The sequence below is a fragment of the Pseudomonas sp. BF-R-26 genome (assembly GCF_019947395.1).
Lineage (GTDB): Bacteria > Pseudomonadota > Gammaproteobacteria > Pseudomonadales > Pseudomonadaceae > Aquipseudomonas > Aquipseudomonas farris.
Genome location: NZ_JAGYGK010000011.1, coordinates 227,295 through 267,863, shown reverse-complemented (window position 1 = coordinate 267,863; position 40,569 = coordinate 227,295). Strand labels below are relative to the sequence as shown.

Annotated in this window: 31 protein-coding genes (1 of these 31 cut by a window edge); 11 read left to right on the top strand and 20 right to left on the bottom strand. The window is 59.4% G+C overall.

Annotated elements, in window-relative coordinates; all coding sequences use genetic code 11:
• Position 1: 1 nt before the first annotated feature.
• The 4 genes from KGB18_RS18670 (at position 2) to cmoB (ending at position 2,896) form a co-directional block, all read left to right on the top strand.
• Positions 2-391: a protease inhibitor I42 family protein gene (locus KGB18_RS18670; protein ID WP_223570336.1), complete on the top strand. Its 390-nt coding sequence runs from the start codon at positions 2-4 to the stop codon at positions 389-391.
• 2 nt (positions 392-393) lie between these two features.
• Positions 394-1,038, top strand: a complete 645-nt coding sequence (locus KGB18_RS18665) for a lysoplasmalogenase (protein ID WP_223570335.1) — start codon at positions 394-396, stop codon at positions 1,036-1,038.
• 125 nt (positions 1,039-1,163) lie between these two features.
• On the top strand, positions 1,164-1,943 hold the full coding sequence (gene cmoA / locus KGB18_RS18660) for a carboxy-S-adenosyl-L-methionine synthase CmoA (RefSeq protein WP_177409423.1): 780 nt from the start codon (positions 1,164-1,166) through the stop codon (positions 1,941-1,943).
• Positions 1,940-2,896 carry a tRNA 5-methoxyuridine(34)/uridine 5-oxyacetic acid(34) synthase CmoB gene (cmoB, locus tag KGB18_RS18655; protein WP_123719404.1) on the top strand — a complete coding sequence of 319 codons (957 nt, stop codon included), beginning with the start codon at positions 1,940-1,942 and terminating at the stop codon, positions 2,894-2,896. The genes cmoA and cmoB overlap by 4 nt, the downstream gene beginning before the upstream one ends.
• 125 nt (positions 2,897-3,021) lie before the next feature.
• Here cmoB and tadA read toward each other — a convergent pair whose 3' ends face one another.
• The gene (tadA, locus tag KGB18_RS18650) at positions 3,022-3,519 is read right to left on the bottom strand and encodes a tRNA adenosine(34) deaminase TadA (protein ID WP_123719405.1); all 498 of its coding nucleotides are present in this window, start codon (positions 3,517-3,519) and stop codon (positions 3,022-3,024) included.
• Positions 3,519-4,895, bottom strand: coding sequence for a multicopper oxidase family protein (locus KGB18_RS18645; RefSeq protein WP_123719545.1), 1,377 nt, complete (start codon positions 4,893-4,895; stop codon positions 3,519-3,521). Before KGB18_RS18645 ends, tadA begins: the two co-directional genes overlap by 1 nt.
• Positions 4,896-5,431: 536 nt before the next feature.
• Between KGB18_RS18645 and KGB18_RS18640 the strand changes: the two genes are divergently transcribed.
• Positions 5,432-7,504 (top strand): TerD family protein, encoded by a 2,073-nt coding sequence (locus tag KGB18_RS18640; protein WP_223570334.1) that lies wholly within the window; start codon positions 5,432-5,434, stop codon positions 7,502-7,504.
• A 468-nt stretch (positions 7,505-7,972) separates the two neighbouring features.
• Here the strand turns inward: KGB18_RS18640 and KGB18_RS18635 are convergent, their stop codons facing one another.
• The 5 genes from KGB18_RS18635 to treP form a co-directional block, all read right to left on the bottom strand.
• Positions 7,973-8,263 (bottom strand): PTS transporter subunit EIIB, encoded by a 291-nt coding sequence (locus KGB18_RS18635; RefSeq protein ID WP_123719407.1) that lies wholly within the window; start codon positions 8,261-8,263, stop codon positions 7,973-7,975.
• A 2-nt stretch (positions 8,264-8,265) separates the two neighbouring features.
• Complete coding sequence (gene ptsP / locus KGB18_RS18630; protein WP_223570333.1) at positions 8,266-10,800, bottom strand: phosphoenolpyruvate--protein phosphotransferase; 2,535 nt, start codon at positions 10,798-10,800, stop codon at positions 8,266-8,268.
• A gap of 62 nt (positions 10,801-10,862) precedes the next feature.
• On the bottom strand, positions 10,863-12,086 hold the full coding sequence (locus tag KGB18_RS18625; RefSeq protein ID WP_123719409.1) for a maltoporin: 1,224 nt from the start codon (positions 12,084-12,086) through the stop codon (positions 10,863-10,865).
• 108 nt (positions 12,087-12,194) lie between these two features.
• Positions 12,195-13,844 (bottom strand): alpha,alpha-phosphotrehalase, encoded by a 1,650-nt coding sequence (treC, locus tag KGB18_RS18620; RefSeq protein ID WP_123719410.1) that lies wholly within the window; start codon positions 13,842-13,844, stop codon positions 12,195-12,197.
• A gap of 140 nt (positions 13,845-13,984) precedes the next feature.
• Positions 13,985-15,427, bottom strand: coding sequence for a PTS system trehalose-specific EIIBC component (gene treP, locus KGB18_RS18615; protein WP_223570332.1), 1,443 nt, complete (start codon positions 15,425-15,427; stop codon positions 13,985-13,987).
• Positions 15,428-15,664: 237 nt separating this feature from the next.
• Between treP and treR the strand changes: the two genes are divergently transcribed.
• A complete protein-coding gene (gene treR, locus KGB18_RS18610; RefSeq protein WP_123719412.1) occupies positions 15,665-16,369 on the top strand; it encodes a trehalose operon repressor in 705 nt (234 codons plus the stop codon).
• Positions 16,370-16,468: 99 nt separating this feature from the next.
• Complete coding sequence (locus tag KGB18_RS18605) at positions 16,469-21,187, top strand: membrane-targeted effector domain-containing toxin (RefSeq protein ID WP_223570331.1); 4,719 nt, start codon at positions 16,469-16,471, stop codon at positions 21,185-21,187.
• A 119-nt stretch (positions 21,188-21,306) separates the two neighbouring features.
• On the opposite strand, the gene guaA is transcribed toward KGB18_RS18605, so the two are convergent.
• From guaA to KGB18_RS18585, 4 genes are all read right to left on the bottom strand, one after another.
• Entirely contained in the window at positions 21,307-22,884 is a 1,578-nt protein-coding gene (gene guaA, locus KGB18_RS18600; RefSeq protein WP_007903619.1) for a glutamine-hydrolyzing GMP synthase, read from the bottom strand.
• Positions 22,885-22,977: 93 nt separating this feature from the next.
• Positions 22,978-24,447, bottom strand: a complete 1,470-nt coding sequence (gene guaB, locus KGB18_RS18595; RefSeq protein ID WP_123358100.1) for an IMP dehydrogenase — start codon at positions 24,445-24,447, stop codon at positions 22,978-22,980.
• Positions 24,448-24,663: 216 nt separating this feature from the next.
• Positions 24,664-25,212 carry a sugar ABC transporter ATPase gene (locus KGB18_RS18590; protein ID WP_223570330.1) on the bottom strand — a complete coding sequence of 183 codons (549 nt, stop codon included), beginning with the start codon at positions 25,210-25,212 and terminating at the stop codon, positions 24,664-24,666.
• A 183-nt stretch (positions 25,213-25,395) separates the two neighbouring features.
• On the bottom strand, positions 25,396-26,163 hold the full coding sequence (locus KGB18_RS18585; RefSeq protein WP_123719414.1) for a sulfite exporter TauE/SafE family protein: 768 nt from the start codon (positions 26,161-26,163) through the stop codon (positions 25,396-25,398).
• A 100-nt stretch (positions 26,164-26,263) separates the two neighbouring features.
• Here KGB18_RS18585 and KGB18_RS18580 point away from each other — a divergent pair, with 100 nt between their 5' ends.
• The 3 genes from KGB18_RS18580 (at position 26,264) to KGB18_RS18570 (ending at position 29,502) form a co-directional block, all read left to right on the top strand.
• Complete coding sequence (locus KGB18_RS18580; RefSeq protein WP_123719415.1) at positions 26,264-27,160, top strand: LysR family transcriptional regulator; 897 nt, start codon at positions 26,264-26,266, stop codon at positions 27,158-27,160.
• Between the two features lie 137 nt (positions 27,161-27,297).
• Positions 27,298-28,677 carry an exodeoxyribonuclease VII large subunit gene (gene xseA, locus KGB18_RS18575; protein WP_223570338.1) on the top strand — a complete coding sequence of 460 codons (1,380 nt, stop codon included), beginning with the start codon at positions 27,298-27,300 and terminating at the stop codon, positions 28,675-28,677.
• A 3-nt stretch (positions 28,678-28,680) separates the two neighbouring features.
• Positions 28,681-29,502: a peptidoglycan DD-metalloendopeptidase family protein gene (locus KGB18_RS18570; protein WP_201060489.1), complete on the top strand. Its 822-nt coding sequence runs from the start codon at positions 28,681-28,683 to the stop codon at positions 29,500-29,502.
• 136 nt (positions 29,503-29,638) lie between these two features.
• Here the strand turns inward: KGB18_RS18570 and KGB18_RS18565 are convergent, their stop codons facing one another.
• Positions 29,639-29,995 carry a hypothetical protein gene (locus KGB18_RS18565; RefSeq protein WP_223570329.1) on the bottom strand — a complete coding sequence of 119 codons (357 nt, stop codon included), beginning with the start codon at positions 29,993-29,995 and terminating at the stop codon, positions 29,639-29,641.
• Positions 29,996-30,391: 396 nt separating this feature from the next.
• On the opposite strand from KGB18_RS18565, the gene leuA reads away from it, so the two are divergent.
• Entirely contained in the window at positions 30,392-32,071 is a 1,680-nt protein-coding gene (gene leuA, locus KGB18_RS18560) for a 2-isopropylmalate synthase (RefSeq protein WP_050681792.1), read from the top strand.
• Between the two features lie 80 nt (positions 32,072-32,151).
• Here leuA and KGB18_RS18555 read toward each other — a convergent pair whose 3' ends face one another.
• The 8 genes from KGB18_RS18555 to KGB18_RS18520 form a co-directional block, all read right to left on the bottom strand.
• Positions 32,152-32,943 carry an amidohydrolase gene (locus tag KGB18_RS18555; RefSeq protein ID WP_223570328.1) on the bottom strand — a complete coding sequence of 264 codons (792 nt, stop codon included), beginning with the start codon at positions 32,941-32,943 and terminating at the stop codon, positions 32,152-32,154.
• Positions 32,931-34,079: a pyridoxal phosphate-dependent aminotransferase gene (locus KGB18_RS18550; RefSeq protein WP_123719419.1), complete on the bottom strand. Its 1,149-nt coding sequence runs from the start codon at positions 34,077-34,079 to the stop codon at positions 32,931-32,933. Before KGB18_RS18550 ends, KGB18_RS18555 begins: the two co-directional genes overlap by 13 nt.
• Positions 34,080-34,372: 293 nt before the next feature.
• Entirely contained in the window at positions 34,373-35,842 is a 1,470-nt protein-coding gene (der, locus tag KGB18_RS18545; protein WP_038981746.1) for a ribosome biogenesis GTPase Der, read from the bottom strand.
• A gap of 135 nt (positions 35,843-35,977) precedes the next feature.
• On the bottom strand, positions 35,978-37,129 hold the full coding sequence (gene bamB, locus KGB18_RS18540; protein WP_032830306.1) for an outer membrane protein assembly factor BamB: 1,152 nt from the start codon (positions 37,127-37,129) through the stop codon (positions 35,978-35,980).
• Positions 37,122-37,763: a tetratricopeptide repeat protein gene (locus KGB18_RS18535; protein ID WP_007903605.1), complete on the bottom strand. Its 642-nt coding sequence runs from the start codon at positions 37,761-37,763 to the stop codon at positions 37,122-37,124. Before KGB18_RS18535 ends, bamB begins: the two co-directional genes overlap by 8 nt.
• 40 nt (positions 37,764-37,803) lie before the next feature.
• Positions 37,804-39,093 (bottom strand): histidine--tRNA ligase, encoded by a 1,290-nt coding sequence (gene hisS, locus KGB18_RS18530; protein ID WP_052967496.1) that lies wholly within the window; start codon positions 39,091-39,093, stop codon positions 37,804-37,806.
• 37 nt (positions 39,094-39,130) lie between these two features.
• Entirely contained in the window at positions 39,131-40,240 is a 1,110-nt protein-coding gene (gene ispG, locus KGB18_RS18525; protein WP_007903603.1) for a flavodoxin-dependent (E)-4-hydroxy-3-methylbut-2-enyl-diphosphate synthase, read from the bottom strand.
• Between the two features lie 3 nt (positions 40,241-40,243).
• Positions 40,244-40,569, bottom strand: partial view of a helix-turn-helix domain-containing protein gene (locus KGB18_RS18520; protein ID WP_223570327.1) — the 3' end only. The gene runs 694 nt beyond the window's last position; the window shows 326 of its 1,020 coding nt (coding positions 695-1,020); its start codon lies off the right edge, out of view; it ends in the stop codon at positions 40,244-40,246.

Genomic DNA, 40,569 nt, shown 5'->3' with positions numbered 1-40,569 from the left:
CCTGTTGATCCCCCTCGCCCTCGCCCTCGCCCTCGCCCTGCTGAGCGCTTGCGCCACGCAATCGAAACAGAACGTGACCGTGGAAAAACAAAGCGAATGCCCGGTGCAACTGAACAACGGGCAAAACCTGATCCTGACCCTGCCAAGCAACCCGACCACGGGTTACCGCTGGGCGATTCAGGACTCGGCTGGTGGCGTGTTGCGTGCGCTCAGCCCCGAGGTCTATAGCAACCCGGAAGATGCCGGGATTGTTGGCAGCGCCGGCATCTCAACCTGGCGCTTCCAGGCCTTTGCCAGCGGCACTGGCCGCTTGCGGCTGACTTATTCACAGCCGTGGGCACCCGAAGTACCGGCGGTAAAAACCTTCGACTGCGCTATCGCGGTTAACTGATTGTGGGCTGGCTGATTCTGGCGCTGATGGGCGCGGTGACCTTTCTGTATGGCCTGAGCGTGCATGCCGCGTTGCTGTGCTTGCTGGTCAAACCGTTGCCAGTGTTGGCCCTGCTCGGCTGGTTGCACGATGCACCGCCCAGTGACTATCGACGCTGGATCAGCCTGGGTTTGATTTTCTCCCTGGTCGGCGACGTGTTGTTGGCATGGCCGGGGGATTTGTTCGTGTTTGGCCTTGGGGCGTTTTTGGTCGCGCATTTGGCGTATCTGAAGGCTTATTTGAGCGATTGTCGGCGTCTGGCGCTGCTGCCGTTGATCCTCGCGTTGAGCGTGGGTGCGGTGCTGCTGGGGATTCTGATTTCCAATGGTTTGGGACCGCTGCTGATCCCGGTGATCGTCTACGGGCTGGCCATCAGCGCCATGCTCTGGCGCGCCCTGGCCCGACTCGGCACTGACGTGCCCAAACGCTCGGCGCTGCTGGCGGCGGCGGGCGCGCTGGCGTTTGTGTTTTCTGACAGTGTGATTGGCATTAACCGGTTTGTGATGCCATTCCATGCCGCGCCTTACGTAATCATCCTCAGCTACTGGCTGGGGCAATGGGGGATTGCGGCGTCGGCGTTCACCCAGAAACCGCGTTCAACCGTTTAAAAGATCGCAGCCTTCGGCAGCTCCTACAGGGGATCGCATTCCAAAGTAGGAGCTGCCGAAGGCTGCGATCTTTTGATTTGCGCTTTATCAGACAACCCGCGCATCCCCCCGTCAATTTGGCTAAAATGCCGGCCTTTTCCACCTATGCCGCTGGAACCGCCGTGAGCAAAGAATCCGATCGCCTTTTCGCCCAGCCTTTGACCCAGGTGCCTGACTTTGCCTTTAACGAGGACGTGGTTCGGGTGTTCCCGGACATGATCAAGCGCTCGGTGCCGGGTTATCCGACCATCGTGGAAAACCTCGGCGTGCTCGCCGCGCAGTTCGCCCAGCCCAACAGCGTGCTCTACGACCTGGGCTCGTCCCTGGGCGCCGTGACTCAAGCGTTGCGCCGTCACGTGCGCACCGACGGTTGCCGCGTCATCGCTGTGGATAACTCCGCAGCCATGGTCGAGCGTTGCCGCGAATACCTCAACGGCCAGGACTCGATGTTCCAGGAGTTACTGCCGGTGGAAGTGATTGAAGGCGACATCCTTGCCCTGGAATTCCAGCCGGCCTCGGTGGTGGCGCTGAACTTCACTCTGCAATTCATCGCCCCGGACCAGCGCACCGCGCTGCTCTCGCGCATCCGCCAATCGTTGTTGCCCGGTGGCGCGCTGATCCTCTCGGAGAAGCTGCGCTTCAACGACCCCGAAGAACACGCGCTGCTCACCGACCTGCACGTGGCCTTCAAACGCGCCAACGGCTACAGCGAACTGGAAATCGCCCAGAAGCGCAGCGCCATCGAAAATGTCATGAAGCCCGACAGCCTCGAAGAACACCGCGAACGCCTGCTGGCCGCCGGGTTCTCGAAAGTCGTGCCGTGGTTCCAGTGTCTTAACTTTGCCTCGTTGATTGCCTTGCCATGATTGATCTGTCCCCCCTCGCCCGCCGTCTGGCCGGTACTCCGCTGGCCGAATGGGCCAACACCCTGCAAGCGCAACTCGACAAGAAAATGGAAAAAGGTCACGGCGATCTCGAGCGCTGGCAGAGTGCGCTGGACGCGCTGCCGAAGATTCAGCCAAGCGAAGTCGACTTGTTGAATGGCTTGAAACTGGACACCGATTGCGACTTTGAGACCCGCGCGCAAATGCGCACCGCGCTGATGGGTTTATCGCCATGGCGCAAAGGCCCGTTCGACCTGTTCGGCGTGCATGTCGACACTGAATGGCGTTCGGACTGGAAGTGGTCCCGGGTAGCTCCGCACCTGGACCTGAAAGGCAAACGCATCCTCGATGTCGGCTGCGGCAACGGTTATTACATGTGGCGCATGCTCGGCGCCGGTGCCGACAGTGTGATCGGCGTCGACCCGAACTGGCTGTTCTTCTGCCAGTTCCAGGCGGTGCAACGTTACCTGTCCGAGCCCAATGCCTGGCACTTGCCGTTTCCCTTTGAGGATCTTCCTCCCAATCTGGAAGGCTTCGACACGGTGTTTTCCATGGGCGTGTTCTATCACCGCCGCTCACCGATCGAGCATTTGCTGGCGCTGAAAGATTGCCTGGTCAAGGGCGGTGAACTGGTGCTCGAGACGCTGGTGATCGAAGGCGATCAGCAGCAGGTGTTGGTGCCCGAAGACCGTTACGCGCAGATGCGTAACGTGTGGTTCCTGCCATCAGTGCCCGCGCTGGAACTGTGGCTGCGCCGCGCCGGGTTCAGCAATGTGCGTTGCGTGGATGTGAGCGTGACCACGGTCGAGGAGCAGCGCGGGACGGAGTGGATGAAGTATCAGTCGTTAAGCGACTTCCTTGACCCGGAAGATCACAGCAAAACGATCGAAGGGCTGCCGGCGCCGATGCGTGCCGTCATCGTCGCCCGCAAGTAGCCTCTCCCAGACACCAGATAAATCTGTGGGAGCGGGCTTGCCCGCGATGGCGTCGGCAAATCAAACATTGATGTCGACTGAACCACCGCTATCGCGGGCAAGCCCGCTCCCACAGGTATCGGTGTTTACTCTGAAGGTTTTGCTCGGCGCGCCTTGAAGAACTCAGTCAACACCGCGCTGCATTCCTCCGCCAACACCCCGCCCTCGTACAACACCCGATGATTCAAAAAGCCCTGGGTAAAGAACTGCCCCTGGCTCTGCACAATCCCGGCCTTGGGCTCCAGCGCGCCATACACCACCCGCGCAATCCGCGAATGCACGATCAGCCCGGCACACATGCTGCACGGCTCCAGGGTCACGTAGAGCGTGCTGCCCGGCAGGCGATAGTTGCTGGCGGCCTGGGCGGCGGCGCGAATCGCGACCATCTCGGCGTGGGCGCTGGGGTCGTTGCCGCTGATCGGGCAATTGAAACCGCGCCCGATGATTTCACCGTCCTGCACCAGCACCGCGCCCACCGGCACTTCACCCAGCGCCGCGCCTTGAGCGGCCAGGGCCAGGGCTTCGCGCATGAAATCGCGATCACGGCTGCGGTCGATAATCGCTGCGGGGCGAATCTGACGCATCACGCTACCTCGATGGCGGCCATCAGGCCGGTTTCCATGTGGTCGATCACATGGCAGTGGAACATCCAGACCCCAGGGTTATCCGCCACCAGCGCCACTTGCGCACGCTCGTTCTTGCCCAACAGGTACGTGTCGGTGAAGTACGGGATGACCTTGTGCCGGTTCGAGGCAATGACCTTGAAGCTCATGCCATGCAGGTGGATCGGGTGTTGATACTGAGTCATGTTCTTCAATTCGAAAATATAGCTTTTGCCCTTTTCGAGCTTGGCAATCGGTCGATCGGCGCAGGTCTTGTCGGTGATGTCCCAGGCCTTGCCGTTGATCTGCCACAGGCTTGGCGGCTTGCCGTTTTCGACATTGACCGACACCGAGCCTACCCATTCAAAATTGAAGTTGAGTTTCTGGGCATTGGCCAGGTCCGGCTCGGCCACCGGGTTGGCGGGCAGCGCTAGCGGCCACTCGGTTGGCGCATCGGTGTTCGCCACTGAACGGAAGGTGCCCAGACGTACCGGGCCATTGCGCAGGGATAACTCTTCGCCAGCCGGCGGTGCCTTGATCGCCAGGCAAATGCGCATGCCAGGACCCAGCCAGTATTCCTTGCCCAGTGGGCGCGGTTCAATCGGATTACCGTCCAGCGCGTAGATCTGCGCTTCGACGCCGGGGATATTGAGGCGGTACGTCAGCGTGTTGTCGAGGTTGAGCAACCGTACGCGAGTGATCTGCCCGGCGGGCAAGTCGATCACTGCTTGTGAGACGCCGTTGATGGTCGACAAGCCCCCCGCCGTGCCGCCACGGGCCGCTTCACGAGGAATGCTGAACGCTACGAAAGCGCCCTCTTCATCGACGTGCCAGCTCTTGAGGCTCAAGGTCTTTTCGTATTTGAAACCGGTGGGCTCGCGCTCTTCGATAATCAACGGGCCGACAAGCCCGCGACCGAGCTCTTCGCTGCTGTTCACGTGTGGGTGATACCAGTAGCTGCCGGCGTCAGGCACGCGGAATTTATAGTCGAAGTACTCGCCCGGCAGCACCGGCAATTGCGAGACGTACGGCACGCCGTCCATTTCCAGCGGCAGGCGGATGCCGTGCCAGTGAATGGTGGTCGCCACTGGCAGGTGATTGATGAAGCGCACCCGCAGCCATTCCCCCTGACGCACGCGCAACTCAGTGCCCGGCGCCGACGGGCCGAACGCCCAGGCAGGCGTCTTGTGCCCGGCCACCAGTTCAACGTCCAACGGTGCGGCGATCAACTCATAGTCGTGGCCGGCATCAGCGTCGGCCATTTTGCCCAACCAGTAACGCGACGCGCCACCGGCTCCGACACCAACGACAACAAGACCGGCCAGGCCACCGAGGATTTGGCGACGGGTAAAGGACATGAACTCAACTACCTCACGTATCAGCCACAGGCGCGAGGCCTGCAAAAGGCGAATACGATACACCTGCGGATGAGAAACAGTAAGAAATCCTGAATGAAAAAACGTGTGGGGATTGTCCACCGTGTGTTCGAAAAAGAGGACTGGTCGAGCAGTCAGTGCGCGCTTTCACCGCACGGCGTAAAAAACGCCAATACCGCCGCGACAATAAACAACGCCGGCACTTCGCCGACCGCAGGGCACACTTGCCCAATCATGCCGCCACTCGTCTGGTCGGTGGACCAGCGACTTGTCGCTCATCAGCCCCCTATTCTTCCGGTGAAGCAGCTTGTTACCGTTGGGATGCGCAGCAACCGGACAAACAGGGAAAACCTACCGTAGAATGCCTTCGTGGCTATGGAACACCTTCCTTCTAAACCTCTGATGACCTAGGGGTTCCGCTCTCCACACCGCGCCTGCTTCTTGCAGGCGTTTTTACATCGGCTGTAGACACGATGCTGCAGCTCGTCCACGACGGCGGCCAAGGGAGAAAATCAAGCATGAATCAGGAGCTGTTCCTGCGTCGTCGTACCAAAGTTCACGTCCCGATGGGCACTGGCGGTGCCACGCGCGCTCAGGTCGCGTCGGCTGTCCGGGAAGTCGCGGCGTTCCGATGCGTACTATCAGAGCCTCTGATCGAGCGAATCGGCATGTTGTCAGCGACAGAACTCAAGCACTGGCTGCGCGACATTGTCGGAGTGCTTCGGCGGGAGACTGGCGCTCATGTGCACCACCGGCCGTTTTATCCTGACTTTCCGGAGCAAGTACTGACGGCATCAGAGGCGGAATTGTACCTTAACGCCGTCATGCACTACCTCACGCTTTGGCGTTTACCACCGACTGAACACTCTCGACCTGCGATGCTTGAAGGCAACTTCATATCCCGCGTTATCGAACCGGGAAGCGTCTCTGAGTTCGAGTCACTGCTCGAGCCGCTGGTTTCATCGCGCACCTCGCTCTCCGAAGAGGAAACTGCCGATGTCGTCTGGTTTGTCCGAGAGTACAAAAGCGATGTGTTCCGTCTGCTGCCTGAGGCCGTCCCGTTCCGGGAGATCCGTGCACAGCTTGGCGGCGCACTTATCCTGCATGTCGCCAGCGATGCAGGGGTGGACGCATTCCTTGAGCGAAACGTCGAAACGGCGACTGACGTGCTACGACTCGCGGTCGCGCTGAATGGAGGAGACGTGTCACTGACGACAGCTTCGACACGTTTCACAGCGATGAAGCGCTCGATGCGCCGTCTGCTGTTGCGCCTACTCGACCACATACCCAACGCTGCAGAAGACGTGATGCGACATGCTGAGCGCTGGAAACGCCTGGCTGAAGTACTGCATCCGGGCGACTACGCCGATAAGTACCCACGAGCGCTAGCCGCCATCACGGCAGCGCGTCGCAACGAACCGCCAGCCTCATTTGGTTCACGTGTCGAAACATTGCTTGCCCAGCGTGACATCGCCAAGCTTACGCCCGTACTACAGAGCCGTCCTGGTGAGTTCGCACGACGGCTGGACGCGACCCTGCGGCGCGCGACGGAACCAGAGTCGGTTCTCGATGCGTTCGAGGCTGTTGCAACACAAGTGTCCTCGCCTGTCCTGCTGCAGTTGCTGGCCCAGGTACGTGCACCGCGCCCCCTGCCCCTGCGGGCATTCACACCGAAAGGTGCATTTGCCAAAGTCTATGGCATCAAGGATCGACGCGAACCTCTCACACCCGACGTGTTGGCTCGTGCAGCCCGAATCTGCGAGGACGCCCTCGTAATGCGTTTTGCGTCGCTGCCGCCACTAGGCCGCTGTTTCATCGATCCAGCATTACGCGAATACAGGGTACCGCTGGCGCAGCGCGCCTCATCGAAGTCGCTACGTACGCTGGTGCGGGGCAGTCGGTTGCCTATGCCGGACACACGTTTCATTCGCCTGTTCCTGTGGTGGAAGAACGGTCGTGAACGCACGGACATCGACTTGTCCGCCGCATTTTTCGACGCCAACTTCGTGTTCACACAAACGGTCGCGTACTACAATCTGAAGGGTTTCGGTGGCTGCCACAGCGGCGACATCATCGACGCGCCCCACGGGGCTTCGGAGTTCATCGACCTCGACCTTGATGTCCTCGTCGAGAAAGGTATCCGCTATGTCGTCACGTCTATCAACTCATTCACCGAGCAGCCGTACTGCGATCTCCCAGAATGCTTCGCTGGCTGGATGGCCCGCACCGACGCGGCGTCGGGTGAGGTATTCGAGCCGCGATCCGTGTTCGACCGTATCGATATCGCATCCGACACAGGGATCTGTCTGCCATTCGTTATGGACTTGCAGGAACGACGCATGATTTGGGCCGATCTGGGGCTCACTTCATCTCCGCGGTGGAACAACGTCCAGAACAACCTCAGTGGGATATCGTTGATGCTGCGGGCTTTGGTGCATACACCACGGCCAGATTTGGAAACTCTGTTCGATTTACATGTACGAGCACGGGGGGAACGAGTGGCTTCGCCCCAGCAAGCACAGGCGGTGTTTGCGCCTGATCAAGGGACAACGCCGTTCGATACGGATTTGATTCGATCGCAGTTTCTCTAATACCTACGCCAGCCTTTGCCGCTCATTGAAAACGACAGCTCGTGCTTCGGAGCTTTCCACCCAAAAAAATGCCAGTCAGCATAACTGACTGGCATTGGCTAAACCCCTTCCTGCGCTCCTCCGAATCTAGCGCTGCACTCTAGTCAGTGCCGGGCAGTGCCGGGCATCCCATCATTCCCACTCCATTCCGTTACGGGATGGGTGCGATGTGCTGGATGTGATGGGGCGGCGGTTGCGGGCTCGACCTTCGGACTAACGTTGCTGAATGATCGTTCCCACGCTCTGCGTGGGAATGCAGCCCGTGACGCTCTGCGTCACATCGGTGTCTGGCTCGACAGCGGCGGTGTGGCTGGAACGCGGAGCGTCCCTTGAGGCATTCCCACGCGGAGCGTGGGAACGATCCGCTCAGCAGCCCAGCGGGAGCAAGCTCCCTCGCCACAGGCAAGCCCCCTCACCACAAAGGTCCGGTTATGGCTGAAGGCCGGTGATCAGATGAACCACTCCATCCTCCAGCATCATCACTCCCGGCACCCCTGCCACCGTCAACGCCTGCCGATCCATTCGCGTCATATCCCGCAACTCCACCCGCACCCGGGTCAGTGCCACCGGCTGTTGCGACTTGAGGTTATCCACACCGCCAAGCGCGGCCACGACATTCGCGGCCAAACCGATAACAGGTTGAGCCACCACTTTCGGCTCATCCACTACCAGGTCCGGCGTCAACGCTTTCCAGAACGCCCGCTGCATTTTCTCGAACATGCTCAGTTCTCCAGAATCAATGAAGTATCGACCGTCGCCTCATGGTGCCGCCGCAATGCCTCGCGTACTTGCTCGGCACTTTCCAGCCCCAGCACCTGCAGGGCGATGGCCTGGCAGTCCAGCAGATCCACTTCGCGAACTGCCGCTTTGATCGCCGGAATCAACGGCACGCTCACCGACAGTTCATCTACCCCAAGCCCCAGCAACAGCGGCACCGCCAGTTTTTCCGAAGCCATGGCGCCGCACACGCCAACCCATTTGCCATGGGCATGAGCGGCTTTCACAGTGTTGGCGATCAGGCGCAGCACCGAGGGATGAAAACTGTCGGCTTGACTGGCCAGCCGTGGGTGATCGCGGTCCATGGCCAAGGTGTACTGGGTCAGGTCGTTGGTGCCTATGGAGAAGAAATCCACCTCGGGCGCAAACAGATCAGCCATCAGTGCCGCCGCCGGCACTTCGATCATGATCCCCAGTTTCGGCAGTTCGGTGAGCCCTAATGCCAGCGCCTCTTCTTCAAGCAGCTGACGAGCCAGCCGCAACTCCGACAACTGCGTGACCATCGGCAGCATGATGTGCAGGCGCGCCAGCCCGGCGCTGCTCAAAATTGCCTTGAACTGATCGCGCAACAGCTGCGGACGTTCCAGGCACAAACGAATTCCGCGCATGCCCAGGAATGGGTTGGTTTCACGCTCCATCGGCACATAGGCCAACGGTTTGTCACCGCCGACGTCCAGGGTTCGCACCACCAGATTGCGCGCCGGGCCCAAGGCTCGGGCGATGGCGCTGTAGGTGGACGCCTGCTCGTCATGGCTTGGCGCGTGATTGCGATCCAGATAAAGAAACTCCGAACGCAACAAACCAACGCCCTCGCCGCCCAGCGCCATGGCCTGTTCGGCTTCGGCCAGCGAAGCGATATTGGCGGTGATTTCAAAGTGATGCCCATCGCGGGTAGAGGCGGCCTGTCCTGCATTTTCCAGCTCGTAATGCTGGCGCTTCTTTTGTCGCTGACGATTGGCTTGCAACTGCTCAATGGCGGCCAGCTCGGGATCCAGCTGCAGTTCGCCCTTGTCGGCATCGAGCAAAACCCGAGTGCCGTTGGCCAGTGCCAGCACCTGAACCGGTAACCCGCAGATCGCCGGCAAACCGAAGGCCCGCGCGAGAATTGCCACGTGGCTGGTGGCGCCACCGCCGACCGTCGCGAACCCCAGCACCTTATGCGTGTCCAGGCCAGCCGTTTGGGAGGGCGTCAGTTGCTCGGCAATCAGAATCGCCCCGTCCGGCAGCTCCATTGCACGATCCTCGACGCCGAGAATCAGCTTGAGCACCCGTTGACCGACGTCGGCCAGGTCTGCGGCGCGTTCAGCCAGCAAGGCATTGCCCAGGCTTTTGAACAAGGCTGCCGTCGACTCGGTGGCCGCACGCCAGGCGAAACCGGCACTTTTGCCGGCATCGATCAGTGCCAGGGCCTGATCCAGCAGGCCTGGGTCTTCGAGCAGTTCCTGATGAGCCTTGAAGATGTCTGCCTGGGCGTCACCCGTGGCCTTGTCTCGCAACTGCTGCAAGGCCAGAACCGCCGCTGCCAACGCCCGGGACAGGTGCTCACGCTCAACCTGAGGACTGGCGCCTGACTCGCTCACCTCGAGGGTCTGCTCGGCAATCTGCACCACTTGGCCAAACGCCGACCCCGGCGATGCACAGACGCCGCGCAGCACCTTCAGCGATGAGGTCTCGGCCACAACCGTCTCAACTTCTGCCATCACCGTCACGGCTTCCCCGCAACCGACGGCCAGCAACTCGGCCAGCGTCTTGATCGCCACTTCGGCATCCGCGCCCGCCGCGCTGACCTGCAGGACATCACCATGGGCGGTCTGCAACGCCATGATCGCCACCAGGGATTTGGCGTTCGCGCTGTCCTGCTGTTTATGCAGGCAAATGCTCGCAGAAAAGCCTTTCGCCGCTTGGGCAAACACTGCCGCAGGGCGCGCGTGCAAGCCGTTGGCATTGGGCAACGTCACTGGTCTGGAGAATAGCGCCTCGTCCTCTTCCGGCATCGGCTCATCGACCGCCACTTCGGACGGATTCAAACTCAGCAGCGGCTGACCGCCTTCCACCACACCCGTTTCGGGCGTCAGCCAGGTGAACGGCTCGCCACTGACCACCAGCATCAAGGTCAACAAACTGCGGGCGTTCAAGGCAATGTAATCGGCATCGAACTCGATCAGCGCCTGCCCCACTACTACCCGCTGACCTTCCTCCACCAACCGGGTGAAACCCTTGCCGGCCAGGTTCACGGTATCGAGGCCGATGTGCATCAGCACCTGCACGCCATTGTCGTCGGTGATGCTGACGGCATGCCCACTGACCTGCACATTACTGATCACCCCGGCCAGCGGTGCGCACAAGGTTTGCGAAGTTGGATCGATGCACAGACCGTCGCCGATCACGCGACTGGAAAACACCTGATCGGGCACCTGGTCCAGCGGCATCAGCACGCCGGACAAAGGTGCCAGCAGTTGCAATTGTTGGGGTGTGGCCATGACGTCACCTGCTGTTTTGTTCTTTGAAGTGCTGATGGAGCGCGAGGCTCCGACAGCATCGCTTATTTCCACCAATACTCGACCTGCAATCCGACGTTCGAACCGTGTCGCGCCGTGCCGAAGGCGCCGGTGTCGGACAACGCCGAACCCGCCGCCAGTTCATTGGCCGCCCGTTTGGCCGCCTCGTTCCAGCTGGCATAGGTGTAATACAGACGCACCTCGGGGCGCGCCCAGAATTCCGGCCCCTTGGGCGACCAGGTCGGGGCGAAGGTGAACTTGCTCAGCTTGCGCGTCCCGCCCGTGGCTTCAACCTGATCGTGGCCCAGTTCGGTCACCAGCTTGAACTGCTCGGTGATCGCATACGCCGGACGAATCCCGAGGGAAATCCAGTTCTGGTCGGCGCCGTCCGGGCGAATGTCTTTCTGGTAGACCGCTTCGACTTGCCCGCCGAAACGCGGCGTCACTTGCCAGTCGAAGAACTCCACCACCCGGTAGCTTTTGCTGCTGTCATCCAGCGTCACGTTACCGGTATAGCCCAACCCGGTGCCCGGACCTTCGCCGTACTGAAAGGCCAGTTTATTCTTGCCGCCCAGAAAGCCTTTCTGCACATGCTGGGTGGTAATTGCCCAACCGCGATGAGCGTCGCGGCTGTCGGGTTTGTCGATGTAGCTCAGGCCGAATTCCAGTTCGCCGCCGGGGTTGGTATTGAAACCGGCGACGTTGAAATCGTGACGGTTGATGTAGTCCTTCTGGTACAGATTGTCTTTGCGCGAGAAGGCGTAGCTGTACTTCAGATCGCCGATCAGCACATCTTCGATACCGCCGCCGGTGGCGCTCTGGTTCCAGTAGTAGAAGTCGGAAATGTGGATATCGTTCCGTTTGTAGTAACGCCGACCGGCCCACAGCGAGCCGCCGTTGAGGCTGGGCATGTTCGACCATTGCGCATACAGCTGCGGCAGGCGCACCGAGCCGTTGTCACCGTTGAACGTCAGGTCCTTGTCGTACTGGTTATACAGCGATGCCATGCCGTCGACGCTGAGCACCGAACCATCGTCCAGGGTGTACAGATCCTGGCGCAATTCAAGTTCGGCGTATTGCTCGCATTCGTTACCCAAGCGGTATTTGGTCTGCGCTCCCGGCAGTTGGAAACACTGCTGTTTACCGCTGTTAACCGAGGTTCCGACGCCGCTGCGCAAGTAACCGGCGAATTCCAGCGCCTGGGCCGACAGTGGTAATGCCAGGCACACGCCCGCCGCTACAAGGCTGCGATTTATTGTTGTTTTCAAGAACCACCTCATTATTTTTATTGTGTGATGCAGCAAAAAACGGCGCGCAAAACTCCCCCGCGCAGCGTTCTGCGTGTTTTTTAAAACGGTGCTTTTATTGGTTAAGGGCTAGTGGTTAGTCAGGTGCAGCACGAACGACTCAAACGGCCGTAAAAACACCTGCTGATTGCGCAGCGCACAGTCCGGGTAGTTGCTGATGACCAGACGTTGAGCCATCGCTTCGCTGATCACGTCATCTGGCAGTTCGACTTCGCACGGCGCGCCATAGAAGTTGTTCAGCACCAGCAAACGCTCGCCATGGCCTTCACGCACATACGCCCAGATTTTCGTGTGCTCAGGCAATAACTGCCGATACACGCCGTCGGACATCAGCGTTTCACGGCGGCGCAGGGCAATCAGCTGACGGTAGTGATGCAGCACGGAATCCGGATCGTCGAGTTGGTGAGCGACGTTGATCTGCGCCGCGTTGGCCGGCACACCGATCCATGGTTCGGCAGCGCTGAAACCGGCGTTAGGCTCGGCGTTCCAGTGCATGGGCGTACGACCGTTGTCCCGGGACTTCTGCATGATCGCCGCCATGTTGTCGGCGTCGCTGCTACCGGCTTCGCGCTTGAGCCGGAAGATGTTCAGGGTTTCGACATCGCGGTATTGATCGATGTGATCGAACCCCGGATTGGTCATGCCCAGTTCTTCACCCTGGTACACGAACGGCGTGCCCTGCAGGAAATGCAGCGCCGTGCCGAGCATCTTCGCCGACACCACCCGATGCTCACCATCGTGACCAAAACGCGAGACCACACGCGGCTGATCGTGGTTACACCAGAACAACGCGTTCCAGCCGCCACCAGCCTGCATCCCGGTCTGCCAATCGGAGAGGATGCGCTTGAGTGCGAGGAAATCGAAATCGGCGCGAACCCACTTTTGCAGGTTCGGGTAATCCACCTTCAAGTGATGAAAGTTGAAGGTCATCGACAGCTCTTTCGACTCCAGCCGCGAGTAGCGAATGCAGTGTTCCAGGCTGGTGGACGACATCTCGCCGACGTTGATCAGATCATGGCCTTCGAACACTTCACGGTGCATCTGCTGCAGGTATTCGTGGACGTTCGGGCCATCGGTGTAGAAGCGACGACCGTCGCTGTTGTCTTCGGGGAAGTCCGCCGGTTTGGAGATCAGGTTGATCACGTCCAGTCGGAAACCGCCCACACCCTTGTCGCGCCAGAAACGCATCATCTTGAAGACTTCGGCACGCACCTGGGGGTTGTCCCAGTTCAGGTCGGCCTGCGTGTGGTCGAACAAGTGCAGGTAGTACTGACCAGTCTGGGCCTCGTACTCCCAGGCCGAACCGCCGAACTTGGATTCCCAGTTGTTCGGCTGGTCGCGCCAGATGTAGAAATCGCGGTAAGGGTTATCGAGGCTACTACGGGCCTGCTGAAACCAGGTGTGTTCGATCGAGGTGTGATTGACCACGATGTCGAGCATCAATTTGATCCCGCGCTTGTCGGCTTCGGCGATCAGCAACTCGCAGTCGGCCATGGTCCCGTAGCTTGGATCAATGGCGTAGTAATCGCTGATGTCGTAACCGTTGTCGCGCTGGGGCGAACGCAGGAACGGCGTGATCCACAGGCAATCGACACCCAGCCAGTGCAGGTAGTCGAGCTTGGCCACGACGCCGAGCAAATCCCCCGTGGGGTTGCCGGCGTGGCTGTGAAAACTCTTCGGGTAGATCTGGTAGATCACCGAACGTTGCCAGTCTTGCATGGCGGGATTCCCTCTTAAATATGTACTGGCCCCGTAGGAGCTGCCGAAGGCTGCGATCTTTTGATCCTGGTCTTTCAGCAACACCGCCGAAGATCAAAAGATCGCAGCCTTCGGCAGCTCCTACGGGCGAATGCGATCTATCAAGCGACCCGATACCCGGGCCGAACAATCCTCATGCTCAACCCGCAGGTCAGAACAAACGGCACGACCATGGCAATCACCATCCCGACCACGAACATCGGAATGAACTGCGGAATGATCGAGATGAAACCGGGCAAGCCGCCGACGCCGATTGCCGAGGCCTGGACCTTGTTCAGCGACAGGAAGATGCAGCCCAGCGCGGAGCCGATCAGAGCCGCATAGAACGGAAACTTGTAGCGCAGATTGACCCCGAACATGGCCGGTTCGGTGATGCCGAAGTAGGCAGAAATCGCCGAGGTCGAGGCCATGCTTTTGTCCCGCACACTGCGGGTCGTGTAGAACACCGCCAGGGCCGCGCTGCCTTGGGCGAGGTTGGACATGACAATCATCGGCCAGATGAAAGTGCCGCCCTGGGTGGAGATCAGTTGCAGGTCGACCGCGAGAAACATGTGGTGCATGCCGGTGATCACCAGCGGTGCGTAGAGCAGGCCGAAAATCGCGCCACCGACCATGGGCGCCAGGTCGAACAGGGTGACCACGCCTTCGGTGATGAGGATCCCCAGATGGCGGGTCACCGGGCCAATCACTGCCAGCGCCAGCACACCGGTGACGACGATTGTAGTGATCGGCACCACCAGCAATTGCACCGCGTTAGGCACCCGCGCCCGCAGCCACTTTTCGATGACGCTCATCACGTAGGCTGCCAGCAGGATCGGCAGGATTTGCCCCTGGTACCCGACCTTCTCGATCTGAAAAATACCAAGGATGTCGAAGTACGGCAGGCTCTGCCCCTCCAGCCCCGCCACCGCTTTGCCGTAGTTCCAGGCATTAAGCAGATCCGGGTGAACCAGCATCAGGCCAAGCACAATGCCGAGGATTTCACTGCCGCCAAAGCGCTTGGCCGCCGACCAGCCCACTAGTGCCGGGAGAAACACGAACGAGGTGTTGGCCATCAGGTTGATCAGGCTCCAGAGCCCGTCAAGCTTGGGGTAGGCGTCCAGCAGGGTCTTGCCCTCGATGAACATGCCCTTGGCGCCGATCAGGTTGTTGATGCCCATCAACAGGCCGGCAATGATCAGTGCCGGGAGGATCGGCATGAACACGTCGGAAAACACCCGCACCAATCGCTGCATCGGGTGGATCTTGTCGGCGCTTTTCTGTTTGACGTCGGCGATGGTCGAGGCGGCGAGACCGGTTTGCCGGCGCAGTTCGGCGTAGACCTTTTCCACCTCGCCGGGGCCGATCACCACCTGGAACAAGCCACCGGTAAAGAACGAACCTTTGACCAGATCGATCTGGTTCAGCGTGGCGCTGTTGACCAGTTTCGGGTCCTTGAGGGCCAGGCGCAGCCGTGTGACGCAATGCGCGGCCTGCTCGAGGTTGTCGCTGCCACCGAGGCTGTGTAGCAGCTCAGAGGCGATATTCGGGTAGTCGTGGCTCATGCTTGTTCTTCCACTGTAGTTTTTTGTTATTGGCAGCACGCCGAAGCGAAAAGTACTCGTCTGTACGAGTTATTGCAACAACTCGTACAGACGAGTTTGGTTTTGTTTCTCCCGAACCCGACAGGCGGCGATATTTCCTACCTCCGAAGTCAAAGAAACCCAAAGCCGCATGGACAAACCCCTACCCTGCCCTTAAGGTTCAAAACCTTGAGCACAGCGCGGCACAGAGCCATCCCCATGAGTAAATACAACCAGATCTACAGCGATCTGCTTGCCAGCATCACGACCGAACGTCTGGAACGCGGCGCACGACTGCCTTCCGAAACCGAACTGATGGACAGCTATCAGGCCAGCCGCGGCACCGTGCGCAAGGCCATCGAGCAATTGCAGGAGCGCGGTTTCGCCCAGAAAGTCCACGGCAAAGGCACCTTCGTGCTGTCGACCAACCCGATCGAGTTTCAGCTCGGCGGCATCGTCAGCTTCCAGGAAACCTACCCACGACTGGGCAATGACGTCAGCACCGAAGTGGTCGAGTTCGCACAAATACCTCTCGAAGGCCCGTTGCTTGAACACATCAAGGCCAAAGAAGGCAGCCTGATCACACGAATCAAGCGAGTGCGGCGGATCGACGGCAAACGGGTGATCCTCGACATCAACCATTTCGTCAGCGACGTGATTCCCGGCCTGTCCCGCGATATCGCCGAACAATCGATCTACGCCTTCATCGAGCAGACCCTGCAACTGCAAATCGCCTACGCCCAGCGCACCATCGAAGCAGTGCCCCGCAGCAAGGACGACCAACTGCTCCTGGACCTCGACGGCCAGAGTCATGTGATCGTGGTCAGCAACCAGACCTTCCTGCAGGACGGTCGACAGTTCGAGTACACCGAGTCGCGGCACACCCTCGATAAATTCTATTTTTCGGATGTGGCCCGGCGCTGACACTACACGGTACTGAATCGACAATGGCCATAACTATGTAGTGCACATTCCTTGAGCGAACGGGTCATCCTCGATGCCCATTTCTCAAGGATAGAGAGCATGAACCCGATCGAAACCCGCCCACTGCCCAATGCTGCCGACAAGGCAGCGCTCAAGGCAATCGCCACCAGCGTCATCCAGACGTGCCCCAGCCTGCAAGACACGGCGCACGAAGTTGCCAGTGACCTGCTGAAAAAATATGACATCGTCGACCTCGATCCGGATCAGGTGTACTTCCACCGATTCGACGCGTCCCAAAGCAGCTCGAAAGCCTTCACCGGTTGGGAACACGTCAAGGCAACGCCCACCAGTTCCATGACCCTGACGCAGCTGGTGATCCATCGCTTCCGCGTCGCTGACCAGGACAACGCCGACTTGCTGGATGTCTATGCGGGCTTCTATACCGTCGGCCCGAAAACTGGCGATTTCAATGAAACCAACGAAGTGCGCCTGCATGGCAATGAGGTTTTGAAGGACTTCTGGAGCATTGATTTCAGCACGCGCTATACCGATAAGCTAACCGCGTTCTGGAACGATTCCGGCACCGACTTCCGTACCCTGGCCAAGTGCAATTTTCTTATCAAAGCCCTGCAGGCGCGTGATAAACGCCAGTTGAGTGAAAAGGACTTCCAGTTCGTCACCAATGCGGTCATTGGCCCGATTACCTGGCCTGTCAGCCTGCAGTTGCTGCAATCACAACACCCCTGCGCTGACAGCGTTCGAACCCTGGATGTCGATGGCTACATGGCCAACAACATTCTTCGTTTTGTCGCGCCCAAGGGCCGGCAGATTGTTTACCTGCCCGGTGAAACCGACGCCTTTCAGGTGCTGGAAACCGCGATAGACATGCACTACTGGATGTTGCAGCGGATGAACACGGAAGATGCGCGCCAGGCGTTCATGACGCATTTTTCCCTGGCCGATCGCCAGACCGTCGCCGAGAACATCACCGATATCATGAACCGGCTGGTCAGCACCTGGGGCAAGTACGACCATCACCTGATCAATCAAAAGAACCAGGCTGTCACCGGCGATGCGTTTAGCTGGTTGGGCGACTCGACCAAAGCTGCGATGTTCGCCGAAGCCGAACTCTCGCTGACATCCAATGGCGATCTACGCAAAAAACTCTGGATCGGCTACCTCAGCGCGGGGGTGAGAGTGCTCGGTCCGATGGCGGTCGTCGGCTGGCCGATTGCACTGCCAGTGGTCGGCGCCAGCATCGTCAGCCTGGGCTTGAACATCGATCAGGCGGTCAATGGAAAAACCACCGAGGAACGCAAGGCCGGCGTCCTTGGCGCGGTGCTCAGCAGCATAGATTTGCTGTTTAACCTTTTAGTCCTCAAAGGTCCGGGCTCGCTTGAGGAAGTCGGCCCGGAAATCGACGCTGCCGAAGCGAAAGAAATGGCCGATCTGAAGGAATCGACACTACCCGTCAAAAGCCCGGGACCGACGCCGACCGAGGTCACCATTGAAGCAGCGGGCGAGACCGAGCCTGCTGTGAAGGTGCCAGAGACTTTCAAGATCGATGTGTCACTCGATGACAATGCGCTGGTTCGTGAACCGGGCAAATTTCAAGGGACTTATCGCCTCGCGTCCAACCCTTCGAGCGCTATCAAGCTCAACGACAATGCTTATTACGTGCGCTATGAAACCAACATAAACGGCCGTGGTAGCTGGGCCATTGTCGACCCGGCCAAGCCCGATGCATTCTCGGGCACGATTCCCGTGCGCCTGGACGCCGAAGGCAAGTGGCAAATCATCCCGCGACTGGGGCTGAGGGGCGGCATGAACGTACCGCCCATTGCGACCGCTGGCGTATCAGCTGAACCCGTTGTCGAAGAATGGGCACGAACGCCGAGCATTCATGTGCCCGGCCTCGAAGACCCCGAGATGAGAGCCTGGGCACTCGGTGGGGCAGACGTTCGCGGCCTGTTCAGAAGGGTATGGACAATCGGCTCAATAGACGTGCGCAGTGTGCTCATGTCCGATGTAGATACAGTCGGCGCCCGTAGTGTATTCATGTCCCCTATGGACGAACTCACAGGCTCCTTGAGCGAGTTTGACCTGGCGCAGGAAGAACCTCGCAGCAACCTGGTCAGTGACGCAAAGGTGTATTACGAGCTTAATCCACCCAGTCCTCGTCTACCGATACCTACAGCACAACTGTTCGAAACGTCCACCAATCTGCTCGATGCTGCATTCACGGGAAAGCCGGGGTTAGTCGTCGGTGAGAGTCAAGGCAGCATCGGCAGCAAACAGTTCCTGATCGATAACATGCCCGCGCTGGCCCAGCGCGGGGTGAAAACCCTGTACTTGCAGGAGCTGCTGGCGAACGCCAACCAACTTGAACTGGATGCCTTCGCGCGAACCGGCGAAATGCCGGAAGAACTGGAAAACTACTTGAGGAAACTCGACATCAAGGCCGGCAACGATCCCGATGGCAAATTCAATTTGCTCGCGCTGGTGAAAGCCGCCAATGCCCAGCACATTCGGGTTCAAGCTATCGACATGTCGACGACCTACAACATCAATAAAGATGCTTTTAACTGGGAATCGGATTACCAGATGACCAGGAGTTTTTTTGCCAGCGAGGTCATCCACTTCAATGAAGAACTGAAAGAGCCGGCCAAATGGATTGCCCTGGTCAATCAGGAAAACATGGCGACGTTCAGAGGCTACCGGGGCATCAGCGAACAGACCGATGCCCTGAGCCTTCGTATCGATGATGTAGTGCCGGGGCAGGCACAACCCATCGGCTCCGATCCCGGGCTAGCAGTGGAATATGCAGACTATCCGGACTCCCCTGTTTATGACGTGTCAGACGGAACTGATTTCGACAGCATCCATGACCTGATCAAAGGCGACTGGCGCGTTCAGATGGAAACCCCATGGGCCTACCGGCCCCCGCAGGATCTGAGAGCGCTGTTGCCGGAGTCGGGAATGTTCACCTTTCAGCGCTTCAGAAGCAACGTGCTGGTGGTTTATCGCAACGCCAATAACGAAATTGTAGAGAGCTCCGTTAGATCGACACCCGGTGGAAGGCTCAACCTGGATACCCCGCTTCGGCCAGCCTATGAATCCATGACTGTGGACAACCTCGATGAACTCAAAGAGGCATTGACTGCAAAGGGGATGAAGCCCATGGGCTGGCCGGAAGTGGCTGGCGAGGTTGACGAAGCAGGATCGCTGATCGAAAACCTTCCTCGGTCGCTGCCTGAAATCCAGCGATCGGGCATTCCAGACAACTGGCAGGCCAACGAACTGCTGGAGGACAAAACACCCGGCACCGATTCCGGAAAATTCCAGGGCATCTATCAACTCGACGCCAACCCTTCAACTGCCATCATGCTGGATGACACGGCCTATTACGTGCGCTACGAAGCCGACGTCAATGGCGGCGGCACTTGGGCCATCATTGATCCTGAACGACCGAACGCGTTTTCAGGATCTCTACCGGTACGCCTCAATGCTCAGGGCGAATGGGAGCTGGCCCCCCGAGCCGAACTCAAGGGCGGCGGCAACACGCAGCCAGGAACGTCCCAGGTCACTGTTCAAAATCCACCGCTGGCCACCCTGAGCCGTCCCGCCACTCGGTACGATGCTTCGGGCGGACTCCGTCTCAGAAAACTGGCGCTGGGCATAAGAGAAACTCACATCAAAATCATGCGCCAGCCCGATGGACATCTGCGCGGGATGTCCACTTACGACGAATACGTCGCAGCCCATCGCGCAAACCTGTCACGGGACGCCCGACAGTTCTTTTCCCGTAGTGGGTTAACTGGTTCATTGCCCGCGCGCCCGGCGCTTCCTGTCGTGACACCATCGACCACCGCCGCAGAACTGATTCCGGAGATTTTTAACGCCGCACCAGGCTTGGTCATCGGCGAAAGCCAGGATCGCATTGCCAGCATGCGGTTTCTTATCGAGAACATGCCGATCCTGGCCCAAAAGGAGGTCAAGACGCTCTATTTCCATCGCCTGCTCAACGATTTCAGTCAACTGGATCTCAATCAGTTTTTCAGAAGCGGGGAAATGTCCGACGACCTTGAGAAGTCTCTACGACAGCTGCAAAGCGATCCTTCCGGACGGTTCACGCCGCTTGAAGTGGTCAAGGTCGCTCAACACAACCGCATTCGAATACAGGCAACGGATTGTCTGGCGAGTTACCGCTACCCCGCCTCGCCACTTCCCGACATGCATGAACAAGCCATAAAAACCTACCTCACCCACACCATCATGCAGGCCAATGAATCGCTCAACGGGGCTGGAAAATGGGTGGTGCTGACGGATCAGGAAAACTTGAACACCTTTCGCGGCATGCCTGGCATCAGTGAAATGCAGGGTGGTATTGGTTTGCGCATTGAAGAGGTGCTACCGGAAGAAAACTTGCTGATCGAAACGGATCGGGGGATTGAGATAGGACGCGGTTTTGGCTCGCAACACGAATCCATTAGGGGAGATTCCGACACCCTGTTTGCCGACCTGAGTCTGCAGACGCCACTGCCCTTGCTCGAAAGGACACCGGAGGAGCTCGAGCGACTGCTGTTCCGCCAAGGCATGTTCACTTTCGAGAAGTCGGACGGCGGTTGGACGCTGATTCATCGCGGAAGGGATGGCCGAATTGCACGAACACTGGTCGAGCGTACAGTTGACGGCAAGTATCTGATCAATCGCCCCTCATGGACCGAAGTGCACCAGGTGCCTTATGCCGACATCGTCGAACTGTCCTGGGCCCTGAGCCGTATGGGCATGGACCTCGAAGGCCGCTTGCCGCTTTAACTCATCATCCGTTTCTACAAGGTACACAACCCCTGAAACGCAAAAAGCCCCCGATCTCTCGATCGGGGGCTTCTTTTGTCACTATCGTTTTGAGCCTGAGTTCACAGGCTCAATCACGATCATTCCCACTCAATGGTCGCTGGCGGCTTGCTCGACACGTCGTAGGTGACGCGGGAGATGCCTTCGATTTCATTGATGATGCGGCCGCTGACGGTTTCCAGCAGTTCGTAAGGCAGGTGTGCCCAACGCGCGGTCATGAAGTCGATGGTTTCCACGGCACGCAGGGCAACGACCCAGGCGTAACGACGGCCATCGCCGACAACGCCAACCGATTTCACCGGCTGGAACACCACGAATGCCTGACTGACCTTGTGGTACCAGTCGGCCTTGCGCAGCTCTTCGATGAAGATGTGGTCGGCGCGACGCAGCAGGTCGGCGTATTCCTTCTTCACTTCACCGAGGATCCGCACACCCAGGCCTGGGCCCGGGAACGGGTGACGGTAGACCATGTCGTACGGCAGGCCGAGTTCCAGGCCCAGACGACGGACTTCGTCCTTGAACAGCTCGCGCAGCGGTTCAACCAGCTTGAGGTTCATTTCTTCCGGCAGGCCGCCCACGTTGTGGTGCGACTTGATCACGTGCGCCTTGCCGCTTTTCGCGCCAGCCGACTCGATCACGTCCGGGTAGATGGTGCCTTGGGCGAGGTACTTGATGTTATCCAGTTTGTTGGACTGGGCATCGAAAACGTCGATGAAGGTACGGCCAATGATCTTGCGCTTCTTCTCTGGGTCGCTTTCGCCAGCCAGGTTGTCGAGGAACTGGTCCTCGGCGTTGGCGCGAATCACTTTGACGCCCATGTTCTCGGCGAACATGGCCATCACTTGCTCGCCTTCGTGCAGGCGCAGCAGGCCGTTGTCGACGAACACGCAGGTCAGCTGGTCGCCGATGGCCTTGTGCAGCAGCGCGGCAACCACCGAGGAGTCAACGCCGCCGGACAAGCCGAGCAATACGTTGTCGGTACCAACCTGGGCGCGGACCTGGGCGATGGCGTCTTCCGCAATCTTCGAAGGTGTCCACAGGGCTTCGCAGCCGCAGATGTCGAGGATGAAGCGCGAGAGGATGCGACCGCCCTGCTTGGTGTGGGTCACTTCCGGGTGGAACTGCACGCCGTAGTAGCCGCGAGCATCGTTGAACATGCCGGCAATCGGGCAGCTTGGGGTGCTGGCCAGGATGTGGAAGTCTTCCGGCATCTTGGTGACCTTGTCACCGTGGCTCATCCATACGTCGAGGCCGAACAGGCCATCGGCGTCGATATGGTCTTCGATGCCATCGAGCAGACGGCTCTTGCCGACCACGTCAACGCGGGCATAACCGAACTCACGCAGCTCGGAACCTTCGACCTTGCCACCCAGCTGTTCAGCCATGGTCTGCATGCCGTAGCAGATACCGAAGACCGGTACGCCCAGGTCAAACACCGCTTGCGGGCAGCGCGGGCTGTCGGCTACGTGCACGGACTCGGGGCCGCCGGCGAGAATGACGCCTTTTGGAGCGAATTCGCGAATCGCTTCGTCGTCCATGTCGAACGGATGCAGTTCGCAGTACACGCCGATTTCACGCACGCGGCGGGCAATCAGCTGGGTGTACTGGGAACCGAAGTCGAGGATCAGGATGCGGTGGGCGTGAATGTCGAGGGCCATGTGGTCAGTCTCGTCTATGCAGTTCGGTGAAGAGAATCAGAAACAACTCGGGGCTGAAAACAGCCCCGGTTACTTAACTTATTGCTGGAAGCCTCAACCTACGCGGTAGTTTGGCGCTTCTTTGGTGATTTGCACGTCGTGAACGTGGGACTCGGCCATGCCAGCGCCGGTGATCCGCACGAACTCAGGCTTGGTGCGCATTTCTTCGATATCGGCGCTACCGGTGTAGCCCATGGAAGAACGCAGGCCACCCATCAGTTGATGGATGATGGCGCTCAGGGTGCCCTTGTACGGAACACGCCCTTCGATGCCTTCCGGAACCAGTTTCTCGGCGCCTGCCGAGGAGTCCTGGAAGTAACGGTCGGAGGAACCTTGAGCCTGGGACATGGCGCCCAGCGAACCCATGCCGCGGTAAGCCTTGTACGAACGGCCCTGGAACAGTTCGATCTCGCCCGGCGCTTCTTCAGTACCGGCAAACATCGAGCCCATCATCACGCAGGAAGCACCGGCAACGATGGCCTTGGACAGGTCACCGGAGAAACGGATGCCGCCGTCGGCGATCAACGGAACGCCAGTGCCTTCAAGGGCAGCGGCGACGTTGGCGATGGCGCTGATTTGCGGGACGCCGACACCGGCGACGATACGGGTGGTGCAGATCGAGCCAGGGCCGATACCGACCTTGACTGCGTCAGCGCCGGCTTCGGCCAGGGCCTTGGCGGCAGCGCCGGTGGCGATGTTGCCGCCGATGACCTGCACTTCAGGGAAGTTCTGCTTGACCCAGCGAACGCGGTCGATCACGCCTTTGGAGTGACCGTGAGCAGTGTCGACCACTACTACGTCAACACCAGCGTGAACCAGGGCAGCTACGCGGTCACCAGTGTCTTTACCGGTACCGACTGCAGCGCCAACGCGCAGACGACCTTGATCGTCCTTGCTGGCCAGTGGGTAAGCCTTGGCTTTTTCGATGTCGTTGACGGTCATCATGCCTTTGAGGGCGAATTTGTCGTCGACGATCAGCACGCGTTCGATACGGTGCTTGTGCAACAGCTCACGGACGTCGTTCTTGTCGGCGCCTTCCTTGACCGTGACCAGACGCTCTTTAGGCGTCATCACTTCACGGACGCTGGCGTCCATGCGGTTTTCGAAACGCACGTCACGGGAAGTGACGATGCCGACCAGGTCGCCATCGTGCAGTACCGGAACGCCGGAGATGTTGTGCAGGCGGGTGAGTTCGAACAGTTCACGAACCGTGGCGTCAGCCTCGATGGTGATCGGGTCCTTGACCACGCCGGCCTCGTACCGTTTGACCTTACGCACTTCGGCAGCTTGCTGCTCGATGGTCATGTTCTTGTGGATGATACCGATGCCACCTTCCTGAGCCATGGCAATTGCCAAACGGGCTTCAGTAACGGTGTCCATGGCAGCAGAAACCAGTGGAATATTCAGCTCGATGCCACGGGTAAGGCGGGTCTTGAGACTGACTTCGTTAGGAAGAACCTCGGAATAACCGGGCACTAAAAGAATGTCGTCGAAGGTCAGAGCTTCTTGGCTGATACGCAGCATCGCGGGGGCTCCCGAGCGGGAAAATGGAAGCGCGCCATTATAGTCAGACACCCCCTCGGGTTCAATGTAAAACTCTGTCTATTATTGGCATTACTGACATACGGAAAAACGACGTCTCTGTAGGAGCTGCCGAAGGCTGCGATCTTTTGACTTTGATTTTCAAAAACAAGATCAAAAGATCGCAGCCTTCGGCAGCTCCTGCAAAGGCGCCCGCGTTCAGAGTTCGACCTTGACCCAGCTCACAGGTTGATCCAGCCAATCGGCAAATTCGTCGATAAAGCTCTGCTTGAACCCGGCCTCGAGCCAGTTGTTGAAGATGAAGCCCAGGTTGGAAAAGCCGCACTCCTGCAAGAACAGAAACCCGTTGATGTCGTCTTCATGCCCGCATTCAGGGCACGTGAAGTTATCGGTGCGCCCCGGCATCCACTCTTCCAGGCTTTCGAACAGCGCTTCGCCGATTTCCTTGCGGCACTCGGCGCAGCCGGCCTCTTCGAGAAATCCCTTGGCCGGTGTATAGATGCAGCGCTTGGTGATGATTTCCAGGCCATTGATCGGCTCGCCGAACGGCAGCGCTTCAGGGTGCAGGACCACCGCACGGGCACCGTCGGCGATGGCGTGGGCCATGCGATTGCCGGTGCGACCACAGGTGGTCAGTTCTTCTTTAATGATGTTCTTGCGCACCAGCCAACGCACGACCGCCCGGGCCCGGGGTTCGTGCACCGGCAGGGTGGAGATTTTCGGGACGATGATGCTTTGCGAGTTCATGGTGCAAGCCTACTGCGTCAAAAGGATGTTCTGCGGTGTTCGTCCTGACGCCATCGCGGGCAAGCCCGCTCCCACACGATCTCGGTTGTAAACACATTTGTGCTCACCTGAGATCCTTGTGGGAGCGGGCTTGCCCGCGATGGCGTCAGGACGGCCGGCAGCTTAATCCCTGACGAAATCCGGTCAAGTACTCAAATAGCGCCCGATCAAGGCAATCCCGCTGGCCAGTACCAGCCAGGTCACCAGCCGCACGAATGCCTCGCGGGACAATTTCATGATCAACCGCCGACCGATCCACAACCCCAGCGCCATCGCCGGCAACAAACACAGCGCCAATACCAACAAGGGTAGCTCGGCATACACACCGGCGACGGCAAACAGGCTCAAACGCACCACGGTGCTGCAACTGATCAGCGCACTCTGGGTTGCCCGGGCTGCGTCCTTGGGCAGCCGACTGTTCAAATAGATCGCATATAAAAAGCCGCCACTGCCAAACAGCGCCCCGAACATCCCGCCCACCGTGCCCATCGGCACCGCCCACCCGGCGGACAATTGCGCCGGACGGGTTTTAATCCACAGGCTGTAAATCGCATAGGCACTGATAAACAGCCCCATCAACAGCAGCAAAACATCGGATTTCAGGTTCAGCAGAAATATCACTCCCAACGTGCAGCCTACCGCCATACATGGCAGCAGCCGCAGCAATTCGGGCCTCGCCACATCCCGTCGCGAGGGCAGCAAATTGCCGAACGCCGCGACGAAGTCCAGCAGCACCAGCAGCGGCACGATTTTCGACAGCGGCATGAACAGGATCAGAATCGGCCCGGCCACCAGCGCGGTGCCAAAACCGGCGATGCCGAACACGATGTAGGCCAGGGCAACGCCCAACCCGATCACCAGCCAATCCACCGCCCCCCACGGCCATTGGTTTAACAACTCCAGCACACTCATCGTCACGGCTTCCTTTAATTTCTGTGATGACTTTAGCCAGCGCCGAGCGTTGCGACTAATATCTTCAAGGCCATCTACCCATCTCAAAAAGGCATGTCTCGTGCTTTCAACCCGTCAATTGCGCTACTTCGTGGAAATCGCCGAGAGCGGCAGCTTCAGCGCTGCAGCCGAACGACTGTTTATTGCTCAATCCGCCTTGAGCCGGCAGATCAAGGACATGGAAACCCGTCTGCAAACGCCGCTGTTCGAACGCACCGCACGCCAGCCCCGTTTGACGGCGGCAGGTGAAGCCTTTTTGCCTCGGGCGAGAAACCTGCTGAACGAACTGACCAAGGCCAGCGAAATGGCTACTCAGGTGGGCACCGGTCAACTCGGCGTGTTGCGCCTGAGTCACTCCAGCACGGTGCCCATGAGCGGTCGGCTGTTGCGAGGCATCAGCGTCTATCTGGATCGGCACGCCGGTGTGTCCATGGACATCGTCAAACTGTCCTCCGAGGCGCAACTGGAAGAATTGGCCGAAGGTCGCCTCGATGTGGGCCTGTTGCGCCTGCCGGTGCTGCGTCAGCGTGAAGGGGTGCAGATTGTTCCGCTGTACAGCGAGCGCCTGTTGCTGGCGGTGCCGCCGAATCATCGGTTGGCTGTGGATAAGTCCGCGCAAGGCATCGATCTGGCGCAGTTGAAGAATGAAGCGTTTATTTCCATCCCTCATCCACAGCGTGGCGGCCTGAGCTATCTGTCCGCCGAGTTGTGCATGCGCCAGGGGTTCTTTCCCCAGGCGGCGCGGGTGGTGTCGCGCAAAACCACGCAACTGCAATTGATCCAGGCCGGATTCGGTATCGCGCTGCTACCGGAATCGATGCAGGACATCGCACCGCCGGATATCCACTTTCTCCCCTTGGCCGACCCCGATTGCCAAAGCACCGTCGCCCTCGCCTATCGGCAGAGTCCCACTGCTCTGGTTCAGCAATTCATTCAGCACTTCACCCAATCGGCGTAGGAGCTGCCGAAGGCTGCGATCTTTTGATCTTCAGCAATTTCAGCCTCGCCGAAATTCAAGATCAAAAGATCGCAGCCTGCGGCAGCTCCTACAGGGGATCGTGCATTGCGCAGGAGATTGCCTTTATCATGCGCCCCATGATTAAAGATCCCTTTGCAAGACTCGGCCTGGACCGGGAAGTCCTGACTGTCAGCCAGCTCAACGGCCGCGCGCGGGTGTTGCTCGAAGACGTGTTCAGCAACATCTGGGTCGAAGGCGAAATCTCCAACCTCGCCCGCCCGGCGTCCGGCCATGTGTATTTCACCCTCAAGGACAGCGGCGCCCAAGTGCGTTGCGCGCTGTTTCGGCAGAACGCCGCGCGGGTTCGCCAGGCGCTGAAGGACGGCTTGGCGGTCAAGGTTCGCGGCAAGGTTTCGCTGTTTGAAGGCCGTGGCGATTACCAGCTGATTCTCGACACAGTGGAACCGGCCGGTGACGGCGCCCTGCGTCTGGCCTTCGATGCGTTGAAGGAAAAGCTCAGCGCCGAAGGCCTGTTCAGTGCCGAGCGCAAAGTGCCGCTGCCGGCGCACCCGCAACGCATCGGCATCATCAGCTCGCCCACCGGCGCGGTGATCCGCGACATCATCAGTGTGTTCCGCCGCCGCGCGCCGCAGATCCAACTGACGCTGATCCCCACCGCCGTGCAAGGCCGCGAAGCTACCGCGCAGATTGTCCGCGCGCTGAAACTGGCGGATGCCCGCGGTTTCGACGCGCTGATCCTGGCCCGTGGTGGCGGCTCACTGGAAGACCTCTGGTGTTTCAACGAAGAAGCCGTGGCCCGCGCCGTGGATGCCTGCGTGACGCCGATTGTCAGCGCCGTCGGCCACGAAACCGACGTGTCGATCAGTGACTTCGTCGCCGACGTCCGCGCCCCGACACCGTCCGCCGCGGCCGAACTGCTCGCGCCGGATTCCAGCGATCTGGTGCGTCGTGTCGAAAGTCTGCACCGGCGCCTGGTGATGCGCATCCGCGACCGCTTGATGCGCGACCGGTTGCGTCTGGAAGGCATGGCCCGGCGCCTGCGTCATCCTGGCGAACGACTGCGTCAGCAAGCACAACGCCTGGATGACCTGGACATGCGCATGCGCCGCGCTTTCGAACGCAGCCTCAATACCCGTCGCGAACGTTTGATCCGTCTGGAAACCCGCCTCGCTGGCCAACATCCGGGGCGGCAATTGGCGTTGCTTCGCCAGCGCCTCGACAGCCTCGCCGAGCGCCTGCCCCGAGCCATGCGTGAAGGGCTTAAATCCCGCCGGCTGCAACTGCAAAGTCAGATGCAGACGCTGCATGTGGTCAGCCCCTTGGCGACCCTCGCGCGTGGCTACAGCATTCTGCTGGACGAGCGCGGCAACGCGATTCGTAGCGCCGCGCAGACCCATACCGGCCAACGCCTGAAAGCCAAACTGGGCGAAGGCGAGCTGCAAGTGCGCGTCGAAGACAATCACCTGACGCCTGTCACCCTTTCTTTACTGGATTGATCCATGCCGCGTTTTTTAGCTCCGCTGCTGTTGCTGTGCCTGACGTTCAACGCCCACGCCGACAGTTACATCACCCGCCTGTTGAACAAACCGGTGCCGGGTGGCGTGGCGGTGGTGGATCTGGGCAGCTCCGCCCAGGCACCCAAAGCCAGCTATCAAGGCAAACCGGTATTGGTGGTCAAGGAACAGAACAACTGGCTGGCCATCGTCGGCGTGCCGCTGACCGTCAAACCGGGCAGCCAGTCGCTTAGCAGTGGTGGTCGTAACCTGAGCTTCACCGTCGGCGGCAAGAAATACCCGGAACAGCACATCACCCTGAAAAACACTCAGCAGGTCAATCCGAACCCGGAGAATCTCAAGCGCATCGAGGGCGAGCTGGCGGAGCAGATCCAGGCCTACCGCAGCTTCAGCCCGAACACCCCGAGCAATCTGCTGCTGGACAAACCGGTCAACGGGCCGCTGTCGAGCAAGTTTGGCGTGCGCCGCTTTTTCAATGGAGAAGAACGCAATCCCCACGCAGGCCTCGACTTCGCGGTGCCTGCCGGCACGCCGATCAAAACCCCGGCCGCCGGCAAGGTGATCCTGATTGGTAACTACTTCTTCAACGGCAATACGGTATTCGTCGACCACGGCCAGGGCTTTATCAGCATGTTCTGCCATATGTCGAAGATCGACGTGAAGGTCGGCCAGCAACTGGCCCGTGGTGGCGTGGTCGGCAAAGTCGGCTCCACCGGGCGCGCGACCGGGCCGCATATGCACTGGAACATCAGCCTGAATGATGCGCGGGTGGATCCGGCGATTTTTATTGGGGCGTTCCAGCCTTAAATAGTTGTTGAGGCTGATGGCCTCATCGCGAGCAGGCTCGCTCCCACAATGGATTTCGTCGTACACAATATCTGTGTCTCATGAAGATCAAATGTGAGAGCGAGCCTGCTCGCGAAGGCGGCCTCATTGGCACCGCTTATTCCGCCTCAAGGTCCTCAATCCCGTGGACCTCCCTGTGCATCAGACGCTCTTTGATCCAGGTCTGAGTTTCCTCCGAGAAACCAGCCAACTCTTCAGATGTGATCAGCTCATGAGTACACAGCCCCAGCAAATGAGCAGGCGCCTCATTGCGTGAGTGACTGAAAACGCCAAACGCCCAATACAGCTCCTGCTGACCGGCCTTCAGCCTTTCTTCACTGGCTTCAATACGCTCATAAGGCGCCAGGCTTTTATCCAGCACCGTGCGCTCGACCTCCTCCATGATCCGGATACACATCCGCTCATGGGCTACCGGACGCAGTGCGCTATAGAGCTTCCAATCCGACTCGTTCATTGCCAACTCCTGCTTTCTGGTCGTCTGGTTGAGGCTTTAAGAATAGCTGCGTCGACCGAACTGCAATCGCCAACCTTCAATTGCGCATCGCTCAAACCTCGCGCAAACATCAATACAATCCCTGCCATTCACCGCAACAAAATCTCAATAAACTCGACTTTTCGAGTATTCCTCTCAATTTTTTTCGACTGCTTGCCATCCTTTCCCCCCGCGGTTAGGGTTGAAGGCATGAAAACCTCTCACACCCTCATTCAGCTTCGCCAGCACCGCAGCCTGTGCCTCGTCAGCGCACGACTGCCAGGCTGAATCGCGGTGCCTCGTCTTACGCTTTATCCCCAGAACATTTGATCCACCGGCAGGCCGCCTTTTTTCGGCCCACACAATAAGGATTTTCCGATGAGCATGCTCAAAGACCCGTCTTCGAAATACCGCGCGTTCCCGACCATCGATATCCCGGACCGCACCTGGCCATCGAAGACCATCACCGCAGCGCCGATCTGGTGCAGCTCGGACCTTCGTGACGGCAACCAGTCGCTGATCGAGCCCATGGACGCGGTCAAGAAGCTGCGTTTCTGGAAAACCCTGGTGCAAGTCGGCGTGAAAGAAATCGAAGCCTCGTTCCCGGCCGCTTCGCAAACCGACTTCGACTTCGTGCGTACGCTGATCGAAGACGGCCACATCCCGGACGACACCACCATTCAGGTGCTGACCCAGGGCCGTGAAGACTTGATCGCACGTACCTTCGAATCCCTGCGCGGTGCCAAGAAAGCCATCGTTCACCTGTACAACGCGACCTCCCCTTCCTTCCGCCGCATTGTCTTCAACCAGGACAAGGACGGGATCAAGGCCATCGCCGTGAACGCCGCCAAGCTGTTCGTCAAATACGCCGCCCAGCAGCCGGAAACCGAGTGGACCTTCGAGTACTCGCCAGAAACCTTCAGCGCCACCGAACTGGAATTCGCCAAGGAAGTCTGCGACGCGGTGATCGAAGTGTGGAACCCGACGCCTGAGCACAAGGTGATCCTCAACCTGCCTGCCACCGTCGAATGCGCCACCCCGAACATCTATGCCGACCAGATCGAATGGTTCGGCCGCCACATCAACCGTCGTGACAGCGTGATCATCAGCCTGCACACCCACAACGACCGTGGCACTGGCGTAGCCGCCACCGAACTGGGCCTGATGGCCGGCGCCGACCGTGTCGAAGGTTGCCTGTTCGGCAACGGCGAGCGGACCGGTAACGTCGACCTGGTGACCGTGGCATTGAACCTCTACACCCAGGGCATCCACCCTGAACTGGACTTTTCCGATATCGACGGCGTGCGCAAAGTCGTCGAAGAATGCAACCAGATCCAGGTGCACCCACGTCACCCGTATGTCGGCGACCTGGTTCACACCGCGTTCTCTGGCTCGCACCAGGATGCGATCCGCAAGGGCTTCTCCCAGCAGAAACCGGACGCCCTGTGGGAAGTGCCGTACTTGCCGATCGACCCGGCCGACATCGGCCGCAGCTATGAGGCGGTGATTCGCGTCAACAGCCAGTCGGGCAAGGGCGGTATCGCTTACCTGCTGGAACAGGAATACGGCATCAACTTGCCGCGCCGCATGCAGATCGAGTTCAGTCAGGTCGTACAGCGTGAAACCGATCGCCTGGGCCTGGAGATGACTGCCCAGCAGATCCACGCGCTGCTGCACAGCGAGTACTTGCAGGCCAACACCCCGTACGCGCTGGTCAGCCATCGTTTGCAGGAAGAAAACGGTCACAGCGCCGTGGAAGTGGAAGTCTCCAGCAAAGGTCAGGGTGAAACCAACCTGCACTGGCGTGGCAAGGGCAACGGCGCTCTGGAAGCGCTGGTGGCCGGTCTGCCGATCCCGGTGGAAATCATGGACTACAACGAACACGCCATCGGCGCGGGCACCAATGCCAAGGCAGCGGCCTACATTGAACTGCGGGTGAATGGTGAGCGTGCGGTGCACGGCGTCGGTATCGATGAAAACATCACCACCGCCAGCTTCAAGGCCCTGTTCAGCGCTCTGAACCGCTCCCTGAGCCAGCCGGAAGCGAAAGCGGCGTAAGTCTGCGCGGCAATGCAAAAGGCCCCGGGGTGTGAACCTCGGGGCCTGATCGTTCCCACGCTCTGCGTGGGAACGATCAGTTACGTGAACTCGAAGGTATCCGCATCCAGATTCGCCGGAAACCGTGCGCGATAAGCCGCCAACTCCGCCGCGTCCAGAACAACCTTGAAGACCCCATCGGCATCGCCTGCGCTGAGCAACGTCTCGCCCTGAAAATCCAGCACCTGACTGTCACCGGTATACGCAAAGCCTTTGCCATCAGTACCGATGCGGTTCACCGCCGCCACATAGCAAAGGTTTTCGATCCCCCGTGCCGGCAGCAGACGGTTCCAGTGCTGGCGCCGGGCGCCCGGCCAATTGGCGGTGTACAGCAATAAGTCGGTGTCTTGAGGGTCGCGGCTCCAGACCGGGAAACGCAGGTCGTAGCAAATCAGCGGCCGCACTCGCCAGCCCTTCAATTCGAACTGCACCTGACGCTCGCCCGGGGTGAAATGGTTGTGCTCACCCGCCATGCGGAACAGATGACGCTTGTCGTAGTGCCACACCTCCCCGTCCGGCCGCGCCCACAACAGACGATTGCGATGGCTGCCGTCAGCCACCTGGACGATGATGCTGCCGGTGATCACCGCGTCCAGTTTCGCCGCCTGAACCCGCAGCCATTTACTGGTAGGGCCATTTTCCGGCTCGGCTAGGGCTTCCGATTCCATGGAGAAACCGGTGGTGAACATCTCAGGAAGAATGATCAGGTCAGCGCCGCGAGCCTGTTCCAGCAAGGGCTCGAAATGCTGCAGATTGGCCTGACGATCATGCCAGGCCAGGGTGGTCTGGATCAGCGCAACATTCAGATTGGGCAGAGCACTCAGATCACGCATAGTTTTGCCGCTGCTTCACGCAGGGTCTCCTCGCGTTTGGCAAAGCACAGGCGCACCAGGCGCTGGCCGACCGGTGGAGTCTGGTAGAACACCGAGATCGGAATGCTCGCGACGCCATGTTCGCGGGTCATCCACAGCGCCATCTCGACGTCATTGAGGTCCGGGCGAATCTGCGAGTAATCGACCAGCTGGAAGTAAGTACCGGCCACGCGGGTGAAACTGAAGCGTGACGGTGTCAGCAGATCGCAGAACAGATCGCGCTTGGCCTGATAGAAGTCCGGCAACTCTTCGACGTGTTCCGGGTGCTCGGCCATGTAATCGGCCAAGGCATATTGCAACGGCGTCACGCCGCAGAAACTGACGTACTGGTGAACCTTGCGCAGCTCTGCGGTGAGGGCTGGCGGCGCCACTACATAACCGGTTTTCCAACCGGTGACGTGGTAGGTCTTGCCGAACGAACTGACCACAAATGCGCGTTGATAGAGCTCTTCGTGGGCCAATACGCTGACGTGAGGCACGCCGTCGAATACCAGGTGCTCGTAGACTTCGTCGCTGATCACATAGATGTCGCGGTCGCGGATCAACGCCGCCAGTTGATCCAGCTCGGCACGGCTGATCAGTGCTCCGCTGGGGTTGTGCGGGGTATTGAGGATAATCATCCGCGTGCGCGGCGTAATGGCCTCAGCGAGCTTCTGGAAGTCGATGGCAAAGTCTTTCAGGCCCAGTTGCACATGCACGCAACGGCCACCGGCCAGCTCCACCGAAGGTTCATAACTGTCGTAGGCCGGATCAAACACGATGACTTCGTCACCGCTATGGATCACCGCCTGAATGGCGCAGAAGATTGCCTGAGTCGCGCCGGGGGTGACCGTCACTTCATTGTCGGCATCGACATGGGCGCCGTAGCTGCGAGCGATCTTTGCTGCAATCTGCTGACGCAACACCGGCAAGCCGGTCATCGGCGAATACTGATTGTGACCACTGGCGATATGCCGACCGACTGCATCGCGCAGGGCCTGCGGGCCGTCGAAATCGGGAAACCCTTGAGACAGATTGATCGCCCCGGTTTGCGCCGCGAGCTGAGACATCTGCGTGAAGATAGTGACGCCGACATTCGGCAGCTTACTGGTGATCATCGGTGATTCCCCGGCTCTACACCCGGCTCTACGACGGCACGGGAGAGCTCGAGAATAGCCCAAACGGCGCCCATAAAAAAAGGGCGCCAACCGGCGCCCTTCTTCTAAAACATTCACCGCATAACCTGTGGTGAGCGGGCTTGCCCGCGTTGGGTCGCGAAGCGGCCCCAAAACCTGTAATCGAGGTGCTTCTGATGAAACCCATTGATCGATTTGCGACTGCTTCGCAGTCGAACGGGGGCAAGCCCCCTCGCCACAAATGGCCCACACCAGCGGCGTGGGCGATCCGTGAATCAGCGCTTGTCGCGGCGCTTTTTGTCGGCCTTTTTGTGGTGCGACATCATGCGGCGTTTCTTGTTGACCTGGCGGTCGGTAAGCGAGTTCTTGTTGCCTTCGTACGGGTTCTCGCCGCCCTTGAACTCGATGCGGATCGGCGTACCGACCAGCTTGAGCACACGACGGTAAGTGTTTTCCAGGTAACGGACGTAAGACTTCGGCACCTTCTCGATCTGGTTACCGTGGATCACGATGATCGGCGGGTTAGCACCACCCAAGTGGGCATAACGCAGTTTGATCCGGCGGTTGTTGACCATCGGTGGCGCGTGCTCGCCAACCGCATCTTCCAGAATCTGGGTCAGGCGGTTGGTTGGCCAGCGGGTGACCGCAGACTTGAACGAGTTCTGTACGGAGGCGTAGAGGTTGCCCACGCCCGTGCCGTGCAGGGCCGAGATGAAGTGAATGTCGGCGTAGTCAACGAAGAACAGTCGACGTTGCAGCTCGACCTTCACGAAGTCGCGCTCGCTCGGCGTCATGCCGTCCCACTTGTTGATCGCGATCACCAGCGCACGACCCGACTCAATGGCAAAGCCCAGCAGGTTGAGGTCGTGGTCCACCACGCCTTCGCGGGCGTCCATCACGAAGATCACCACGTTGGCGTCTTTGATCGCCTGCAGGGTTTTGACCACGGAGAATTTTTCGACTTCTTCGTGGATCTTGCCGCGCTTGCGCACACCAGCGGTGTCGATCAGCGTGTACTTCTCGTCGTTACGTTCAAACGGGATGTAGATGCTGTCGCGAGTGGTGCCGGGCTGGTCATAAACGATAACCCGGTCTTCACCGAGCATGCGGTTGACCAGGGTCGACTTGCCGACGTTCGGGCGACCGATGATTGCGATCTTGATACCGTCTTTTTCGCTTGGGCCAGGAATGCGCTTGGCTTCCTCACCTTCGGCAACGATCTCTTCTTCGCCTTCTTCCGGTTCTTCTTCGTCTTTCGGGAAGTCGCTCAGGGCGATTTCCAGCATCTGGGTGATGCCACGACCATGAGCACCGGCGATCGGGATCGCGTGGCCCATGCCCAATGGGGCGAATTCGGCGCGGGCCATTTCAGGGTCGATGTTGTCGACCTTGTTGGCAACCACGTAAGAACGCTTGTTACGCTTGCGCAAGTGCTCGGCGATCATCTGGTCGGCCGCGGTGAAACCGGCCTTGGCATCTACCAGGAATAGAACGACATCTGCTTCTTCAATGGCCAGCAGCGACTGCTCGGCCATTTTTTCGTCCATACCGTGCTCGTCACCGGAGATACCGCCGGTGTCGACCAGAATGTAGGAACGCCCTTGCCACTTGGCCTCACCGTACTGGCGATCACGGGTCAGACCGGACAAGTCGCCGACGATAGCGTCGCGAGTCCTGGTCAGGCGGTTGAACAAGGTGGACTTGCCGACGTTCGGTCGGCCCACCAGGGCGATTACGGGAACCATGCGGCTCTCCACTTCGTTATTTCAGAAAATACAAAAGCCGCTGCGAGGCAGCGGCTGGTGCTCGGGGCAGCGCCTGTAAGCACTGCGAGCCCCGCAGAACGGGGCCGCTTGGGGGTTAAACCCCAAGCATAGTCTTTACTTAATGGTCAGGGCTTCCAGTTTGCCACTGTTGCCATACAGATAAATCGTGTCACCCACCACCAGCGGACGGGCACGCAGGCCGTCACTGTCGATGCGCTCGCGGCCGACGAAACGACCGTCCACCTGACTCAGCAGGTGCAGGTAACCTTCCATATCACCGACTGCAACATAGCTGGAGAACACTTCCGGAGCCGACAGTTGACGGCGGGCCAGTGAATCGTTGCTCCACAAAGCAGTGGTAGAACGTTCGTCGACGCCTTCAACAGTGCCTGCGGACAGGCTCACGTAGACGCTGCCAAAACCCTGGGCAACGCCGGCATAGCTGGAAGCATCACGCTGCCAGAGTTGACGACCGCTTTCCAGGTCCAGTGCCGCGACACGACCCTGGTAGCTGGCGACGTACAGTGTACCGCCGGACAGAAGCAAGCCACCGTCGATATCGACCACACGCTCCAGTTCCGAACGACCTTGTGGAATCGCTACGCGTTGTTCCCATACCGGCACGCCGTTGGAAACATCCAGAGCAACCACTTTACCGGTCGACAGGCCAGCCACCGCGAGGCGGTTGGTGACGATCGGTGCGCTGGTGCCGCGCAGGGTCAGAACCGCCGGCGTGCTGTCATACAACCAGCGCTGGTTGCCGGTAGCGGCATCCAGGCCGATCAGACGGTCATCCTGGGTCTGAACCACAACAACGTCACCGTTGGTGGCCGGCGGCGCGAGCACTTCACTGGTCACGCGAGCGCGCCATTTCTCTTCACCGCTGCTGGCGTCCAGGGCAACGATTTCGCCCTTGAGCGTGCCGATCATGACCAGACCGTAACCCACGCCGACGGCGCCGGAGACAGGCAGTTCGAGATCTTTCTTCCATTTGACGTCGCCATTGCTGCGATCCATCGCCATCACCACACCGGTGACGTCGGCGGCATAGATGGTATCGCCATCGATCGCCGGAACCAGCATGTTGTAGGTTTCGCCCTGACCGTCACCGATCGAACGACTCCACTGCTTTTGCAGAACCACTTCTTCTTTGAAGTCGGTCAACTCGGCCGGTGGCAATTCTTTTTTGCTGTTGCTGCTGCAACCCGCGGCCAATATGGCCAGAGCCAGCAATGCTGCATGTTTCCAACGGATCACGTCACGCATCCCCTTTGGCCAGGTCGTCCAGCTTGATTTGTAGGCCACCGACCGCCGCTTCATCCGACAGTGCCGCCTTGGCTTTTTGATACGCCGTGTTCGCTTCGTCGGTACGACCCAACTGCACCAGCAGGTCGCCTTTGAGTTCTTCGCGAGTGGCCAGGAAGGCTTTGTCGGCATCGCCTTCGAGCAGTTTCAGGGCTTCATCGACCTTGTTCTGCGCGGCCAGTACCTGCGCCAGGCGCTGACGAGCAATTTCGCCGAGTGCCGGATTGGCCGGTTTGGCGACAATGGCTTTCAGCTCGCTGGCTGCGTCGTCCAGCTTGCCGCTGTCGACCGCGACTTTCGCCACGAACAGGCTGCCGTATTGCGCGTAAGCGGTGCCGCCGAACTCGCTGTTGAGCTTGCCGGCCAGATCCGAAACACGTGCAGCATCAGGCTTGCCATCAGGCGTCAGCGTAGTTTCGAGCAATTGCTGATAGAGAATCGAGGCGCCTTGCGACTGATTGCTCTGATACTTCTGAAAGGCCTGCCAGCCGAACACGATGACCAGCGCCAACAGGCCGCCAGTGACCAGGGGCTTGCCGTTGCGTGTCCACCAGTCCTTCAACTCCGCCAGATGTTCGTCTTCGGTACTCGACACCCCAATACTCCTTAATCGCTAAATCGGCTGTTTGACAGCTTCAACCCTGCACGACGCAGGTGGCCAGGTGTGCAGCAAGCGCATCCCAGGCAATGCTTTGTTGTTCGCCCTGGCCACGCAGGGGTTTGAAACCTACCACTTGCTGGGCCATTTCGTCCTCACCGAGAATCAATGCGTACAGCGCACCGCTCTTGTCGGCTTTCTTGAACTGGCTTTTGAAGCTGCCGGCGCCGGCATTGACTTGCAGGCGCAGGTTGGGCAATTGATCACGAACACGCTCGCTCAGGGCCAGACCGGCCAGCTCGGCGGCTTCACCGAAGGCGCAGAGGTAGACATCGACCTGACGGGAGATCTCTTCGGGAATCTGCTCCAGGGTTTCAAGCAGCAGCACCAGACGCTCGATGCCCATGGCGAAACCAACGCCTGTGGTCGGCTTGCCGCCCATCTGCTCCACCAGACCGTCGTAACGACCACCGGCACACACGGTGCCTTGGGCGCCCAACTTGTCGGTGACCCATTCGAAAACGGTCTTGCTGTAGTAATCCAGCCCGCGAACCAGCTTCGGGTTGATCACATAAGGAATGCCCGCGGCGTCCAGACGAGCCTTGAGGCCCTCGAAGTGCACGCGGGATTCTTCGTCGAGGTAGTCGGCCATCTTTGGCGCGTCGGCCAACGCCGCTTGAGTGTCGGGGTTCTTGGTATCCAGAACCCGCAGCGGGTTGGTCTTCAGACGGCGCTGGCTGTCTTCGTCCAGTTGATCCAGGCGAGCGGACAGGTACTCGACCAGTGCTTCACGATAACGACCACGGGATTCGCTGGTGCCCAGGCTGTTGAGTTCGAGCTTGACCGCATCGCGGATACCCAGCTCGCCCCACAGGCGCCAGGTCAGCACGATCAGCTCGGCGTCGATGTCCGGACCGTCGAGGTTGAAGACTTCGCAACCGATCTGGTGGAACTGGCGATAACGACCTTTCTGTGGACGTTCGTGACGGAACATCGGGCCGATGTACCAGAGTTTCTGCACCTGACCGCCGCCGGTGATGCCGTGCTCAAGCACCGCACGCACGCAGGCCGCCGTGCCTTCAGGGCGCAGGGTCAGAGAATCGCCGTTGCGGTCGTCGAAGGTGTACATCTCTTTTTCGACGATGTCGGTCACTTCACCGATGGAGCGTTTGAACAGCTCGGTGAACTCGACGATCGGCATGCGAATCTGCTTGTAACCGTAGTTATCCAGCAAACGCGAAACAGTGCCCTCGAAATGACGCCACAGGGGAGTCTGCTCGGGCAGGATGTCGTTCATGCCACGAATGGCTTGCAGAGACTTACTCACTTAAAATCCTTAAATTCATTCGGCTCTTTAGTCAGGGTCAGCCGCGAGCGATTACAGCTGCGTCGGCTTCGACCTTTTCGGCCGCTTTCTGACGGATCAAGCGTTCAAGCTCATCCACCAGATTGTCATTCGTCAGTTTCTGCGACGGCTTGCCGTCGATGTAAATCAGGTTTGGCGTGCCGCCGGTCAAGCCGATATGGGCTTCCTTGGCTTCGCCCGGCCCATTGACCACGCAACCGATCACCGCGACATCCAGCGGCACCAGCAGGTCTTCAAGGCGCCCTTCCAGCTCGTTCATGGTTTTGACCACATCGAAGTTCTGCCGCGAGCAGCTCGGGCAGGCGATGAAGTTGATGCCACGGGAACGCAGGTGCAGGGATTTGAGAATGTCGTAGCCGACTTTCACTTCCTCGACCGGGTCGGCCGCCAACGAGATGCGAATAGTATCGCCAATCCCTTCGGCGAGCAGCATACCGAGGCCCACGGCGGATTTCACCGTGCCTGAACGCAAACCACCGGCTTCGGTGATGCCCAAGTGCAGCGGCTGGACGATTTCCTTGGCCAGCAAGCGGTAGGCGGCGACGGCCATGAATACGTCGGAGGCTTTCACGCTGACCTTGAAGTCCTGGAAATTCAGGCGCTCGAGGTGCTCAACGTGACGCAAGGCGGACTCGACCAGTGCAGCGGGAGTCGGCTCGCCATATTTCTTTTGCAGGTCTTTTTCCAGGGAGCCGGCGTTGACGCCGATGCGGATCGGAATCCCGCGATCACGGGCAGCATCGACCACCGCACGCACGCGGTCTTCACGACCGATATTGCCTGGGTTGATCCGCAGGCAATCGACGCCCAGTTCGGCTACGCGCAAAGCGATCTTGTAGTCGAAGTGGATGTCGGCCACCAATGGTACTTTGACCAACTGCTTGATCTTGCCGAAGGCTTCGGCGGCGTCCATGTCCGGCACGGAAACCCGCACGATATCGACGCCAGCGGCTTCCAGACGGTTGATCTGGGCCACGGTGGCGGCCACGTCATTGGTGTCGCTGTTGGTCATGCTCTGCACAGCGATAGGCGCATCGCCGCCCACGGGCACGTTACCGACCCAGATTTTGCGGGATTCGCGACGTTTGATTGGAGATTCGCCGTGCATGACTTATTGACCCAACTTCAGGCGAGCAGTCTCGCCACTGGTGAACGGAGCGACATCAACCACCTGCCCGTTGTAGCTGACCTGCGCGCCACGGGCGAAGCCCAGACGTACGGAAAAAGGCGGTTTGCCGCTGAGAGTAACATTTTCGCCTTTACGCTTGAGACCACTCAACAGCACCTTACCCGTGCCATCGGTCACTTGCGTCCAGCAATCGGCGGTGAATTGCAGTTGAACCTGGCCTTGCCCAGCCACCGCAACTGCTGGAGCCGGGGCGGTCGGAGCAATCGGTGCAGTAACAACCGGTGCCGGTACAGCGGGAACAGCCGGGG

Coding starts and splice junctions, on each gene's coding strand:
- KGB18_RS18645 (WP_123719545.1), bottom strand. CDS start 4,895: ATGTCCTTTACCCGTCGCCAAATCCTCGGTGGCCTGGCCGGTCTTGTT.
- treC (WP_123719410.1), bottom strand. CDS start 13,844: ATGCAAGACTGGCAACGTTCGGTGATCTACCAGATCTACCCGAAGAGT.
- KGB18_RS18570 (WP_201060489.1), top strand. CDS start 28,681: ATGCCGCGTTTTTTAGCTCCGCTGCTGTTGCTGTGCCTGACGTTCAAC.
- guaA (WP_007903619.1), bottom strand. CDS start 22,884: ATGGCCCTCGACATTCACGCCCACCGCATCCTGATCCTCGACTTCGGT.
- tadA (WP_123719405.1), bottom strand. CDS start 3,519: ATGCGTCAGATTCGCCCCGCAGCGATTATCGACCGCAGCCGTGATCGC.
- KGB18_RS18635 (WP_123719407.1), bottom strand. CDS start 8,263: ATGTTCGAGAAAATGCAGCGGGCGTTCTGGAAAGCGTTGACGCCGGAC.
- KGB18_RS18550 (WP_123719419.1), bottom strand. CDS start 34,079: ATGATCACCAGTAAGCTGCCGAATGTCGGCGTCACTATCTTCACGCAG.
- KGB18_RS18565 (WP_223570329.1), bottom strand. CDS start 29,995: ATGAACGAGTCGGATTGGAAGCTCTATAGCGCACTGCGTCCGGTAGCC.
- guaB (WP_123358100.1), bottom strand. CDS start 24,447: ATGCTGCGTATCAGCCAAGAAGCTCTGACCTTCGACGACATTCTTTTA.
- leuA (WP_050681792.1), top strand. CDS start 30,392: ATGAGCATGCTCAAAGACCCGTCTTCGAAATACCGCGCGTTCCCGACC.
- ispG (WP_007903603.1), bottom strand. CDS start 40,240: ATGCACGGCGAATCTCCAATCAAACGTCGCGAATCCCGCAAAATCTGG.
- KGB18_RS18585 (WP_123719414.1), bottom strand. CDS start 26,163: ATGAGTGTGCTGGAGTTGTTAAACCAATGGCCGTGGGGGGCGGTGGAT.
- der (WP_038981746.1), bottom strand. CDS start 35,842: ATGGTTCCCGTAATCGCCCTGGTGGGCCGACCGAACGTCGGCAAGTCC.
- treP (WP_223570332.1), bottom strand. CDS start 15,427: ATGAGCCACGACTACCCGAATATCGCCTCTGAGCTGCTACACAGCCTC.
- treR (WP_123719412.1), top strand. CDS start 15,665: ATGAGTAAATACAACCAGATCTACAGCGATCTGCTTGCCAGCATCACG.
- xseA (WP_223570338.1), top strand. CDS start 27,298: ATGATTAAAGATCCCTTTGCAAGACTCGGCCTGGACCGGGAAGTCCTG.
- bamB (WP_032830306.1), bottom strand. CDS start 37,129: ATGCGTGACGTGATCCGTTGGAAACATGCAGCATTGCTGGCTCTGGCC.
- cmoB (WP_123719404.1), top strand. CDS start 1,940: ATGATTGATCTGTCCCCCCTCGCCCGCCGTCTGGCCGGTACTCCGCTG.
- cmoA (WP_177409423.1), top strand. CDS start 1,164: ATGCCGGCCTTTTCCACCTATGCCGCTGGAACCGCCGTGAGCAAAGAA.
- KGB18_RS18605 (WP_223570331.1), top strand. CDS start 16,469: ATGAACCCGATCGAAACCCGCCCACTGCCCAATGCTGCCGACAAGGCA.
- ptsP (WP_223570333.1), bottom strand. CDS start 10,800: ATGGCCACACCCCAACAATTGCAACTGCTGGCACCTTTGTCCGGCGTG.
- KGB18_RS18590 (WP_223570330.1), bottom strand. CDS start 25,212: ATGAACTCGCAAAGCATCATCGTCCCGAAAATCTCCACCCTGCCGGTG.
- KGB18_RS18640 (WP_223570334.1), top strand. CDS start 5,432: ATGAATCAGGAGCTGTTCCTGCGTCGTCGTACCAAAGTTCACGTCCCG.
- KGB18_RS18555 (WP_223570328.1), bottom strand. CDS start 32,943: ATGCGTGATCTGAGTGCTCTGCCCAATCTGAATGTTGCGCTGATCCAG.